This window comes from Nonomuraea sp. SBT364 (assembly GCF_001083785.1).
GTDB lineage: Bacteria > Actinomycetota > Actinomycetes > Streptosporangiales > Streptosporangiaceae > Nonomuraea.
In genome coordinates this window covers 1-57,671 of the sequence record NZ_LAVL01000039.1, presented here as the reverse complement: position 1 = coordinate 57,671, position 57,671 = coordinate 1, and the positions used below count along the sequence as shown (strand labels likewise).

The window sequence follows — 57,671 nt, the reverse complement described above, 5'->3', positions numbered from 1 at the left end:
AGCAGTCGCTGGTCCGCCTCGGCATCCGCACCGTCGGCGACCTGGCCAGGGTGCCGGCGGCCACGCTCCAGCGCGAGCTCGGCCAGGCGTCCGGCGGGCACCTGGCGGCGCTGGCGTGGGGCCGCGACGAGCGGCCGGTGACCGCGCACGTCCCCGACAAGAGCATCGGCAACGAGGAGACCTTCGCCGCCGACGTCGACGACCCCGAGGTGATCAGGCGTGAGCTGCTACGACTGTCCGAACGCGTCGCCGCCAGGATGCGTAAGGCGGGACACGTGGGCAGGACTGTAAGTGTGAAGCTGCGCCGAGCCGACTTCTCCACGATCAGCCGGTCCCGGACTCTCAAGGAGCCGACCGACGTCGCCCAGGAGATTTACGCCACAGCGTGCGAGCTGTTCCGGGCGGCAGGTCTGGAGCGGGTGCGGCTGCGCCTCGTCGGGGTCCGGATGGAGGGCCTGCGTCCGGCGGATTCGGCAACGCGCCAGCTCAGCCTGGGGGAGCGGGAGACCGGCTGGCGCGAGGCCGAACAGGCCATGGACCGGGCCACGCGGAGATTCGGCCCCGATGCGGTGCTCCCCGCTTCGCTTGTTCGGGGCAGACTTGATGAAATGGAGGCGTGAGGAGATGTCACGACTTCGGGGGAGGAGTGCGATATGGCGCAGAATGAAGCCATGACGTCACCTCCGGTTTGGTCTGCGTTGGACGTTTGCTTTCGCCTACGTCTACAGCCTCGTATTCTGGGGATAACCGACCGCGAGGTTCGGACACCCCGTGTCGTCCGTTGCCGTCTTCCCCGTCCAGGGGCCGTCCTTGGGAGGCGCCGTGCCGCTCTCTGAGCACGAGCAGCGCTTGCTCGACCAGATCGAGCAGGCCCTCTACGCCGAGGACCCGAAGTGGGCCAACACCGTAAGGATCAGTGACCCGCGCAGCCATTACAGGCGTCGCCTGATCAAAGCCTCCGTCGGCTTTGCTCTCGGTGTCGTCCTGCTGATGGTCGGCGTGGTGATCAACTTGATCCCGCTCGGCGTCGGCGGTTTCGTGGTCATGCTCGCCGCGTGTCTGTGGGGTCTGTCCAGTTGGAAACGCATGAACGGGTTCGGCGGCGATTCCGCCCCCGCGCCCGGCGCCCCCGCTCCGGGCAAACAGGCCCGCCGGGGAAACCGGGGGACCTTCATGGAACGCATGGAGGAGCGCTGGCGCCGCCGTCACGACGAGCGCTGAGCCTCACCTGCCCGTGAACCGGACGTGCGGCCGCCCCCTTCCGGGGAGCGGCCGCACGTCCGGCCGTTTCGTCACGTGCCCTTCTGCGATGCCGTCCTGCGCAGCCTGATGTTCTCCAGCCGGTCGAACCCGTCGAGCAGTCCCTCGCCCACGGCCCGTAGCCGGCGCATCGTCGACGGGGGCAGCAGCACCGCCCGCACCCGCCTGGCCCGCGACACGGTCGCCGCCAGCGCCTGACGCACCCGCCGCAGGTCCTTGCCCATCGGCGCGATCTCGCCCGGATCCCTGGCGTACAGCACCCGCTCCACCGTCGAGGCGATCGCCGCGATCGACGCCGCCGCCTCGGAGTCGAACTCGTACTGCTCCGTCAGCCGCCGTGCCAGCGCGCGCGGCGTCTCGCTGGGCAGGCGCGCCATCCCGTAGTCGCACAGCGCGTCGTCCAGCTCCGCCCAGACGGCCGCGACCGCGGGATGGCGGCCCGCCGCGACCCTGGCCGTCACCTCGTCCGCAGGCCGCGTCACCTTCCAGCCCAGCGCGCGCACCCGCCTGCTGCGGGTGAACAGCCGCACCGCGGCCGGGATGAGCAGCACCAGCAGGAGCAGGCCCGCGCCGAGGCCGATCTGCGCGATCAGCGGGGTCGACTCCTCGGCGGGCAGCCCGCCGTTGGCCAGCAGCTCCGCCTCACGGTCGAGCTGGCGCGGGTTCTGGCGGTTCTGCGGGCCCAGCGCCTCGCTGTCGGCGCTGCCGGTCGAGCCCGGCGTCGGCTCCTCGGCGCTGCTGCTCGACGGCGTCTGCGGGATCGTGTACGCGGGCACCCGGGCGCTGCCCTGCCCGGCCGAGCCCGACGGCGTCGGCTCGAACGGCAGCCAGCCCACGCCCTCGAAGTACAGCTCGGGCCAGGCGTGGGAGTCGTTCGTCGCCACCGTCCACTGGCCGCCGATCTGCGTGCCGCCCGTGTAGCCGATCGCCACCCGCGACGGGATGCCGACGATCCTGGCCAGCAGCGCCATCGAGGCCGCGAACTGCTCGCAGTAGCCCGCCCGGCTGGCCAGCAGGAAGTCCTGCAGCGCCGAGTTGCTGTGCCCCTGCGTCCTGAGGCTGTAGACGAACCCGCCGGTCCTGGTGAAGAACTCCTGGAGCTTCGCCGCCGCCTGATAGCTCGTCTCGGCGTCCCGCGTCTCCCGGAAGGCCAGCTCCCTGATCTCCAGCGGCAGGTTCTCCGGCAGCCGCAGGTAGCGGGGGTCGGCCCCCTCGCGGCTGGACGGGAGCGAGTCGAGCAGCTCCGAGGTGACCTGCGGCTCGCTCGACACGACCTGGTACTCGAGCCCGGCCGCCTCCTCGCGGGTGGAGAAGACCATCAGCGTGCTGACGTCCGCCCGCCAGTCGCCGTCCACCTCGATCGCCTTCGGCGGGTACGGCAACGGCAGGAAGGCCAGCTTGGAGATCTCCTCGCTCATCGCGATCCTGGTGCTGACGTCCGTCACCTTCACGTTCTGCCCGAGGCCGGGGGGCGGGGGCAGCGGGCCGTTGTCCGTCCGGTTGTCGGGCGAGCCCTGCGGCTGGGTCATCCCGAACTGCTCGCCGTCGAACGTGTCGAGCGCGTAGATGCGCAGGTAGCGCGGTTTGCTGTCGTTGTTGGTGTAGGTCAGGACGGTGCGCCGCTCCGGCAGCTCCAACCGGCCCTTCAGGTCCGCGATCGGGTCCGGGATGCTGATCGAGTTGCCCCGCCCGGAGCCGCTGCCGCCCACGCCGAAGGTGAAGAAGGAGACCGGTTCCATCGCCGGCAGCGCCGCGGGCAGCACCACCGCCAGCGCGATCGCCGCGAAGCCGATGCGCTTGCCCGACAGGCGCAGCCCGCTCGTGTCGGCCTGGCCGGCCCGCGGCGCCTGCTGGGCCGCGCGGGTCCGGCGCACCAGCACCGCCCGGCCCCAGTGGCCCACCCGCTCGCGGCCGTCGGCGATCAGCAGGGCGGTGAAGCCGAGCGCCGCGACGATGAAGGCGGGCCAGCTGATCGGGTCGGCCAGGATCGTGGCCGGCACCGTGGCCAGGGCCAGCAGCGGCAGCCCCGACAGCGCCGCGCGCCGCAGCCGGGTGGCGAACAGGTCGACGATGACCGCGATCAGGCCCACGCCACCGGCGGTCAGCAGGGAGATGGCCTCGTTGGCCGGCACCGGCGCGGCGAACCGCTGGATGTCGGCCCACCCGGTGGTCAGCAGATCGGCCAGCTCCAGCAGCGACGCCTTGGTGGGCACGACCAGCGCCCACGCCTCCTCGGCGGAGAAGGACACCGTGAGGTAGACGCCGAGCCCGGCCAGGCTCACCAGCGGCGCCGCCCACGCGGGCAGCGACAGCCGCCCGCTCAGCAGGCTGGCCGCCATCACGGCCAGCACCGCGCCCAGCGACGCCCAGAACCAGTAGCCGCCCTCGAAGAGCGGATAGAGCAGAATCGCCGCGGCGAACGTCGCCACGGCGGACGCCACAGAAAGCCTCATGCCGAACCTCCGCTGAGCACGTACCTGCCGCGGCTGGCGGCGTCCTGCCAGACCGAGGCGATCGAGACGCCCGCGGGCAGCCGGACGATCCGCCAGCCGTAGCCGGCCAGCACGGTCTGCACGGCGTCGTAGTTCTCCGTCGAGCCGGGGTCGCCGCCGTCCCACGTGCCCACGTCGAGCAGCACCGCCACTCCGGTGATGCCGCTGTGCCGCAGTCTGGCCAGCTCGCGGGCCTCGTCGGCGTCGAGCGCGCCGAGCACGGCCACGATCAGCCCGTCACCGCCGCCCTGACGCAGCGCCGAGACGCCCATCTCCAGCGACCTGGCGGAGCTGCCGCGCACCATCGCCAGCGTGTCCAGCAGCGACCAGCTCAGCCCGGTGTCCGTCAGGTGCTCGGCACCCTGGTCGGTGACCAGCCGCAGGCCGAGCCCCTCACGGGCCAGGTGCACGCCGATCGAGGCCGCCGCCGCCGCGGCCACCTCGAAGGAGGAGCGCGGGCCCTCGCCGCGGTGGGCGAAGCGCCGGGTGTCGAGCAGGAGCGCGCCTCGGCTCTGCCACTGCTGCTCCTCACGCCGCACCATCAGCTCGCCGTGGCGGGCGGTCGAGCGCCAGTGCACCCGCCGCAGGTCGTCGCCCTGCCGGTACTCGCGCGGGGCGACGTCGTCGTCGCCCGCCGCCGCCACGCTGCGGGTGCGGCTGTCGCCGCCACCGGTCCACTCGCCAGACAGGCGCACGTGCGGCAGCGCCACCACCTGCGGCGTGACCACCAGCGTGTCGGTGATCGTGAACGCCCTGGTCAGCTCCACCAGCCCGAACGGGTCGGCGATGCGCACCGACAGCGGCCCGATCGGGTAGCGGCCGCGCAGATCCGAGCGGACCTTGTAGTCGATCTCCCGGATGCCGCGCGCCTCCACCCGGTCCAGCACGAACCTGGGCCGCACGCCCAGCGCGTACGGGACGGTGTCCTCGATCAGCAGCAGCCCGGTCGGCAGCCTGGTCACGTTCTCCAGGCGCAGGGTCACGGTGGCCTCGCCGCCGGCCTCCGCGCGGGACGGGTCCAGCCGCCGGGCGCAGCTCAGCCGGTAGCGGGTGCGCGCCACCACCAGGGCCGCCAGCAGCGGCAGCGCCGTCACCAGCACGCCGATCCTGAACAGGTCGTTCTCGCCCAGCAGGAACGCCATCACCAGCGCGGCGATCCCCGAGGCCAGGAACGAGCGCCCCCTGGAGGTGAGCGCTCGCAGTCCGGCTCTCACGACGCCCGGGTCTCCGGCACCGGCACGCGCCTGACCAGCTCCATCACCACCTGCTCGGGCAGCCGGCGCTGTCCCTGGGCCTCCACGCTCGGCAGCAGCCGGTGCGCGAGCACGGGCACGGCGAGCTCCTGCAGGTCGTCCGGGATGACGTAGTCGCGGCCCGACAGCGCCGCGTTCGCCCTGGCCGCGCGGATGAGCTGCAGCGTCGACCGGGGGGAGGCGCCCAGCCGCAGGTCCGGGGAGTGCCGGGTGGCCACGACCAGGTCGATGGCGTACTTCTTGACCGGCTGCGAGACGTACACGCCGCGCACGGCCGCGATCAGCGCGCGCACCTCGGCCTCGGTCGCCACCGGCTCCAGCTTGTCCAGCGGGGAGGTGCCGCCGTGCACGTCGAGCATCTCCAGCTCGGCCGTCGGCTCCGGATAGCCCATCGCCACCCTGGCGGTGAACCGGTCCCGCTGCGCCTCCGGCAGGGGATAGGTGCCCTCCATCTCGATCGGGTTCTGCGTCGCGATCACCATGAACGGCGCGTCCAGCTCGTACGTCCTGCCGTCGACGGTGACCTGACGCTCCTCCATGCACTCCAGCAACGCCGACTGGGTCTTCGGGGAGGCGCGGTTGATCTCGTCGCCCACCACGATGTTGGCGAACACCGGCCCAGGCTTGAACTCGAACTCGCGCGTCTGCTGGTTGTACGCGCTCACCCCGGTGATGTCACTGGGCAACAGGTCAGGGGTGAACTGCACCCGGCGCACGGGACAGTCGATGGACCGCGCCAGCGCCTTGGCCAGCATGGTCTTGCCGACGCCCGGGACGTCCTCGATCAACAGGTGGCCCTCGGCGAGCAGGACGGTCAGCGTCAGGCGGACGGCGTCGCTCTTCCCCTCGATCACCGACTCGATGGCCTGCCGGATCCTGTGCGCGGTGGAGACGAGCTCGCCGAGCTGGGGAGGGACGTCATGGGTTACTGCCACCAGGCCTCCATGAGAGGTGTGACGGCCTGCCCCGCCCAAGGGTGCCTTTGCGGGAGACATGCCATTGTTTTCCATTATCTGTACGACCCTACGACTCTGTGGGTTCCGGAGCGACTTTTGCGGATATTCCAGAGAAGCCAGAGCTTGTTCATGTTCATGTCGCATTGCGGTGCGAATGCCGTGACACGCTCCGCCGCGCGGCGCACCACTTTCCCCCACCGCCGCCCCCTCTAGCGGCTCCGCCCGTTATTCGCCGGGCTTTTCCCGGTTCGACACGCCCACGGGCCGCCGTGGGGCCGCCACCGCCCCCCACCGGAGCCCATCGCCCTGACCTGCGATAACGCGTGGAAAACGGCGTATGAACCGGGTTCGAATCAGTTGACGGTGGGGAGAAGTGGAGTATGGTGGTGCGCAGTGGAGGGCCCGGTGCACCAGCGCCGAGCGCTTCACGAGGCACGGGAGGTGGGGCCGATGTTCCTCGGCACCCATCAACCGCGTCTGGACGACAAGGGACGGCTGTTCCTGCCGGCTAAGTACCGTGAGGAGCTGGCGGAGGGTCTTGTGATCACCAAAGGCCAGGAGCGATGCCTCTACGTCTTTCCCGTGGAGGAGTTCCAGCGCATAACCGAGGCTCTCAGCACCGCCCCGGTCACCGCCAAGGCGGTGCGCGACTACAGCCGCGTCTTCTTCGCCAGCGCGTCCGACGAGAAACCAGACAAGCAAGGGCGCATCACGATCCCGCAGGGTCTGCGGCACTACGCCGGTCTGCAGCGTGAGTGCGTCGTCATCGGGGCCAACACCCGGCTGGAGATCTGGGACGCGCAGGCCTGGGACACCTATCTCAACGCGCAGGAGCAGGCGTTCGCCGACCTGTCGGAGGAGGTGCTGCCAGGGATCCTGTAGAAGTCACGGTCGAGCCGTCGGAGATGTCGTTCGGCGAGGTCTCCACCCGCAACCACTGCCCGCCAGCTGATGCACCTTCCCCGGTGTCAGATGGCAGGCGTCCACGAAGAGGGTGCGGATGGGGACCTGGCCGGACGGCACCGGGGTGGGGACCCTTGAGAGACGGACACATCGACCGGCCGCGTCATCCGCGAGCCAGGACGCGAGAGGGGGGTTGGAGATGCACGACAACGCAGGCACGACCGGTCACGTTCCGGTCATGCTCGAGCGCGTACTGGAGCTGCTCGCTCCGGCGCTCACCGGCCCGGCGCCCGTCGTCGTCGACGCCAACCTCGGCCTCGGCGGCCACTCGGAGGCGCTGCTGGCCGCGCACCCGGCGCTGCACCTGATCGGCATCGACCGTGACCCGTTCGCGATCGGCTACGCCACGCGCAGGCTCGCGCCCTACGCGGACCGGACCACGCTGGTCCACGCCTCGTCCGACGAACTGGGCGACGTGCTGGCCCGCGCGGGCCGCCGCACGATCGACGGGGTGCTGTTCGACCTGGGCGTCTCCTCGCCCCAGCTCGACGAGGCGGGGCGCGGGTTCGCCTATTCCTACGACGCCCCGCTCGACATGCGCATGGACACCGACCAGGAGCTCACGGCCGAGGTCGTGGTCAACACCTACCCCGCCGCCGAGCTGACCCGCATCCTGCGCGTCTACGGCGAGGAGAGGTTCGCCCCGCGTGTCGCGGGCCTGATCATCAAGGAACGGGCCAAAGACCCCATAACGTCGACTAAGCGGCTCGCCGACATCGTCCGCGAGGCGATTCCGGCCGCTACCCGGCGCACCGGGGGCAACCCCGCCAAACGAACGTTCCAGGCGCTGCGCATCGAGGTGAACGCGGAGCTGGCCGCCCTGGAGGCGGCCCTGCCCGCGTCGCTCGACGCGCTGGCGCTCGGCGGGAGAGTCGTCGTGCTCTCCTACCACTCCTTGGAGGACCGGCTCACCAAGCAGGTCCTCACGGCGCGAACCAGGGACACCAGCCCGCCCGGGCTGCCCGTCCCGCTGCCGGCTCACCAGCCGCGGTTCCGCCTCCTGACGAGGGGAGCCGAGCTCCCGAGCGAAGAAGAGCTGACCCGCAACCCGCGGGCGGCTTCGGCCCGGCTCAGGGCCGCAGAGAGGATCCGTGTTGACGACCAGGACTGAGCAGGAGACCCGGCGGGGCGCGCCCGCCCGCGGCACTGTGCCCACGACTGGGCCCGCGACCGGGGGCACGCCCGGGCCCGCGGCCGGGCCGAAGACCGGCCGCCGCCGGTCCGACGTCCCGCACCCGGCCAAGCCCGTCCCCGAGACCGAGCCGCGCCCCGCCCGCGCCCGCCCCACCCCGGACCCCAAGGCCCGCCCGGCTGCGGAGCGTCCGTCCCGCACAGGTGCGGAGCGTCCGTCACGTACGGGTGCGGAGCGCGCGGACGGGGGCGTGCGCGGTGCGGCGGAGGGCGCGACGCGCCGTCCGGCCGGCGCGACGCGTACCCGGAGCGGCGCGCCCGCGGATTCCTCGTCCGAGGCCCGCCTCTCCCCGAAGGGACGTACGCGTCCCGCCGAGGAGGCGCGCACCGGCACCCGTCCCGGCGTCGGCACGCCCACGCGCCGTCCCCGGACCGACCGCGGGCGCGGTGTGGCCGGCGGGGGCGCGACCGTCCGGCGGCGCCCGGCGCGGCGGCAGCGCGCCCCGTTCGTGCTGCTCGTCGTCGGGCTGCTCTGCGGCGGCCTGGTGAGCCTGCTGCTGCTCAACACCGTGCTGGCCCAGGACTCCATCACCGCCTCGACGCTGGTGGACGAGATCGCTGCCGAGCGTCAGCAGAACGAGGACCTCAAGCGCAAGAACGAGGCCGGCAAGCTGCCCACGGAGATCGCCAGGCGGGCCGAGGAGCTCGGCATGCGCCCGGCGTGGGACAAGGTCAACCCCTACACCGCCGAGTCCGGCCAGGCGGTCCAGGGGCGGTGAGCGGCACCAGCGGCAGGGGTCAAGGTCCCGGTCGCGGCGCGGGCGGCGCCGGCTCTCAAGGAGGGCCCGGCGCCGCCCGTCGTACGCCGGGCGGCCCCGGACGGGCGGGACGCAACACCTCGGGCCGTCCGGACGGCACGGGCCGCCCCGCGCCCCCGGACGACTCCCGCAAACACCCCGACCCCTTCGACCTGCCCTTCACCCACGACGACGCCCCGGACGAGCGCCCCGGCGACGACGATCTCCCGCACAGGCGCCCGGCCCCCGGAGCCCGCCCGCGCCGCGACGGCGACGGCTCGTCCGGGCGTGCGGGGCAGGGCGGTCGCTCGCGTCGAGATGGTGACGGCGCGTCCGGGCGTGCGGGAGATAGCGGTCGTTCGCGTCGTGACGGTGACGGCGCGTCCGGGCGATCCGGTGCGAGCGGTCGTTCGCGTCGCGGTGGCGATGAGCCGTACGGGCGGTCGCCGGGTGACGAGGACGCTCCGGGGGGCCGGTCGCGTCGTGGCGCGGGGGACAGGCCCGCTGATGGCGGGCGGTCGCGCCGCGATGACGACGAGGGCCCGCGCGGGCGGTCCCGCCGGGACGGGGACCCGCCGGGGGGACGCTCCCGGGACGGTGGCGAAGACGGGCCGGGCGGCAGGTTCCGGCAGGACGAGGGGCCGGGGGCGCGTGGGCGCTCCCGGCAGGATGGTGGCGATGTGGCCCGCGGGCGGGCAGGCGACGGGGGCGAGCGGCCGAGGAGCCGCAGCCCTCAGGGTGACGACCGGCCGCGCGGCCGTGGCGACAGGCAGGACGCGCCGGGCAGGCGCCCCAGCGCCGGCGGCCGCCGCTCCGGCCCGGACGACCGCCGCACCGACGGAACCGGCCGGCGCTCCGGTGCGGACGACCGCCGCACCGACGGAACCGGGCGGCGCTCCGGTGCCGACGACCGCCATTCCGACGGAACCGGGCGGCGGTCAGGTGCGGATGAGCGTCGGGCCGAGCGGGGGCGGGATGCGTATGGCGGGGCCGCCGGGCGGTCGTCGCGGGACGTGTCGCAGGGGGCGCGGGGACGTACCAGGGACGGCTCCGACGGGCACCGGGGCCGCGACGGCGGCGAGGGCTTCCGCAGCGGGCGCGAGGACGGCGGCCGGCGGCCTCCGCCCAGGGGGACGCGGCCGGGGGGCGGGAGGCCGCCGATGCCGCCGAGGCCGCCGCTGGTGCTGCGGCTGGGCAACCCGCGCCGGCGGATCAACATCGGCCTCATCGTCATGACCTTCGTGCTGTCGATCTTCGCCGGCCGCCTGATCCAGATGCAGGGCCTCGACTCGAAGGTGTACGAGGCGGCCGCGGTCGACCAGCGGCAGCAGACGGAGGAGATCCAGGCCAAGCGCGGCTCCATCACCGACGCGAACGGCCACGCCCTGGCCGTGACCGTCGAGGCCCGGGAGATCGCCATCGACCCGACCAAGGTCCCCGAGGCGGTGCGGGCGAAGGTGGCCGCCCTGCTGGCCCGCCACCTGGGCAAGGACGAGCGCGAGATGGCCGCCAAGCTGGCCCGCGTCGACACCCGCTACCAGTTGCTGGCCAGGGACGTGGAGCCGGTGGTGGCCACCAGCCTGCTCAAGGAGCCGATCCCGTCGCTGACCGCGACGGAGACGTACCGCCGCGTCTACCCGGGCGGTGACCTGGCCGGCAGCCTGATCGGGTTCGTCGGCGACGAGAAGAGCGGCCTGGCGGGCATGGAGCAGGCCCGCGACTCGGTGCTGGCCGGCCGCGACGGCGAGGTGCGGATGGAGACGGGCCGCGACGGCCTGCGCATCCCGATGACCAGCAGCCAGCGCACGCCCCCGGTCGACGGCCGCGACGTGCGGCTGACCGTCGACCGCGACATCCAGTGGGCGGCCCAGAAGGCCATCGCCGAGCAGACCAGGAAGTCGGGCGCGAGCAGCGGCACCGTGATCGTCATGGACGTCCGGACGGCGCAGATCATCGCCATGGCCAACGCCCCCGAGCTCGACCTGAACAACTGGCGCAAGGCCCCCGAGTCCCAGTACGTCAACCGCGCGGCAGCCGAGGTCTTCGAGCCGGGCAGCACCAACAAGGTCATCACCGCCGCGGCCGCGCTGGAGGCGGGCGTGGTCGACCCGGGCACGGTGTTCCACGTGAAGGACCACATCCAGTGCGCCGACCGGGTGCTGCGCGACGCGCACCCGCACCCGCCCGAGGACATGACCTTCCAGCAGGCGGTGGCCGAGTCCAGCAACGTCGCCACCGTCATGGCCGCGCGCAAGGTCGGCAGCCAGGGCCTGTACGAGATGCTCAAGGCGTTCGGGTTCGGCTCGCGGCCGGGCGGCGGCGTGCCGGGCGCGGAGGCCGGGCTGCTGCCCGACTACAAGACCTGGTCCGGCAGCCAGAGCTGCACGGTCGCCTACGGGCAGGGCGTGTCGGTCACGGCGCTGCAGATGGCCAGCGTCTACCAGACGATCGCCAACGGCGGCGTCAAGATCGAGCCGCAGATCGTCGCGGGCGCGACCGACGAGGCCGGCAGGTTCGTCCCCGCTCCTCCCGGTAAGCAGACCAGGGTGACCAGCGAGGAAACCGCCAAGGAGATCACCACGATGCTCGAGTCCGCGGTGAGCGCGGAGGGCACCGGCGAGCTCGCCGCCATCCCGGGCTACCGGGTGGCGGGCAAGACCGGCACGGCCAACCGCTACGATGCCGAACTCGGCCGCTACGACGGCTACACCGCCTCGTTCGTCGGCTTCACGCCCGCTGACGCGCCCCGGCTGGTGGTGCTGTCGGTGCTGCAGAACCCCAAGAACGGCCACTTCGGCGGGCAACTGGCCGCGCCGGTGTTCAAGGATGTGATGACGTTCGCCATCAAGAGCAGGAAGATTCCTCCCACAGGCTCCGCCGCCTCCCCGGTGCGGACACGCGCGGGACAGTGACCGGGAAAGGTACGCTGCCGCCGTGCGTCCCCCGTCGTCTATGCGTCCAACGAGCAGTCCGCCCCGCCCGCTCACCGGGCTGGCCACCATGCTCGACGCCGATTCAGGCACCACGCGCTCGCCGCGTGCCGCGCTGACCGGCGTCACCATCGACTCCCGCCAGGTCCGGCGCGGAGATCTCTACGTCGCCCTGCCGGGCGCCAGCGCCCACGGCGCGGACTTCGCCGCCGAGGCGCTGGCCCGCGGCGCCGTGGCGGTGCTGACCGATCCGGGCGGCCGCGACGCGGCCGTCGCCACCGGCCTGCCGGTGCTCATCGTGCCCGATCCGCGCGCGCTGCTCGGCCAGATCTCCGCCTGGGTCTACGGCAGGCCCGCCGGCGGCATCACCGTCCTCGGCGTGACCGGCACCAGCGGCAAGTCGACCACCACGTTCCTGCTGGAGGCCGGGCTGCGCGCGGCCGGGCACACCGCCGGGCTGGTCGGCGGCGTCGAGATCCACGCCGGCGAGCTGCGCTTCGAGGCCAGGCTGACCACGCCGGAGGCGTCGGAGCTGCACGGCCTGTTCGCGCTCATGCGGGAGCAGGGCGTCACCGCGGCCGCCATGGAGGTCTCCAGCCACGCGCTGGCGCTCGGCCGGGTCGACGGCGTCTTCTACGACGTGGCGCTGTTCACCAACCTGTCGCAGGACCACCTCGACTTCCACAAGGACTTCGACGACTACTTCGCGACCAAGGCCAGACTGTTCCAGCCGGAGCTGAGCCGCTGCGGCGTCACCAACCTCGACGACGCCTACGGCCGCGAGCTGCTGCGCGTGGCGAAGGTGCCGATGACGACGTTCTCGGCGCTGGGCGACCCGGCCGCCGAGTGGCGGGCGCTGGACGTCCGGCTGGGCGCCGACGGCAGCGCGTTCCGGGTGACCGGTCCCGGCGGCGTGGAGGCCGGGGCGCGGATCTCGCTGCCCGGCCCGTTCAACGTGGCCAACGCGCTCGGCGCGATCGTCACGCTCGTCGAGGCCGGGGTGCCGCTGCAGGACGCCGTGCGCGGCGTCGGCACGCTGACCGGGGTGCCGGGCCGCATGGAGCGGGTCACCGCCTCCGGCGACGAGTTCCAGGCCGTCGTCGACTACTCGCACAAGCCCGCCGCCGTCGAGTCGGTGCTGCGCTCGCTGCGCGAGGTCACCGACGGCACGCTCACCGTCGTGCTCGGCTGCGGCGGTGACCGCGACGCGGGCAAGCGGCCGCTCATGGGCGAGGCCGCGGCCCGGCTGGCCGATGTGGCGGTCTTCACGAGCGACAATCCGCGCTCCGAGGACCCTCTGGACATCCTGGCCGCCATGATGGAGGGGGCGCTGCGCGTTCCCCGGCACGAGCGCGCCCATGTGATCATTGAGCCCGACCGTGCCGCGGCCATCGACCTGGCGGTCGGCCGGGCCGGGCGCGGTGACGTGATAGTCGTGGCCGGCAAGGGCCACGAGCAGGGCCAGTACGTTTCAGGCGAGGTGATCCCCTTCGACGACAGGGAGGTGGTCGCCGCCGCGATCGACGCACGCAAGGAAAGCAGGAAGCACGCATGATCCCGTTGCCTCTGGCCAGGATCGCCGAGATCACCTCGGGCGCCCTGTCGGGCATGGCCGACCCCCGCGCGGTGGTGCGGGGCCCCGTGGTCATCGACTCGAGGGAAGCCGCGCCGGGATCGCTGTTCGTCGCCTACACGGGCGCCCGGGTCGACGGCCACGACTTCGCCGCGCAGGCGCTGCGGGCCGGTGCCGTCGCGGTGCTCGCCAGCCGGCCGGTCGAGGGCCCCGCGATCATCGTGCCCGACGCCACGGCCGCGCTCGCCGAGCTGGCGACCGCGCAGGCCGCCGCGCTGACGGCGGCGACCGTGATCGGCGTGACGGGCTCGGCCGGCAAGACCACCACCAAGGACCTGCTGGCCAGGCTCACCGCCAGGATCGGCCCCACGATCGCGCCGGCCGGCAACCACAACAACGAGATCGGCCACCCGCTCACCGTCCTCAAGGCCGACGCCGCCACCCGCTACCTGGTGCTGGAGCTGAGTGCCCGCACCATCGGCAACATCGCCGACCTGGCGCGCATCGCGCCCCCGCGGATCGGCGTGGTGCTCAACGTCGGCACCGCGCACATCGGCGTGTTCGGCGGCAAGGAGGCCATCGCCAAGGCCAAGGGCGAGCTCGTCGAGGCGCTGCCGGGCGACGGCGTCGCGGTGCTCAACGCCGACGACCCGCTGGTGCGCGCGATGGCCTCGCGCACCTCGGCCCGCGTCACCCTGTTCGGCCGGGGCGAGGACGCCGCCATCCGGGCCGAGGAGATCACCGTGGACGAGCGCGGGCGCGCCGCGTTCACGCTGCGCACCCCCTCGGGCGCGGCCCCCGTCCGGCTCAGGCTGTACGGGGCGCACGCGGTCGACAACGCGCTGGCCGCGGCCGCGGCCGGCTACGAGCTGGGCCTGCCGGTCGCCACCATCGCCGAGGAGCTGTCGCAGGCCGAGCCGCGCAGCCGGTGGCGGATGGAGGTCACCGACCGGCCCGACGGTGTCACGATCGTCAACGACGCCTACAACGCCAACCCCGACTCGATGCGGGCCGCGTTCGAGGCGCTCGGCACGCTCGGCCGGGGACGCCGCCGCTTCGCCGTCATCGCCGCCCTGCGCGAGCTGGGCGAGGACAGCCAGGCGCTCAACACCGAGGTCGGCCGGCTGGCGGCCACCAGCGGCCTGGCGGGCCTCGTCGTGGCCGGTTCCGACGCGGCCCCCGTACTCGAAGGGGCGCACGAGGAGGCCAGGCGGCTGGCCGCGGCCGGCGGGCCGCCGGGAGCGGGCGGGCCGCCGCTGATCACGCACGTGCCCGACGCGCAGGCGGCGGCCGCCGAGCTGGGCCGGTGGCTGCGGCCCGGTGACGTCGTGCTGGTCAAGGGCCCCCGGGCGATGGGTCTCGAACGCACGGCCGAGCTGCTGCTCGGGGGTGCCGCCCAGTGACCGACATCATCATCGCCGGCGCGGTGGGGCTGATCCTCTCCATGCTCGGCACCCCCCTGGCCATCCGGCTGTTCTCCAGACGCGGCTACGGCCAGGAGATCCGCGAGGAGGGCCCGTCCGGCCACCACGGCAAGCGTGGCACCCCCACCATGGGCGGCACCGTCATCGTGCTGGCCTCGCTGCTGGCCTACGGCGCTTCACACCTGGCCATGCTGTCGAAGCCGACGATCTCGGGGCTGCTCGTGCTGTTCCTGATGACCGGGCTCGGCGCGGTCGGCTTCCTCGACGACTTCATCAAGATCTACAAGCAGCGAAGCCTGGGCCTGCGCAGCGGCGCCAAGGCGCTCGGCCAGCTCATCATCGGCGCGATCTTCGCGGTGATGGTGACGCAGAACCCCAACATCTACGACATCACGCCCGCCGAGCCCCGGCTGTCGTTCCTGCGTGACTTCGGCCCGTCGATCGGCATCGTGGCGTTCACCGTCTGGGTCCTGATCATGATCGTCGGGTTCTCCAACGCGGTGAACCTCACCGACGGCCTCGACGGCCTGGCCAGCGGCGCCACCGGCGTGGTCCTCGGCGCGTACGTGCTGATCGGCAACTGGCAGCTGCGCAACAACTGCATCGACCAGCTCGGCCCCAACTGCTACTGGGTGCGCGACCCGCTCGACCTGGCCGTGGTGGCCGCCGCCGTGCTCGGCGCGCTGGTCGGGTTCCTGTGGTGGAACGCGCCGCCCGCCAAGATCTTCATGGGCGACACCGGGTCGCTCGCGCTCGGCGGCGTGCTGGCCGGCCTGGCGATCGCCACCCGTACCCAGCTCCTGCTGATCATCCTGGCCGGGCTGTGCGTGATCATCACGATGTCGGTGATCATCCAGGTGGGCTTCTTCAAGATGACCGGCAAACGGGTGTTCCGGATGGCGCCGCTGCAGCACCACTTCGAGCTCAAGGGCTGGGCCGAGACCACGATCGTGGTCCGCTTCTGGCTGGTCGCCGGGTTGTGCGCGGCGCTCGGGCTCGGGCTGTTCTACTTCGAATGGATGCCCCGCTGATGAGCCTCACCTGCGTCGCCGGGCTCGGCGTGTCCGGCACCGCCGCCGCCCGCGTGCTGGCCGCGCACGGCGAGCGGGTCGTCGTGGTGGAGTCGGCCGAGGGGGAGCGGCAGCTCGCCGCCGCGGCCGAGCTGTCCGGGCGCGGCGTCGAGGTCCGCTTCGGGCCGCTGGAGCTGCCCGAGGGCGCCACCCGCCTGGTCACCACCGGCTGGGCGCCGCACCACCCGCTCATCGCCGCCGCCCTCGACGCAGGCGTCGAGGTGGTCGGCGAGGTGGAGCTGGCCTGGCGGCTGCGGCCCGCGCACGCCGCCCCCTGGCTGGCGCTGACCGGCACCAACGGCAAGACGACCGCCGTGCGGATGCTCACCTCGATCCTGCTCGCCGCCGGTCGCAAGGCGGCCGCCGTCGGCAACGTGGGCGTGCCCGTCGTGGAGGCCGTGCGCGAGCCGTACGACGCGCTCGCGGTCGAGCTGTCGAGCTTCCAGCTCCACTGGTCCGCCACGCTGGCCCCGCACGCCGCCGCGATCCTCAACCTCGCACCCGACCACCTCGACTGGCACGGGTCGATGGAGGCGTACGCGGCCGACAAGGGCCGCCTCTACGAGCGGGCCGGCACCGTGATCTACAACGCCGACGACCCCGAGGTCGCCCGGCTGGCCGCCCCCTACCCCGGCGCGGTCGGCTTCACGCTGCGCGTGCCCAGGCCCGGCCAGCTCGGCGTGGTCGAGGACCTGCTGGTCGACCGGGCCTTCGTGGCCGACCCCGCCGAGTCGGCCGAGGAGCTCGCCACGCTGGCCGACGTGCGCCCGCTCGCGCCGCACAACGTCGCCAACGCGCTGGCCGCCGCCGCGCTGGCCCGCACGCTCGGCGTCTCCTCCGAGGCCGTGCGGCAGGGCCTGCGCGACTTCACGCCCGACCCGCACCGCCTGTCCCACGTGGCCCGCGTCGGCGAGGTCGACTACGTCGACGACTCCAAGGCCACCAACCCGCACGCCGCCTCGGCCGCGCTCTCCTCCTACCCGTCGATCGTGTGGGTGGCCGGCGGCCAGCTCAAGGGCGCCGACGTGGACGACCTGGTACGGGACGCGGCGCCGAGACTGCGTGGCGCGGTGCTGCTCGGCGCCGACCGCGCCCGGATCGCCGAAGCTCTCGCGCGACACGCGCCGAATGTCCCCGTGGTGGACATCTCCGGCCAAGACACTGGTGTGATGGACCGAGTCGTCACCGAAGCCTCCCGGCTGGCCTCCCCCGGAGACACCGTGCTGCTGTCCCCGGCGGGCGCGTCGCTGGACATGTTCGCCAACTACCCTGCGCGAGGGGAGGCCTTCGCGCGTGCCGTACGCGGGCTAGAGGCGGCCACGTGAGCACCACCACCTCCGAGCAGCCGCCCGCGCCCGAGGAGCCGCGCCCGCGCGCCACCCAGGAGCCGTCGGGCTGGGCCCGCGAACGGCTCGGCGCGCTGCGGGAGCTGCTGGACAAGCCGCTCACCACCTACTACCTGATCATCGGGTGCGTCACGCTGCTGCTCGCGCTCGGGCTGATGATGGTGCTGTCGGCCTCCAGCATCGAGGCGATGCACAAGACCGGCAGCCCGTTCTCCTGGTTCATCAGGCAGTCGCTGTCGGCCGCGCTGGGCGTGGTGGTCATGTGGGTGTGCACGCGGCTGCCGTACAAGTTCTTCCGGTGGGCGGGCTACCCGCTGATGGCGCTGTCGATCGTCGCGCTGATCCTGGTGCTCGCCTTCGGCCGGTCGGAGCTGGGCGCGCAGCGCTGGCTCGACCTCGGCCCGATCTTCCTGCAGCCGTCGGAGCCGGCCAAGCTCGGCCTGGCGCTGTGGGGCGCCGACCTGCTGGCGCGCCGGGCCCGCGCCGGGCGCATCGAGTGGCGGCACATGCTCATCCCGCTCATGCCCGGCACCGTGATCCTGGCCACCATGGTCATGCTGGGCAGCGACCTGGGCACCACGATCGTGCTCTTCATGATCTTCCTGGCGCTGCTGTGGGTGGTGGGGGCGCCGGTCAAGCTGTTCGGCGGCATCCTGTCGCTGGCCGTGCTGGCCGCGATCATCATGATCCGGGTCGAGCCGTACCGGATGGCCCGCGTCAGCTCCTTCCTCGACCCGTGGGCCGACGCGCAGGGCGCCGGCTACCAGGCGGTCCAGGGGCAGATCGCGATGGGCTCCGGCGGCTGGTTCGGCCTCGGGCTGGGCAGCAGCCGGCAGAAGTGGTCGTGGCTGCCGCACGGCGAGAGCGACTTCATCTTCGCCGTACTCGGCGAGGAGCTCGGGCTGATGGGCACGCTGCTGGTCGTGGCGCTGTTCGGCCTGCTCGGCTACGCCGGGCTGCGGGTCGCCTCCCGCGTCAACGACGCCTTCGTCCGCCTCGTCTCGGTCGCCGTGGTCGCCTGGATCGTCGGGCAGGGCCTCGTCAACATGGGAGCCGTGCTCAGCGTCCTGCCCATCACCGGCATCCCGCTGCCGCTGGTCTCCTACGGCGGCTCCGCGCTGCTGCCGACGCTCGCCGCACTGGGCATGCTGCTGTCGTTCGCCAAGCGGGAGCCCGGAGCGCGTGAGGCTCTGGCCGCACGTGGCCCCGGACCGGCCGCCCGGGGCCTAAGCTGGCTTGGCCTGGGGCGTACGACCAGACGCCGAGACAGACGTTAGGGAGTGACCGACATGAGGGTGGTCCTCGCCGGTGGCGGGACGGCCGGGCACATCGAGCCGGCTCTCGCCCTGGCCGACGCGCTACGCCGCCTCGATCCGGGCGTCGGAGTCACCTGCGTGGGCACCGAGCGCGGCCTGGAGACGAGGCTGGTCCCGGCCCGCGGCTACGAGCTGGAGCTGGTCCCCGCCGTGCCGCTGCCCCGGGCGATCACCCCGCAGTTGCTCACCGTCCCCGGCAGGCTCGCCGGCGCGGTCAACGCCATGGCCGCCGTCCTCGACCGGGTCCGGGCCGACGTCCTGGTCGGCTTCGGTGGCTACGTGGCCACCCCGGCCTACCTGGCCGCCAAGCGGCGCGGCGTGCCGATCGTCGTGCACGAGGCCAACCCGCGCCCCGGCCTGGCCAACCGGCTCGGCGCCCGGCTCACCGAGCACGTCTTCACCGGCTTCCCCGACGGGGCGCTGGGCAAGGCCGAGTTCATCGGCACCCCGTTGCGCCGCGAGATCGTCGAGCTCGACCGGCTGTCCACCGGCGACAAGGCGCGCTCCTGGTTCGGGCTGCAGACCGACCGGCCGACGCTGCTGGTGTTCGGCGGCTCCCAGGGGGCCAGGTCGATCAACGAGGCCGCGCTGGCCGCCGCCCCCGCGCTGCGCCGCGCCGGCGTCCAGGTGCTGCACGTCATCGGCCCCAAGAACACCGTCGAGCACGAGCCGCCGCCCGGCGACCCGCAATACGTCCTGCTCCCGTACGTCGACCGCATGGACCTCGCCTACGCCGCCGCCGACCTGGCGCTGTGCCGCAGCGGCGCGCTCACCTGCGCCGAGCTGACCGCCGTCGGGCTGCCCGCCGCGTACGTGCCGCTGCCGCACGGCAACGGGGAGCAGCGGCTCAACGCCGGGCGCGTCGCAGCGGGCGGCGGCGGCCTGCTGGTCGACGACGCCGAACTGACCGCCGAATGGATCGTTCACCACGTGCTGCCCATCCTCCACGACCCCGAGCGGGTCGCCGCCATGTCGGAGGCCGCCTCCAGACTGGGGAGGAAGGACGCCGACCTCATACTCGCCAGGAAAGTGTTGGAGATAGCCCGATGAGTCTCGTCAAGCTGGTCGATCCCGTAGCCGCAGAAGAACTGGGACGGGTGCACTTCATCGGCATCGGTGGCGCGGGCATGTCGGGCATCGCGCGCATCCTGCTCAAGCGCGGCGTGCGGGTGTCCGGCAGCGACGCCCGCAGCGGCGAGCAGGTCACCGAGCTGCGCGAGCTGGGCGCCACCGTGCACATCGGCCATGCCGCCTCGCACATCCGCGACGTCGACACCGTCGTCGTCTCCACCGCCATCCGCGACTCCAACCCGGAGCTGGGCGAGGCGCTCAAGCAGCGGCTGCGGGTCATCCCGCGGGCCGCCGCCCTGGCCGCCGTGATGGCCGGGCGCACCGCCGTGGCCATCGCCGGCACCCACGGCAAGACCACCACCACCTCGATGCTCACCGTCGCCCTGCAGAAGTGCGGGGCCGACCCGTCCTACTGCGTCGGCGGTCAGCTCGTCACCACCGGGCTCGGCGCCGACGAGGGCTCCGGGCAGGTGTTCGTGGCCGAGGCCGACGAGAGCGACGGCTCGTTCCTCATGCTGGCGCCCGACATCGCCGTGGTGACCAACGTCGAGGCCGACCATCTGGACAACTACGGCGACCCGCGCGCCGTGCACGACAGCTTCACCCGGTTCGCCGAGCGGATCGGATCGCTGCTGGTCGCCTGCGCCGACGACCCGGGCGCGGCCGACCTGGCGGACCAGGCGCGGGCGCTCGGGCTGCGCGTGGTGACCTACGGCGAGCGGGGCGACTACCGGGTCAGCGAGGTGCGGCCCGACGGGTTCGGCACCCTGTTCAGCGTCGAGGGGCCCGGCGGGGGCGGCGGCGAGGTGCGGCTGGCCGTCCCCGGCGCCCACAACGCGCTCAACGCCACCGCGGTCATCGCCGTGGCCGACGAGCTGGGCCTGCCCTTCGAGGAGATCAGAGACGGGCTGGCGGCCTTCACCGGGGCCAAGCGGCGCTTCGAGGCCAAGGGCGAGGCGGGCGGCGTGGCGGTGTTCGACAGCTACGCCCACCACCCGACCGAGCTGGCGGCCGACCTGCGGGCCGCGCGCGACGTGGTGGCCTCCTACTCCGGCGACGGGCGGGTCATCGCGATCTTCCAGCCGCACCTCTACTCGCGCACCCGCTTCTTCGCCGACGAGTTCGGCGCCGCGCTCGGCCTGGCCGACGAGGCGATCGTGCTCGACGTCTACGGGGCGCGTGAAGACCCCGAGCCGGGCGTGTCGGGCGCGCTCGTGGCCGGCCGGGTGCCGCTGCCCGCCGACCGGGTCGCCTACGCGCCCGACCGGGCGTCGGTGCCCGGGCTGGTGGCCGCGCGGGCGCGGGCCGGCGACGTCGTCCTCACGATGGGCGCGGGCGACGTGACCGAGCTCGGCCCGCAGATCGTCGCCCGGCTGTCGGGCTGACGCGCGGGCGTGGCGGCACGGTGCCACCAGGGCCGGCGGCGTAGGTTCGGGGGGCACACGGCGACGCTGGGAGGGCGATGAAGGCGCGGAGGGTGTTCCTGGTGCTGCTCACCGCCGGAGTGGTGGGGACGGCCGCGTGGTTGATCTTCTTCTCGCCGGTGCTGGGCGTGCGATCTGTGGAGATCGTGGGAAATGTCACAGTGCCCGCCGACCGGATCAGACAGGCGGCGCAGGTCCCCGACCTGCACCCCCTGGCCACCGTCAACCTCGCCGGCGTGCAGGCGCGGGTGCAGGCCATCAGACAGGTGGCCGGCGCCAAGGTCGACCGCGTCTGGCCCGGGACCCTCAGGATCGAGGTCGTGGAGCGGGAGCCGGTCGCCCAGGTGCCCGCCGGAAACCGGGCGGCGCTGATCGACAAGCTCGGCGTGGTGATCGAGGTGCGCGACGTCGCGCCGCCGCTGCTGCCCGTGCTGCGGGTGGCCGCGCCGGCGGCGGGCGACCCGGCCACCATGGCGGCGCTCAAGGTCGTCGTGGGGCTGCCCGGCGAACTGGGCGGGCGGGTGCGCCAGGTGGCCGCCACGACGGCCGAGGACGTCACGCTGACGCTCTCCGACGGCCGGACCGTCATCTGGGGCGGCGTGGACCGGCCCGAGGCCAAGGCGCGCATCCTGACGAGCATGCTGCGGCAGGACGCCGAGGTCTACGACGTGAGCTCGCCCGACGTGGTGACGCTCAAATGAGGCCGCGCGCCGATCCGCGGGCGCACGCCCGGCAAACTCGGCGCCGGAGCACCGCCGAGCCTGTCCGTTGCGGGCCTCCCGCCATGAGAGCCTGTACACCGGGTAGCGGCGGTGGAGGCCCCCGACCAGGCGTGACCACGGAGCGAAACGGACAGCCCGCGACACGCCGGACGTGCTTGCGGCGCGGTTAGTTGACCCGCGCGGAGCGTAACTCCTACTGTCCGTATCAATCTCAGGTTGACATAAATCTAAATCTCAACTTGAGGTTGAGAGTTACCCGAACTGACAAGACGCGGAGAAATCCGCACCGAAATGGCAAGTCAACGAGCGGAAAGGCCCCTCGTCGTGGCAGCACCGCAGAACTACCTCGCGGTCATCAAGGTCGTCGGCATCGGCGGCGGCGGAGTGAACGCCGTCAACCGGATGATCGAAGAGGGACTCAAGGGCGTCGAGTTCATCGCGATAAACACCGACGCCCAGGCGCTGCTGATGAGTGACGCCGACGTCAAACTGGACGTGGGCCGCGAGCTCACGCGCGGCCTCGGCGCGGGGGCCAACCCCGATGTCGGCCGCAAGGCCGCAGAGGACCACCGGGAGGAGATCGAGGAGGTCCTCAAGGGGGCCGACATGGTCTTCGTCACGGCGGGCGAGGGTGGTGGCACCGGCACCGGTGGCGCGCCCGTGGTGGCGAACATCGCCAGATCGCTGGGCGCTTTGACGATAGGAGTCGTCACCCGCCCGTTCAGCTTCGAGGGCCGCAGGCGCGCCATGCAGGCCGAGGCGGGCATCGAGACGCTGCGCGACGAGGTCGACACCCTCATCGTCATCCCCAACGACCGGCTGCTGTCGATCTCCGACCGGCAGGTGAGCGTGCTCGACGCGTTCAAGGCGGCCGACCAGGTGCTGCTCTCCGGTGTGCAGGGCATCACCGACCTGATCACCACGCCCGGCCTGATCAACCTCGACTTCGCCGACGTCAAGTCGGTCATGTCGGGCGCCGGCTCGGCGCTGATGGGCATCGGCCACGCGCGTGGCGACGACCGCTCGGTCGCGGCGGCCGAGATGGCGGTATCCAGCCCGCTGCTGGAGGCCAGCATCGACGGCGCGCACGGCGTGCTGCTGTCGATCGCGGGCGGCTCCGACCTCGGCCTGTTCGAGATCAACGAGGCCGCCCAGCTCGTCTCCATGGCGGCCGCGCCCGACGCCAACATCATCTTCGGCACGGTCATCGACGACGCGCTCGGCGACGAGGTGCGGGTCACCGTGATCGCCGCCGGGTTCGACGACCTGCCGCCGGCCGAGAAGCCGATGCCGCGCCCGCAGGCCCGTCCCGCCACCCAGGCGCCCGCCGCGCCGCCGGTGCCGCCTGCGCGCGCGAGCGCGCCCACGGCCGCCGTCAAGCCCGAGCCGAGGCCCGAGCTCCGCCCGGAGCCGCGCGCCGAGTTCAGGCCCGAGCCGCGTCCGGAGGCCCGTACGGACTTCCGCCCGGAGTCGAGGCCCGAGCAGCGCTCCGACTTCCGCCCGGAGTCGCGGCCGGAGTTCCGCGCCGAGTCGCGGCCCGAGCAGCGCTCTGACTTCCGTCCGGAGTCGCGGCCCGAGCCGTCCCGTACGGAGTTCAGGCCGGAGCCTCGGCCCGAGCCCCGTCCGGAGCCGGTCCGGCCCGCCGAGAGCGCCCAGGAGCCGGCCGCCGACCAGGACGACCAGCCCGGCCCCGTCTCCATCCCGCGGCCCACTCCGGAGCCCGCCAACCCGCCCACGCCCATCACCTCCCGCATGTCGGAGCCCGCCAAACGTCGCCCGGTGGTCTTCGAGGAGCAGGAGGAGGAACTGGACGTCCCCGACTTCCTGAAATAGCCCGACAGGCCCCCGCCGCTCCCTCGTCCGTCCCAGGGGAGCGGCGCCGCTGTGCCGGGGCCCTCTTCCCGTACGCGACGGCGCCCGTCTCCTCCGGGGGCGGGGCCGTACCGGAGGACGGGGTGCGGGAAGATGGGGGCGCACAGGAAGGAGAGGCGTGCGAAGGGAAGAGATCGCCTCGGGCCTCGCCGAGGTCGAAGGGCGCATCGGCGAAGCGTGCCGGGCGGCGCGGCGCGACCGGGGCGAAGTGACGTTGATCGCCGTCACCAAGACCTACCCGGCCGCCGACGTGCGCGTCCTGTCCGAGCTCGGCCTGCGCGACGTGGCGGAGAACCGTGACCAGGAGGCGGCGGGCAAGGCGCGCGAGTGCGCCGGGCTCCCGCTGACCTGGCACTTCGTCGGGCAGCTGCAGACCAACAAGGTCCGTTCCGTCGTCGGCTACGCCGACGTGATCCACTCAGTCGACCGGCTCCGGCTGGTCGAGGCGATCAGCCGCGAGGCCGTCCGGCAGGGCCGGGAGGTCGGCTGCCTGGTCCAGGTGGCTCTGGACGACGATCCGGCCAGGGGCGGCGCCCGTCCCGCCGAGGTGCCGGAGCTCGCCACGGAGATCGCCGCCGCGCCGGGCCTGTGGCTCGGCGGGGTGATGGCGGTGGCGCCGCTGGGGGGCGATCCCGGCGCGGCGTTCTCGCGGCTGCGCGATGTGGCGCTGGCCGTGCAGGACCGGCATCCACGTGCCACGATGATTTCGGCGGGGATGAGCGACGATCTGGCCGAGGCTGTCGCGCACGGCGCCACACATGTGCGGGTCGGTACGGCGTTGCTCGGCCGCCGGAAGCTCTTCGTCAGGTAATGTCCCGTCAAGTGGGTCTTCAGGCCCGCGATCCCGTAGAGGTCGAGCAGCGGTGAGCTTCAAGGGGGTACGGCTACCGCCTCGGGCCCGGCGACTGGCCCGAGCGAGTGAGACCATGAGCAGGAGGACGACGTAGCGATGGCCGGCGCGATGCGCAAGATGGCGGTCTACCTCGGTCTCGTGGAGGACGACCGCTACGAGAGGTACGAGCCCTACACGGATGAGTACACCTACGAGGACGACGGGCCGCGAACCGGCGAGGAACGTCCCGTAACGGTCCAGGACCGCGAAGAGGAGGCCGAGCCCGGGGTCCCCGCGCCGCGGCCCGCCACGACGGTCCTGGAGCGCCGTACGACCGATCTGGCCCGCATCACGACCCTCCACCCCCGCACGTACAACGAGGCCCGGACCATCGGCGAGCACTTCCGCGACGGCACCCCGGTCATCATGAACCTGACTGAGATGGTTGACAGCGACGCAAAACGGCTGGTCGATTTCGCGGCAGGTCTGGTCTTCGGCCTACATGGCAGCATTGAACGTGTTACCAACAAGGTGTTCCTGTTGTCCCCTGCCAATGTCGAGGTGACCGCCGAGGACAAGGCTCGAATCGCGGAACGCGGGTTCTTCAACCAGAGTTAGAGTCTCTGTATGCCTATCGGATCCAACCAGGTCTCCCCGAGACCGGGCGGACACATCAGAAGTGGAGGCGCGGCCAGACCGTGGGGATCGTAAGCCAGATCTTGGTCGTCGTCCTGTCTCTCTATCTGGTGCTGCTCATCGGCCGGATGATCTTCGAGACAGTGCAGGCGTTCGCCCGGCAGTGGCGGCCTTCCGGGGTCGTTCTCGTGCTCGCCGAAGCCACATACACCGCAACCGACCCGCCCCTCAAGTTCCTCCGCCGTTTCATTCCCCCGCTCCGGTTGGGTACGGTGGCCTTTGACCTAAGCTTCACAGTCCTCTTCATCATCGTCCTGCTGCTGATCAACATCGTAGGATCGTTCGGCGGCCGGTGAAGGGGGCCGCGGGGCACAGGTCGTGATCCAACTCGTGTCCGCGCTGAAGTGATTCGGGTTACCGTCCCTCCGGACAGACTCCAAAGCGCGCCAAGGAGACCAAAAGATGCCGCTTACGCCCGCTGATGTGCGGAACAAGCAGTTCAGCACGACCCGGTTGCGGCCGGGCTACGACGAGGAAGAGGTCGACGCGTTCCTCGACGAGGTCGAGGCCGAGCTAGACCGACTCATCCAGGAGAACGAGGAGCTGCGCGCCAAGCTGGCCGAGTGCCTGCGTGGCAAGGTGCCCGGTGGCATGAACATGCCCATGGCCTCCGCGCCGGTGCAGGAGCAGCCCAAGCCGGAGATGATGCAGCCGCCGCAGCCGGAGCCCATGCGGGCCCCCGAGCCGCAGCCGCAGCCCCAGCCGGTTCCCGTGGCCATGAACATGCCTCCCGCCGAGGACAACATGGACACCGCGGCTCGCGTCCTGGCCCTCGCCCAGCAGACCGCCGACCAGGCGATCGCCGACGCCCGCCGCGAGGCGGACGAGACCGTCACCCGCGCCCGCCGCGAGGCCGACGAGATCCTCACCAAGGCCCGCCGCCAGGCCGAGCAGGTCATCGGCGACGCCCGCGCCCGCGCCGAGACGCTCGAGCGCGACGCCCAGGAGCGCCACCGTCAGGCCATGGGCTCCCTCGTCCAGACCCGCGACGAGCTCGAGCGCAAGGTCGAGGAGCTGCGCAGCTTCGAACGCGAATACCGCAGCCGCCTCAAGCTCTACCTGGAGAACCAGCTCGCCGAGCTGAACGTCTCCGCCGAGGGCAGCGGCGGGTTCCCGGTCATGTCGGGTGGTCCCGGCGCTCCCGCCATGTCGCACTCCGTGCCGCAGGGTGGTCAGCAGCCTCTGCCCGGTGGCCCGAACCCGTTCGGCGGCGAGGCTCCGCAGGGCGCCTTCCCCGGCGGTGACGGTCCCCACAACGACCGCCGGTAAAGTAACGGGTCAACTGGACCCGTCACTCGAAAGAGCCCCTAGTGATCCTTATCAGTGCTGGTTTGGTGCTCGCGGCGGTCGTGCTGCTGATCGCGGGCTTCGTACTGGCCAAGCCGTTCCTGATCATGTGGTCCATCGTGGTCAGCGTGCTGTCGGCGCTGTTCCTGGTGATCGGAGCGATGCTGCGGCGTCACGAGCTGTTCCCCGGCGGTGGGCAGGCCGCTACCCCGGCCACCCCCCCTCCGGCAGGGCTCGCGCCCCCAGGGGCGCCGCACACCCGGCCCGGCCCCATGGGAGCGCAGCAGCCGTCAGGTCCGCATCCCTACCAGCGGACGCCTGCGATGCCGGCACCCGTGCCCACACCCGGGCCCGCGACCAGGCCCGCACCGGCGCCGGCGGCTCCCCGCCCGGCGACGGCGAGAGGGATCTCCCCGGACGCGATCGTGCTGGTCATTCCCGGACGCAGGCGTTACCACGTGCCGGGATGCCGCCAGCTGGCCGGCCGGGATCATGAGGAGCTCACGTACGAAGAGGCGCGCGAGGAGGGCTTCACGCCCTGCACCGCCTGCCTCCCCGACGCCGCGCTCGGCGGACGGCAGCTGCCGCCTGCCGCCGACCCCGAGCCCGCGGCCCCCGCAGCACACCTGACGGAGCCCGCCGAGTCCACGCGCGACCTGCGTTCGCCGGTCGCCCCGCCGAAGTCCGGTCCCCAGGCTTCCACCCCCGGCTCGGACACCACCTCCCCGGCCCCGGCCGCCGGGAGCAAGGCCGCCTCGCCTGCCGAGGGGCCGTCCGCCGGAGATCCCGCCGCCTCGCCCGCCGAGAGCGCGTCCGGCTGGTTCGCCCCCGCCACCTCGACCGGCGGCGGGCCGACCGCCTCCCGTCCCGGCGACGCCAAGGCGGCTCCCAAGACCGGCGGCTCCACCCCGTCCGGACCTGACGACGCCTCGGGCGCCAAGCCGAGTGACAGCACCTCAGCCCCCAGGCCCGGCCAGGCCCGCCCGGCTTCCCCGCCCGGCGGCAGCTCCACCTCCAGCCCTGCGGCCGGCCCTGCGGCCGGCCCTGCGGCCGGTGGTAAGCCCTCCGGCTCCGCGGAGGGTGGTAAGCCTAAGCCGTCCACCTCCGGCCCTGCGGCCGGTGGTAGGCCTCCGGCCTCTGCGGAGGGTGGTAAGCCTTCCACCTCCAGCGATGCGGCTGGGCGTAAGCCCTCCGGCTCCGCGGGGGGCGGCAAGTCGTCCACCTCCGCCTCTGTCGAGGGTGACGAGGACGAGACGGAGACCAAGACTTCCCTGCCGCTGCCCGGCGCCGGGCAGCGGCCTTCCGGTGCCAAGCCGGAGGGGCCCGAGCGGCGCCCGTCCGGGAAGAGCGCCGCTGCTCCGGACGCCGACGCCGCGGACCGCGATCCCGACACCCAGCCGCAGCCGCGTGTCACCGCCGACGGGACACCGGTGCCCCAGCCAAGCTCTGCCGGCCAGGGCCGTCCCGAGCGGTCCGGGGGGTCACCTTCCGGTCCGCCCCGCCCCCGGAGGGACGAGGCGGCCTCCGAGATGACGCCCCCCTCAGGCGTACGCCGTCCCGCACCCGGCGCCTCCCGAGCAGGCTCGCCGGCCGCCGGGGACCCGGAGCGCCCGGCGTCGTCGACCGAATCGGCCCGATCCAGCGGCCCGCTGCCGACCGGCGCCGGGGCCGAGGACACCTCCGCCAAGAACGCCACGTCCAGAACCGCCACCTCCACGGACGCCGCCTCAACGGGCGCGGCCGCGGACAGGGCCGCGACGGGCGGTCCTTCGGCCGGTACGGCCCCCACAGGCCCCGCGTCGGCAGGAGCTGCCGCAGCGCCCACCGCGAGCGGCGCCGCCCCGGCGGGGGCCGCGTCGGGCAGCGGCGGCAAGGGCAGGCCGCAGGCCGGACCGGCGAAGCGCGAGAGCCCGGCCAGGCCGGAGGGCACGGCCAGGCCGGAAAGTGCGGCCAGGCGGGAGAGCGCGGCCGGGCCGGAGGGTGAGGCCGCCGCTCCGGAGCGTCCGGCTCCCTCGTCCGCGTCCGTCAAGGGAACGGCCGGTGCGTCGCCCAAGGAGCGCAAGACTTCCGAAACGGCCACGCCCCAGGGCAAGAACGGCGGTGGCGCCAAGGGCGGCGGTTCGGTGAAGGTCATCGTGGGCACCCGCCGCTACCACAGCACCGCCTGCCCCCTCATCCAGGGCGCGGGAGACACCGGTGTGGAGACCATGACGCAGGCCGAAGCCGAGGCGGCGGGCCTGACGAGCTGCTCGGTCTGCCAGCACGACCGCGAGACCGTCAGCTGACCCCTCGCTATCCCCTACGAAGGCAAGCCCCTGCGGCGTCGCTCCGGCTCCCGCGAGCGTACGGCAGTGACCGGCGGTCAAGCCGGTCGAGCCGGTTGAGCCGTACGCGAAGCGCGGCGTGCGCGGGGACGCGGGGCGGGAGGATGGGCTCATGAGGCTCATCAAGTACGGGCATGCCTGCGTGCGGCTGGAGAAGGACTCGCGGGCACTGGTCATCGACCCCGGGATGATCATGCCCGATGCCGCCGCGCTGGCCGGCGCCGAGGCGGTGCTGGTCACGCACGAGCACTGGGATCACCTCGACGCCGGCCGGTTGCGGGCGGCGGCCGAGAGCGATCCGGAGCTCGTCGTCTACACCTGCGAGGGAGTGGCGCGCGGGCTGGCGGAGTTCGGCGACCGGGTGCGGGTGGTGCGTGACGGGGACGTGGTGAAGGCCGCCGGGTTCGAGGTGGCGGTCGTCGGCGAGCGGCACCACGTGAGCCATCCCGATGTGGCGCCGGTGGGCAACGTCGGGTTCCTGGTCGACGGGGAGGTGTTCCATCCGGGTGACGCGCTCACCGTGGTGGACGCGCCCACGCTGCTGGTGCCCGGGCAGGCGCCGTGGATGACGGTGCCCGACCTGATCGGCTATCTGCGCGCGGTGCGGCCGCGCAGGGCCTTCGCCGTGCATGACGGGTTGCTCAACGAGTGGGGGCTCAAGGTGCTCGACGGCGTGCTGGAGAGCGAGCGCGAGCGGCTCGGCGCCGACATCCGGCGGCTGCCCGTGGGAGCCGCCGCCGAACTCTGAGCACGAGCGCTCATGGGCGGGCGAGGGCGATGAGGGCGTCGGCGAGGAGGCCGGCCTGGCGGGAGCAGCCGGCCGGGTCGCTCGTCTCGGCGTACTCGAAGACCAGCCCGTCCATCCGGTGGATGAGGAAGCGGGTGAGGTCGGCGACCGCGACGGCGGGCCGGACGCCGTCCGCGTCGGCGGCGGACTCCAGGGCGGACCGGATGAGGTCGCCGCCGAGCGGGCCGTTGACCGCCGCCCACACGTCCCGCGAGGCCGGCAGCACGCTGTCCTTGTTGCGGATCACCCACATGGTCAGCTCCATGAGCGCCAGGTGCAGGCCGAGGTGGTCGCGGATCCACTGCCAGTAGGTGGCGACGACGGCGCGGAGGGTCGCCTCCAGGCCGGCGGCCGGGTCGAGCCCCTCGAAGGCGGTGCGCATCGTGGCCCCGGCCCGCCCGAGGACGACCATGATCAGCTCGTCCTTGTCGCGGAAGCAGTAGTGGATGGTGCCGCGCGGCGTACCGGCGCGCTCGGCGATGCGCCGGGTGGTGGCCTGCGCGAGCCCCTCCGTCGCGATCACCTCGATGGCGGCGTCGACGATGAGCCGGCGCCGCTCGCCGGCCGGCAGGTAGGTCATCCGATGAAGGAGCGCAGCAGGGAGAAGAAGCGCTCGCCCTCGGTGTCGGGCACGAAGTGGCCCGAGCGCTCGAACACCTCCAGGCGCGCCCCTGGCACGCCCGCGGCGATCTCCTCGGCCGTGGCCAGGGGCGTGATCGGGTCACGGGAGCCGGCCACGACGAGCGTCGGGCAGTGGATCGCGGCGAGCCGCTCGCGCAGGTCGAACCGGGCGCCGGACATGAAGCTCATGGTCAGCTCCGGGTTGGGCACCATGCGGGCCATGGCCTGGATGTCGGACTCCGACGGGAAGGCCGGGTCGGGACTGTAGGCGGGGGCGCAGAGCCGCCCGAAGGCGGCGAAGGTCTCCGGCGTGCCCTCGGTGAGGAACGCCTTGGCGGCCAGCGCCGCCTCCTCGCCCGCCTCGGCGCGGAAGCCTTCGACGATCCGGTCCACGTCCCAGCGGGCGACGGTGCTCTGCAGGATCAGCTTGCCCGGATGGCCGGGGTGGCGGGAGGCGTAGCTCATGGCCACGGCTCCGCCCCAGGACCAGCCCAGGACGATCGGCTTGACGATGCCGAGGGTGTCGCAGAGGGCGCGTACGTCGTCGCCCCACTGGCCGAGGTTCCAGGTCGCCGGGTCGGAGTCCTGGCTGCGGCCGTTGCCGCGCTGGTCGACGTAGACGATCTGGGCCACGTCCGCGAGCCGCCCGTAGGCGGGCTTGAAGATCGTGTGGTCGTGGCCGGGGCCGCCGTGCAGCAGCACCAGGGTCGGCTTCTCCCGCATCGTGTAGCCGTCGGGCTCCAGCCCGGTTCCTTCGACGTCGACGTACAGGGTGGTGCCGTTCACCGGGACCCGCATGGGATGAGCTCCTTCGAAACAAATGGGCGCTTGGCCAAGTTTCGCGACAGCCCGGTGGCCGGACAAGGAAGGCGCACCCCCGGACGGTGGTAGGGCGGGCCCTACCGCCGTCCGGAGGAGTGTCTCAGGCGCGGCGGAGCTGGAAGGAGAGCCCCAGGTCGGCGTCGGTGTGCGCGGGCAGGCCCGGCTCGGCGCCCTCGGTGACCGAGGTGGCCAGCACCTCGTCGGCCACCAGGCCGCCGCCCGCGCGCAGCGCCTGCGCCAGGTCCGGGCCGGAGGCCGACCACCACAGGTCGATGCGGTCGGTGATGGACAGGCCGCTCGACTTGCGCGCCTCCTGCACCAGGCGGATGACCTCGCGCAGCAGCCCGGCCCGGCGCAGCTCGTCGGTCAGCTCCAGGTCGAGCGCCACCGTCTCGCCGGTGCCGGTGTCGACGGCGCCGGTCTCCACCGCCCAGCCGGAGCGCGGCTGCTCGGTGACGATCACGTCGTCCGGCCCGAGCTCGACCCGGCCGAGCTCGCCCGCCTCCACGCTCACCGTGGCGCCGGAGCGCAGGCCGCGAGCCAGCGCGGTGGCGTCGGCGGCGCCCACGGCGGCGGCCACGAGCTTCGTCTGCGAGCCGAACCGCTTGCCGAGCGCCCGGAAGTTCGGCTTGACCGTGTACGAGACCAGGTCGGCGCTGAAACCGGACATGTCCTCGAGCGCCTGGACGTTCAGCTCGTCGGCGACGAGGTCACGCAGCTCGCCAGGCAGCGACGGCCACCCCTGCGCGCCGACGAGGGCGCGGCCGAGCGGCTGGCGGGTCTTGACGCCCGAGGAGGCACGGGCCGAGCGGCCCAGCTCGACCAGCCGCCGCACCAGCGCCATCCGCTCCGACAGCGCCGGGTCGAGCAGGTCCTCCCGTACGGCGGGCCAGGAGGTCAGGTGCACCGACGAGGGCGCCTCCTCGCTCCGCAGCACGTCCCACAGGTAGTCGGTGACGAACGGCGTCATCGGCGCCATGAGCCGCGTGACCGTCTCCAGGCACTCGTACAGGGTGGCGAACGCCTCGCGCGACCCCTGCCAGAACCGGCGGCGCGAGCGGCGCACGTACCAGTTGGACAGGTCGTCGAGGAAGTCGGCCAGCCTGCGCCCGGCCCGCTGGGTGTCGTACTCGTCCAGCGCCGCGGTGACCTCGGCAACCGTGCGGTGCAGCTCGGCCAGCGCCCACCGGTCGAGCAGCGGCCGCTCGGCGGCCGGCGGGGCCTCGGCGAGCATCGCGGGCGACCACGACTCGGCGTTGGCGTAGAGGGTGAAGAACGACGTGGTGTTCCAGTAGGTCAGCAGGACCTTGCGGACGATCTCCTCCAGCGCGTTGTGACCGACCCGGCGGGCCGCCCACGGCGAGCCGGAGCAGGCCATGAACCAGCGCAGCGCGTCGGCGCCGTGCTGGTCCATCAGCGGCATCGGCTCCAGGATGTTGCCCAGGTGCTTGCTCATCTTGCGCCCGTCCTCGGCCAGGATGAGCCCGAGGCACAGCACGTTCTCGTAGGAGGACTGCCCGAACACCAGCGTGCCCACGGCCATCAGCGAGTAGAACCAGCCGCGGGTCTGGTCGGTCGCCTCGCAGATGAACTGCGCCGGGTAGACGCCCTCCGGCTTGCCGGGGCGCCCCCACTGGGCGAACGGCATCGACCCGGAGTCGTACCAGGCGTCGATGACGTCGGGCACCCGGCGCGCCTCGGCCGAGCACGCCGGGCAGGGGAAGGCCACGTCGTCGACGAAGGGGCGGTGCGGGTCGAGGGCCGACAGGTTCTGGCCGGCCAGCTCGCCCAGCTCGGCCAGGGAGCCGACGCAGGTCACGTGGCTCTCGTCCGCGGAGCACACCCACAGCGGCAGCGGCGTGCCCCAGTAGCGCGAGCGCGACAGCGCCCAGTCGACGTTGTTGCGCAGCCACTCGCCGAAGCGGCCCCACTTGACCGTGTCGGGGTACCAGTTGGTGCCGGCGTTCTCGGCCAGCATCTGGTCCTTGACCGCGGTGGTGCGGATGTACCACGACGGGAGCGCGTAGTAGAGCAGCGGCGTGTGGCAGCGCCAGCAGTGCGGGTAGCTGTGGTCGAAGTGGCCGCCGCGGAACAGCAGCCCGCGCCCGCGCAGGTCGTCGGTGAGCCGCTCGTCGGCGTCCTTGAAGAACACCCCGCCCACCATCGGCACGTCGTCCAGGAAGCGCCCGTCGGGGCCGATCGGGTTGACCACCGGCATGTCGTAGCGCTTGATGACGGCCATGTCGTCGGCGCCGAACGCGGGCGCCTGGTGGACCAGGCCGGTGCCGTCCTCGACGGTGACGTAGTCGCCGAGCACCACGTAGTGCGCGTCGGGGATGTCGACCAGCTCGAACGGCCGCTCGTAGGTGGTGCGCTCCAGCTCGCGGCCGGTGAAGCGGGCCACCTCGGTGGCGTCGTCGCCCAGCACGGCGGCCTTCAGCGGCTCGGCCACCACCAGCACCTCGCCGCCGGCCGTGCGCGCGGCCACGTACGTGACGTCGGGGTGCACGGCGACGGCGGTGTTGGACACCAGGGTCCACGGCGTGGTCGTCCAGATCAGCAGCGAGGCGCCCAGCTCGGCCAGCGGGCCGGAGGTCGCGGGCATGCGGACGTAGACCGACGGGCTGGTGACGGTCTCGTAGCCGCCCGGCTGGCCCAGCTCGTGGTCGGACAGGCCGGTGCCGCAGCGCGGGCAGTAGGGCGTGATGCGGAAGTCGCGGAACAGCAGCCCCTTGTCGAAGACGACCTTGAGCGACCACCACACGGCCTCGACGTAGGCCGGGTCCATGGTCCGGTAGGCCGTCGACAGGTCGATCCAGTAGCCCATCCGCTCGGTGAGCTGCTCGAACGCGTCGACGTGACGCAGCACGGACTCGCGGCACTTGGCGTTGAACTCGGCGATGCCGTACGCCTCGATGTCACGCTTGCCGGACAGGCCGAGCTCTTTCTCGATGCCGACCTCGACGGGCAGGCCGTGGCAGTCCCAGCCGGCCTTGCGCGGGACGCTGAAGCCGCGCATCGACTTGTAGCGCGGGAACAGGTCCTTGAAGACGCGCGCCTCGACGTGGTGCACGCCGGGCAGGCCGTTGGCGGTGGGCGGGCCCTCGTAGAAGACCCAGGAGGGGTTGCCCTCGTTCTGCTGGACGGACCGCTCGAAGATCTTCCCGTCCCGCCAGCGGTCCAGGACCTCGCGCTCGAGCGCGGGCAGGTCGACCTGCGCGGGAAGAGAGCGGAATGATGGCGAAGACATTTCGGGCGGGACCTCCACGCGTCATGGGACAGACCGGCGTGAAGGGACGAAGCCGGGGGCTCCGCGGTACCACCCTTCTTGGCCCCATGGCTCGGGGCCCTCTTCGTTGGGCTGCTGCCGGGTCTAGTGAGCTCTGGTGAGCCGTTCTTCCGGCGGCTCCGGGGTGATATCCCTCACAAGCGGGCCCCATCAACGCCTTGCAGCTTCACACCATAACGCAGAGCGGGGGGCGGATGCTTCCGGGTTTCCCTGTGCCTGGAACCGACAAAGTTGTGGGAATGGAGTCCGCTGAGCAGGAGTGAGAGCAGCGGGGCGGGATAGTACGGCAGAGGTAAACCGTCCGGCGGGTCGTTTGCCGTTCCGTTATCGGAGACCTAAGCTGCCCGCACCATTCACGGCCTTGATCAGCATGGAGGCAGCCATGGTGGCAGTCACACAGACCACCGCAACACCGTCGACGTGGTCGAAACAGGAGCTGGCCGAGGTACGCGGCAGGCTGCAGACGGAGATCGACGAGCTCAACGCCGACATCCTCCGTCACGAGTCGGAGATCGCCTCGGGCGACGTCACCCAGGGGGCGGGCGACGACCAGGCGGACGCCGGCGCGAAGACCTACGAGCGCGAACGCGAGATCGCCCTTACCCTGAATGCACGCGACCTGGTCGCGCAGAACGAACGTGCGATCGCCAGGATCGACTCAGGGACCTATGGAGTGTGCGAATCGTGCCACAAGCCGATCGGCAAGGAACGCCTTCAGGCGTTCCCGAGGGCGACGCTGTGCGTGGCCTGCAAGCAGAAGGAGGAGCGCCGGTAGGCGGGCGGCGGGGCCGCCTCGTCGCGGTCCTGGCGTCATTGGCGGCCGTCCTCTACGTGTCCGACCTCGTCACCAAGACGGTGGTGCTGCGGACGCTGGAGGGCGAGCCGCCGCTGGTCGTCATCCCGGGCGTGCTGCAGTTCCGGGTGATCTTCAACTCCGGTGCCGCGTTCAGCATCGGGACCGGGATGACGTTCATCTTCACCTTCATCGCCGCCGGCGTGGTCATCGCGATCATCCGCACGGCGCGCAAGCTCCGCAGCATGCCCTGGGCGATCACGCTCGGGCTGCTGCTGGGCGGCGCGCTCGGCAACCTCACCGACCGGCTGTTGCGCTACCCTTCCGGTTTCGGCAGGTCCACCCAGTTCCAGGGGCACGTGGTCGACTTCGTCGAGGTGCTGCCCGGCAACTTCCCGGTGATCGACTACTTCCCGGTGTTCAACGTCGCCGACTCGGCGATCGTGTGCGGCGGCATCCTGGCGGTCATCCTGGCCTGGCGCGGCTACCAGATCGACGGAACGAGGGAGGGCAAGAGTGGCCGAGCAGCGTAGTCTGCCCGTGCCCGACGGGCTGGAGGGCGAGCGGCTCGACGCCGCGCTCTCGCGGCTGTTCGGATTCTCGCGCACCCGCGCGGCCGAGCTGATCGGCGCGGGCGAGGTCGTGGTCGACGGCCGCGAGCCGGCCAAGTCCGACCGCGTGCACGCCGGAGCCTGGCTCGAGGTGACGCTGCCGCCGCCGGTGGCCACCCCGATGCCGGTGGCCGAGCCGGTCCCCGGCATGACGATCGTGTACGAGGACGACGACATCGTCGTGGTCAACAAGCCGATCGGCGTGGCCGCGCACCCGACCGTCGGCTGGACCGGCGCGACCGTGATCGGCGGCCTGCTCGGCGCCGGTCACACGATCGCCACCAGCGGCGCGGCCGAGCGGCAGGGCATCGTGCACCGCCTCGACGCCAACACCACCGGCGCGATGGCCGTGGCCAAGAGCGAGCACGCCTACTCCTTCCTCAAGCGCGCCTTCAAGGAACGCACCGTCGACAAGCGCTACCACGCGCTGGTCCAGGGGCATCCCGACCCGTTCCGCGGCACGGTCGACGCGCCGATCGACCGGCACCCCTCGGGTGACGGCAGGTTCGCGGTGGTCGCCGGCGGCAAGCCGTCCATCACCCACTACGACACGATCGAGGCGTTCCGGGCGGCCTCGCTGCTCGACATCAAGCTGGAGACCGGCCGTACCCACCAGATCAGGGTGCACATGTCGGCGCTGCGCCACCCGTGCGTCGGCGACCTGATGTACGGCGCGGACCCGACGATCGCCGCCCGGCTGGGCGTCACCCGGCAGTGGCTGCACGCGGTCTCGCTCGGGTTCGAGCATCCGGCGACCGGTGAGTGGATGTCGTTCACCACCGACTACCCGGACGACCTGCGCGGGGCGCTCGACGCCGTGCGCGCCGAATCGTAGCCGGTCAGAGCTTCTTCTGGTTCTTCGGGTTCTTCGGCTTCTTCCCCGGCTTGTCCTGCGGGCCCTGAGCCTGGTCGCCGCCGTCCGGCTCCACCTGGCCGGGCTTGCCCGGGTCCGGATCCTCCGGCTCCGCCGGGGCTGAGGATTCGGTGGACTCGGAAGACTTGGGGGCCTTGGGGGACTTCGTGGGCTTGGGGTCGGGCTTGCGCTCGGTCGCGCGGTCCGACGGGGTGTCGGGCTCGCCGGTGTCCCGGTCGCGCGGCGGCGCGTACGTGGGATCGGAGCCGGAGGGCGGCAGGCCGGATCGTGGCGACGGGTCGGCCGTTGCCGACGAGGGCGGCGGGTCGGCCGGCCGCGACGACTCGGCGGGCGCGGCCGGGCCGGGAGTGTTCACCACCGCCGGCACGGTGGGCGGCCTGGCCGTCTCCGCCGGGCGGTGCGACCACCACGCCCACCCGCCCGTCACCAGGGCCACCAGCAGCGACCCGACGCCCAGCGCGAGCAGCCGCGGCCGGCGGCGGACGGGCGGCGGCTCGGCCACCGGGACAGGCACCGGCCCGGTCGGCTCCGGCGCGCTGCCCGCGATGATCGCCGTCAGCCGCCCCTCGGCCTCCTCCAGCGACATCCGCTCCGCCGGGTCCTTGCGCAGCAGCCCGAGCAGGACCGGCGCCAGCACGCCCGCGCGGGCCAGCGGGGCCGGCTCGGCGTGCATGACCGCGCCCAGCGTGGCCAGCGCGTTCGAGCGGTGGAAGGGGGAGTGGCCCTCCACCGCGATGTACATCGTCACGCCCAGCGACCACAGGTCGGACGCCGGCCGCGCCTGCCCGCCGGCCGCCCGCTCCGGTGCCATGAACGCCGGCGTGCCGATCAGCATCCCGGTGCGGGTGACCGGCGCCTCGTCCTCCGTGGTCGCGATGCCGAAGTCCGTCAGCACCGCCCGGCCGTCCTCGGCCAGCAGCACGTTGTCGGGCTTGACGTCGCGGTGCAGCACCCCGGCGCCGTGCGCCGCGCGCAGCGCCTCCAGCAGTTGCAGGCCCAGGTGCGCGGTTTCCGCGGGGGTCATGGGCCCGTCGTCGCGCACCAGCTCGCCCAGCGTGCGCGAGCGGACGAGCTGCATCACGATCCACGGGTGACCGTGCTCCTCCAGCACGTCGTAGACCGCCGCCACGCACGGATGGGCCACCCGCCCGGCCGCCCGCGCCTCGCGGAACGTCCGGGTGGTGAAGATCTCGCGTTCCGGTCCCGTGAGATCGGGGGGCGGGAGGACCTCCTTCAGGGCCACGTCCCTGCCGAGCACCTCGTCGTGAGCCTGCCACACGGTGCCCATGCCGCCACGGCCGATCGTCCGCACCAGCCGGTAGCGGCCCCCAACAATCCCCGCAGAATCGGACATGTGGGGCGCCTACCCGAGAAAGAGCCGGACAACCCCTGTCGTGGCGGCCGCCGCGATCAGCACGACGAGGAACGGGGCGCGCAGCACCAGCGCCACCACCGCCGCGGCCAGCCCCGCCGTCCGGGCCAGGTCGAAGGCGAGCGCCCCGTCAGCGGTGAACATCTGCACGGCGATCAGCGCCGACAGCAGCGCCACCGGCACCAGCTCGGCGAACCGCCGCACCATCGGATGGTCGAGCACCTGGCGCGGCGCGGCCAGCCCGGCCAGCTTGAGCGCGTAACAGCCCAGGCACACCGCCGCGATCGCCCACCACAGCGTCATCGCGCCATCACCACGAGCACCGCGAACGCCGACAGCAGCACCGGCACCCCCGGCGGCAGGAACGGCGTCGCCAGCAGCGCGACCGCCGCCCCGGCCGCCGCCAGCAGCCGCAGCTCACCGCTCCCGGCCAGGCGCGGCCACAGGATCGCCAGGAACGTCGCCGGACCCACCACGTCCAGCCCCAGCATCCCCGGATCCCCCAGGGAGGACGTGCCGAGCGCGCCGGCCAGCGTGGTGAGGTTCCACGTCACGTACAGGGTGGCGAAGGTGGTCAGGAAGCCGGTGCGGGCCGCCTCCGGTGACGGCTGGGCGAGCGCCACGGCCGTCGTCTCGTCGATGACGCCGTGCGCCGCCGCGAGTCTGCGCGCCCCCCGTACCTGGAGCAGATCCGCCAGGCGCAGGCCGTACAGCGTGTTGCGGCCGCCGAGCAGCAGCGCGCCCGACGCGGCGGAGACCAGGTCGCCGCCCGCGCCGACGGCGCCCGTGAGCGCGAACTGCGAGGCGCCGGTGAAGGCGAGCAGGCTCAGCACGCACGCCTGCGGCACGCTCAGCCCCGCGGTGACCGCCGCCGCCCCGAAGGCGACGCCGGACAGCCCCACGGCCAGGCCCACCCCCAGCCCGTCCCGGATCGCGGCGGAACGGTAAGTCGTTCTTTCCATGTCATATGAGGGTATGGGCAGGTCAGTCGTGGTTCTTGTACGTTCCTGCGGCCCGCTGGTAGGCGGCCGGTGGCACGCCGACGATCCGTTTGAAGTGCCGGGTGAGGTGCGCCTGGTCGGTGAAGCCCACGTCGGCGGCCACCCGCGCGGCCGGCACCCCCGAGCGCAGCAGCCGGCGCGCGTGCCGCACCCGCAGCGACGTCAGGTAGGCGTGCGGAGGCAGCCCCGTCACCGCCTTGAACGCGCGCAGCAGCGGGAACGGCCTGGCGCCGACGGCCTGCGCCAGATCGTCCAGCGACGGCGGGTCGACCAGCCGCTCGCGCAGCAGGCCCATCGCCTCCTCCACCGCCCGCCGACCCTCCGGCGCGAGCGCCACCGCCGGCCGCCCGGCCGCGTGCCGGCTCAGCAGCCGCGCGAACAGCGTCCGCGTCAGCGTCGAGGCGGCCAGCCGGTCGCCCACCTCGGCGGCCCGGTGCGCCGCCGCCAGCACCGCCGCCACCTCCCGGTCGCCCACCACCTGCTCGGGGAAGTACGGGGTGCCGCGCGTCAGGCCCAGCTCCGCCGCCACCTCCGCGACGGCCTCGACCGACGGATAGATCATCCGGTACGCCCAGCCGTCCGCCACGCCCGCCTGACCGGTGTGCATCGAGTCGGGGTTGACCAGCACCACCTCGCCGGCGGCCGCCCGGTGCAGCGTGCCCCGGTAGTCGAACTCCTCGACGCCGTCGGTGATGACGCCGATCGCGTAACCGTCGTGCACGTGCCGGGAGAAGCGGTGGGTGACGTACCGGGCCTTGAGCAGGTCGACCTCCGGGACCCCCGGATGCCGCCAGAACCGCGCCTGCTCCCTCACCGGGCCACCGGGCGGAACGTGCGCAGGAACGCGTCGGCGTAGTGCCGGTCCCGCGTCCAGCGGGCGTGGTCGGTCTCCCAGTAGAGGGCGAACGGGCGGCCGTCGGCGGTGCGGAAGCCCCGGTTCACCACGTGGATCAGCGTGCCCTCGCGCGGCCGGGTGAACTCCCAGTCGGCCGCCGGGACGCCCAGGTAGGTGAGCGGGCGGATGCCGACCCGCCGGTAGCCGGGGAACTCGCCCTTGTCCCGGATCTCCCGCTCCAGGGCTCGCCAGTGGGCTTCGGGGGTGGCATGCCGCGTCCGGGGAACGGTCCACTCCACGATCATCGTTCCGGCGGTGCCGGGACCCGACAGGGTCACGCTGTCCCTCGTCGCGTGCTTGACCGCCCGCCAGCCCTTCGGCATGGCGATGGAGAACCCGCCGGCGGCGTCACGATACGTCCGCCACCCGGCGGGCGGGCGCGCGCTCCCGGGCGACCGCGCGGGACCACTGGGGGTGGTCGCCGGGCCGGTGCTCGGGCCTCCGTCGGTCGCCGTGGGGTCGCCGGTCGGGCCACTGGCCGGGCCACTGGCCGGGCCACTGGTCGGGCCACTGGTCGGGCCACTGGTCGGCTCGCCGGTTCGTCCCGTCGGGGTGCCGCCGGGCCGGCCGGCGGCGGACGCGTCGGCCGACGGGCCGGGGGCGGCGACGTCCGTCCCCGGCGACGCCAGGTTCATGACCACCAGCACGCCGCCCGCGCCCACGGCCGCCGCCACGAGCACGGCGAGTCCGACCCCGGCCCACCGCCGCCTCCCCGGCACACCCACCGTGTCACCAGCCCGGACGGCCCCGCTCGCTCCCGCGGGGACGTCGGTACGAGCCCCGTCCATCGCCGCGCCGTAGCCCGGTGCCCCCGCTGGAGGGCCCCATTCGCCGGGGGAGGGCATGGCGCCGGGGCGTGTGGCGACTCCGGCGGGGGGCGTCTCCCGGCGGTAGGCGGGCGGCGCCTTCTCCTGCGAACCTCCGGGGAAGGGCGCGTCGCCGAAGTGCGACATCCCCGGGAGCGGCGCGGCGATGGCCGCCAGGAGGCGGGCCGCCTCGGCGGCGGGGATACGGGCGCCCGGGTCGCGGGACAGCAGGCCGGTGATGACCGGGGCGAGGGGGCCGGCGTGCGACGGCGGCGCCGGCGGATCGCGCAGGATCGCCGCCACCGTGGCCGCCCAGGAGTCGCGCCGGTACGGCGGCGCGCCCTCCACCGCCGCGTACAGGGTGGCCCCCAGCGACCACAGGTCCGACTCGGGCCGCGCGGCCTCGCCGTTGAGGCGCTCCGGCGGCATGTACGCGGGCGTGCCCACCAGTCCGCCGGTCGCCGTCAGACCGGCGTCGGTCTCCACGGTGGCGATGCCGAAGTCGGTCAGCACCACCCGGCCGTCGTCGGCCAGCAGCACGTTCTCGGGCTTGACGTCGCGGTGCAGCACCCCGGTGGCGTGCGCGGCGCGCAGCGCGTCGAGGACCCGGGCGCCGATCGCCGCCACCCGCGTCACCGGCAGCGGCCCCTCGGCGCGGATCGTCTCGGCGAGCGAGTGGGAGCGCACGAGCTGCATGACGATCCACGGCCGCCCGTCCTCCTCGACGACGTCGTGGACGACCACGACCGAGGGGTGGTCGAGCCGCCCCGCCGCCCGCGCCTCCCGGATGGTGCGCCGGTTGAGCGCGGCACGCTGGGCTTCGCCGACGCCGGTGTAGCGGACCTCCTTGATCGCCACCGTGCGGTCGAGCAACTGGTCGTGAGCGCGCCAGACCACGCCCATGCCGCCCTCGCCGAGGGGCTCGATGAGGCGGTAGCGGTTGCCGACCTGCCTGTCCATCGCCGCAGCCTACTGGTCGGGTTTGAAGGTCGCGCAGAACGTCTCGAAGAAGTGGTAGTCCTTCTTCCAGCGGCTGTTGAGGTTGTGCCAGTAGATCGCGTAGCCGCGGCCGTTCTCGGTGACGAACCCGCGGTTGCGCACCCGCGTCACGCCCGTGTTGGTGCGCCAGGTGAAGTCCCAGTCGGCGGCGGCCTTCTGGAAGTCGACCTTCTTGATGCCGAGGAGCTCGTAGCCGCCGAAGCCGTAGCGGGCGCTCTTCTCCTGCTTCTTCCAGTCCTTGTACGGGTCCGAGCCCGGGTTGGACGCCCGGTCGACCGACACGAAGGCGTTGGACGCGGCGCCGGGGCCGCGGAAGAAGACCTGGCTGCCCTCGCGCTTGTACTCCTTCCAGCCCTTGGGCAGCCCCATGGTGAAGTCGAGCTTCTTGTCCTTGTACAGCTTCCAGCCGTCGGGCAGGGCCGCGGACTCCGCCTTCTCCTCCGTCTCGGTGGGGGTGGGGGAGGGGCGGCCGGCCGGGGTGGCGGCCGGCGACTCGGGCGACGGCCCCGACGGCTCCGAGGGTGACTCGGAGGCGCCGGTGGAGGCGGTGGTGTCCGTGGCGGCGGTCCGCTGCTTCTGCGGAGCCTCGTCGTCGGCCGTGGAGCGCAGGCCGAGATAGCCGCCGACGGCCGCGATCAGCACGACGGCGACGACGGCGACGACCACGGGCACGGCCTGCCGCCTGTCGGAGCCGCCCTCCCGCGTCGGGTCGCCGGTCGCCGGGTCGGCGGTCGCCTGCCCGAACCGGTCGGCGGCCTCCCCGAAGAGCGAGTCGGCCTCCGAGCGGCGGGCGCGGGTCTCCGGATACCGCGACTCCCCCTCCGGACGAGCACGGCCCTCCGCGTACCGCGACTCACCCTCCTGGCGGGAGCGGCCCTCGGCGTAGCGTGAGTCGCCTTCCTGGCGGGAGCGGCTGTCCGGGTAGCGGGCGTCGCCCTCCTGGCGGGAGCGGCCCTCGGCGTAGCGGGCGTCGCTCTCCTGGCGGGAGCGGTCGCGGGGGTAGCGGGCGTCGCGCTCCTCGTCGCGGGCGCGGGTCTCCGGGGTGCGGGCGTCGCTCCGCGGACGGCGCGCGCCCGGCTCGGGGAAGCGCGCGCCGGTCTCGGCGAACGACGCGGGCCGCGACGGCCGCGACGGCCGCGCGGGGTGGGCGGGCTGGGCCGGCCGGACGGGCGCCAGGTTCGGGTCCGTCGGCATGTCGTCCTCGACCGCCGGCTGCACCCGCGTCGGCGGGTCGGCGCGGGGGACCGGCGCCGGCCGGCCGCCGGACTGGCTGATCCGGCGCAGCAGCCGCGTCGTCTCCTCGTACGTGAGCCGCTGGACCGGCTCCTTGGCCAGCAGGCCGTCGATCACCGGCGCGAGCGGCCCCGCGTGCGGAGCCGGGTCGGGCTCGTCGGTCAGCACCGCGTGCATGGTGGCCAGCGCCATCCCGCGCTCATGCGGCGAGCGGCCCTCCACGGCGGTGTAGAGCGTGGCGCCGAGCGACCACAGGTCCGACTCGCGCCGCGCGGGCAGCCCCTTGAGCCGCTCCGGCGCGATGAACGCCGGCGTGCCCGCCAGCCCCGTCACGGTGAGCTGCGTCTCGGTCTCCAGCGTGGCGATGCCGAAGTCGGTCAGCACCACCCGGCCGTCGTCGGCCAGCAGCACGTTCTCGGGCTTGACGTCGCGGTGCAGCACGCCGGACTCGTGCGCGCGGTGCAGCGCGTCGAGGACCGCCAGGCCGATCTCCGCCACCCTCTCGGGGGGCAGCGGCCCGTCCTGCTTGATCACCGCGCCGAGCGAGCGCGACGGGACGAGCTGCATGACGATCCAGGGGCGGTCGTCCTCCTCGATCACGTCGTGCACGACGATCACGTTCGGGTGCTCGAACCTGGCCGCCGCCCGCGCCTCACGCATCGTGCGCCGGTTGAGCAGCTGCACCTCGTCACCCAGGGCGGCGGCGTACCTGACTTCCTTGACAGCGACGGTGCGGTCAAGGAGTTCGTCATGAGCACGCCAGACAATGCCCATCCCGCCCTTGCCGATGGGTTCCTGCAGGTGGTAACGACCGGCGATGCGGCGTCCGTCCTGCTTGCGATCCGACATCAACGGCCTCAAACCCTCCCTCTCGGCCAAGAAATACTCCCATAGGCGCGGATCAACGGCGACTCGCCGGAAGGCCAGTCCACCATTCGGGAACGATGTCCCGGCAGGTGGAAGGACGGGTGTAAAGTTCCTACATGACTTGTCGCTACGCGTTTACCGAGCCGGCTCCGGGAGGGCCGGTCGTCAGCTAGCGACCACCTGGAGTCGGCACGAAGGCAGAGACGCCTGGTCTCTGCCTTTTTGGTTTTTCCGCCGGTTCCAGAAGAGCCGGCCGATTGGGGAGCCGAGATGTCATCGACCTTGGAACGGCACGTGGTCGCGCTGGGCGGGCTGCGCGTGGGCGAGGGCCCCGCCGTGGTGATCAGCGACCGGGTGAGCCTGCGTGAGCGCGGCGGGCGTGACGGGGACGCCTTCGAGCGGCTGCGGGACGGGGTCACCCTCGTCGAGCCCGCCGGCGCCGGCGACCTGCCCGCGATCGCGTCGCTGGCCCGTGGCGTGGTGGTCGGGTCGGCGTGGACGCGTGACATCCCGCTGGTGCGCGCGGTGGCCGCGCTGGGCCTGCCCGTGGTGGTGGAGCGCCGCCCGTCGGCGTCGCTGGAGGAGTGGCTGGGGGTGGCCGGCTACGTCGCCGCCGAGGGCAACGACCAGGTCATCCTCTGCGAGAGCGCCGACCTGGGGCTGATGCGGGCCGCCAGGGAGGCGTCCGGCCTGCCCGTCCTCGCCGATCTGTCCGGAGATGCCGGCGCCCTCGACGCGGGGTTGGGTGCGGCGGCCGTGGCCGCGGGGGCCGACGGGCTGATCGTGGACGACGCCCCGGATGACCGGAGGCAGGCCGAGGAGGCCGTGACGCTGGTCGGCGCGCTGCTGCGTCCCGAGGCGCCGGGCACGCTGGCCGACTGCCGGCAGGCGATCGACCGGGTCGACGCCGCCCTGGCCACCCTGCTGGAACGCCGTGCCGCGCTGGCCGGCATCGTGCAGCGCCTCAAGCCGGTGGGCGGCTTCGCGGGCCGCGACCTGGCCCGCGAGCGCGCCCTGGTGACCCGGATGGCCCAGCGCGCCCCCGAGCTCGGCGAGGCCCGCCTGGCCCCCGTCATGAACGCGATCATCGAGGCCGGCCTCCACCTCGCCGAGGAACGCGCCCGCCAGTAGGCGGCCTTCCGGCCGTGAGGCCACCCGCCTCGCTGGTGGGCGCGCGGCCGGGTGGTGCGCCGGCGATCCTGAGAAGCGGCCCCGCAGCCGCGGGCGGGCGGGTCAGGGCGGTGTGAGGCGGAAGTCGTTCATCGGGCGGCCGGGCCCGGCGACGATGCGCTCGTTGACCAGGCCGGCGAACCGCCGGTAGCCGTCGGCGGTGGGGTGGAAGCTGCGCGCGTTGACGGTCAGCTCGTCCAGGTCCACGACCAGCCCGTTCAGGTACGGGCGCGGCCGGCCCACCTCGTGCCCGTCGAAGGCGTCGTAGGCGTCCACGTACTCCACGCTCCCCGGCGCGCCGAACGCGGTGATCAGCTGCTCGAACTCCCGCGCCACCGCTCCCACCACGTCGTTGAGCCGCCGGGTCACGCCGTTGAGCCAGCGCTGGTCGGTGACCGAGAGGTTGGTGACGCCCTTCGACGGCTCGGCGGGGAACGGCCGGGGGTAGCCGAGCACGATCACCCGCGCCCGCGGCGCCCGCGCCCGGATCTGGGCGAGCACCTCGCGCAGCCGGGGCCGCAGCTCCTCGATCCGCCGCCGTACCTCGGCGTCCTGGTCGACGCATGCCGATGACCACGGCAGCTTGGCGATGCACTCGGTCAGCACCGGGGCGAAACCGGCGTCGTTGCCGCCGATGCTCAGCGTCACCAGGGTCGTCTCCGCCGTCACCCGGCTGACCTGCGGCGCGTGCCCGTACTGTCCGCGCAGGAGCTGGCCGGTGGTGGCGCCGCTGCAGGCCCAGAAGCCGGCGCCGCCGCCGAAGGCGTGCGCGCCCGCCACCTGCGGCGCGTAGGAGCCCTGGGAGCGGTGGCAGCGCGCCGCGCCCTCGCCGGCCGGCGCCTGCTCGCTCTCGTAGACGCCCTCGCCGGAGGAGTAGGAGTCGCCGAGCGCCACGTAACCGCCGCTCAGCGCCACCTCCACGGGCGTCAGCCGGGTCAGCTCCGGGAGCCGCCCGCGTGGCTCCCGCGGGGGACAGCCCAGGTCGAGCACGGCGCAGCCGGCCAGTGTGTGCAGCCCGAGCGGCACCACGGACAGCGCCAGCGCGCCGCCGATCGCGACCGCCACCCCGATCCGTACGATCCGCGCGATCCCGGCGCCCTGGGTGACCGGAGTGATCACGGCATCCCGGGCGATCCCGGTGAGCCGGTGCGCCGCGGCCTTCAGTCTCGCGCCGAGTCCCGCCCGTGGTCGCGTGCGCGCGTCCGCCTCGTCCAGCGCTGCCTCCCCCCGGTGACGGCCATTGCGCCATCGAGCCTAGAACACCGGATGATCAGGCGCGGGCGCTCATTCGGCCACGGCGGGATCGGCGATGGCCGCGGTGCGCCGCCTCCTGAGCGCCGCCCAGCCCAGCGCGATCGCCCCCGCGACGACCGGCAGCAGGTAGAACGCGACCCGCTGGTCCTCGTCCGCGAACGGCATCAGCAGCACGACCAGCGCGAGGAAGGCCAGCGTGATCCAGTTGGTGTACGGGCTGCCGGGCATCGGGAACGCCGAGCGGTGCCCGGTCGCGCGCAGCCGGAGCTGGCAGTAGACCAGCGTGCCCCACGTGGTGATCACGCCCAGCGAGGCGACGGCGGTGGCGATGTTGAACGCCCGCGTCGGCAGGAAGTAGAACAGCGCCACGCCCCCCAGGAACATCGAGGCGGTGAACACGATGCCGCCGATCGGCACCCGCCGGGAGCTGAGCGCCGCGGCGAACCCGGGAGCCTCCCGCTTGCGGGCCATCGACCGCAGGATGCGGCCCGTCGCGTACAGGCCGGAGTTGCACGACGACAGCGCCGCGGTGATCACCACGAGGTTCATCGCGTCGGCGGCCCACGGCACCCCGAGCCCGGCGAAGACGGTGACGAACGGCGAGGTGCCGGCCTCGTACGCGGTCCACGGCAGCACCATGGCCAGCAGCAGCACCGACCCCACGTAGAAGATCGCGATGCGCCACACGACGCCGTTGATGGCCTTCGGCATGACCTCGTGCGGCTTGGCCGTCTCGCCCGCGGCGATGCCGACCAGCTCGATGGAGGCGTACGCGAAGACCACCGACTGAAGGCTCATCAGCACCATGGGGAACCCGGTGGGCAGGAAGCCGCCGTGCGCGACCAGGTTCTGCGGCCCGGCCTGTCCCACGGTGAACACCACCAGGACCAGCCCGACGACCAGGAACGTGACGATGGCCAGCACCTTCAGCAGCGCGAACCAGAACTCCAGCTCGCCGAAGAGCTTGACCGACAGCAGGTTCACCACGAGCACGAAGGCCAGGGCCAGCAGCGCGGTCAGCCACTGGGGGAACGCCGGCGCCCAGTAGTGGACGTACGTGGCGATCGCGGTCAGCTCGGCGATGCCGGTGAACGCCCAGTTCAGCCAGTACATCCAGCCGCTGGCGAAGGCCGCCCACGGCCCCACGAACTCGCCCGCGTACTCCACGAACGCGCCCGACGTCGGCCGGTGGAGCACCAGCTCGCCCAGGGCCCGCATGACGAAGAACGCGGCCAGGCCGGCGGCGGCGTACGACAGCACGAGCGCGGGGCCGGCGGCCGCCATCCGGCCGCCGGCGCCGAGGAACAGCCCCACGCCGATCGCCCCGCCGATGGCGATCATCTGCACCTGCCGGTTGCCCAGAGCGGGCTTGTATCCCTCGTCCGTCTCCGTACGCACCCGGTGTCTCCTTCGTCACGTTCCGTGATGCCGACGATATCGGCGCGCGGGGCGGCGGCGGCGTCCGGCACGCCGCGCCCGGAGTGTCGGCGGGGACCACTAGAGTCGGAGCGCACAATCACATCAGACCGGGAGGCGCCGCTCCATGTCGTCCAGCGACTCGTTCGTCCATCTGCATGTGCACACCGAATACTCCATGCTCGACGGTGCCGCGCGCCTCAAGCAGATGTTCAAACAGGTCGGCGACCTGGGCATGCCGGCGATCGCGATCACCGACCACGGCAACATGCACGGCGCCTACGACTTCTACCGGCAGGCCACCGGCGCCGGCATCAAGCCGGTCATCGGCATCGAGGCCTACGTGGCGCCGGAGCTGCGCCACAACAAGAAGCCGGTGCTGTGGGGCGAGCCGCACCAGAAGAGGGACGACGTCTCGGCGGGTGGCTACTACACCCACATGACGATCTGGGCGCGTGACAAGACCGGCCTGCACAACCTGATGAAGCTGTCCTCGCGCGCCTACACCGAGGGCTTCGTGCGCAAGTGGGCGCGGATGGACGCCGAGATCCTGGCCGAGCACTCCAAGGGCCTGATGGCCACCACCGGCTGCCCCTCCGGCGAGGTGCAGACCCGGCTGCGGCTCGGCCAGTACGACGAGGCGCTCAAGGCGGCCGCCAAGTTCCAGGACATCTTCGGCAAGGACAACTTCTACCTGGAGATCATGGACCACGGCCTCGACATCGAGCGCCGCGTCCGCGACGGGCTGACCCGCATCAGCAAAGAGCTCGCCATCCCGCCGCTGGTCACCAACGACTCCCACTACACCTACGAGTCCGACGCCGCCTCGCACGACGCCCTGCTGTGCATCCAGACCGGCAAGCAGCTGTCCGACCCCGACCGGTTCCGCTTCGACGGCAGCGGCTACTACATCAAGACCGCCGACGAGATGCGCGCCGTCGACTCCTCCGACCTGTGGGCCGAGGGCTGCCGCAACACGCTGCTGGTGGCCGAGAAGGTCGACCCCACCGGGTTCTTCGAGTTCAAGAACCTGATGCCCACCTATCCCATCCCCGACGGCATGACGGAGACCGAGTTCTTCCGCAAGACCGTCTGGGAGGGCATGGACCGCCGCTGGCCCGACGGCTACGACGACGAGCACCGCAGGCAGGCCGAGTACGAGATCGGCATCATCGAGCAGATGGGCTTCCCGAGCTACTTCCTCGTGGTGGCCGACTTCATCATGTGGGCCAAGGAGAACGGCATCCCGGTCGGCCCCGGCCGAGGCTCGGCCGCCGGGTCGCTGGTGGCGTACGCGATGGGCATCACCGACCTCGACCCGCTGCCGCACGGCCTGATCTTCGAGCGGTTCCTCAACCCCGACCGCGTCTCCATGCCCGACGTCGACATCGACTTCGACGAGCGCAGGCGCGGCGACGTCATCCGTTACGTGACGGAGAAGTGGGGCGCCGACAAGGTCGCCATGATCGCCACGTTCGGCACCATCAAGGCGAAGGCCGCCATCAAGGACGCCGGTCGCGTCCTGGGCTACCCCTACGCGCTCGGCGACAAGGTGTCCAAGGCGTTCCCGCCCGCCGTCATGGGCAAGGACATCCCGCTGGCGGGCATCTTCGACAAGGACCACCCGCGCTACAACGAGGCGGGCGAGCTGCGCAGGCTCTACGAGGAGGACGTCGACGTCAAGGCGACGATGGACCTCGGCAAGGGCCTGGAGGGCCTGATCCGGCAGACCGGCGTGCACGCCGCGGGCGTGATCATGTCGGCCGAGGTGATCACCGACCACATCCCGATCATGCGCCGCGACTCCGACGGCGCGATCATCACGCAGTTCGACTACCCGACCTGCGAGACGCTCGGCCTGCTGAAGATGGACTTCCTGGGCCTGCGCAACCTCACGATCATCGACGACTGCCTGAAGATGATCCAGTCCAACACCGGCGAGTGGATCGAGCTGCTCAAGCTCCCGCTCGACGACCGCAAGACCTACGAGCTGCTGGGCCGGGGCGACACGCTGGGCGTCTTCCAGCTCGACGGCGGCGGCATGCGCTCGCTGCTGCGGCTGATGAAGCCCGACAACTTCGAGGACATCTCGGCCGTCGGCGCCCTCTACCGGCCCGGCCCGATGGGCGCCAACTCCCACACCAACTACGCCCTGCGCAAGAACGGCCAGCAGGAGATCACGCCCATCCACGAGGAGTTCCGCGACTCGCTCGCCGAGATCCTCGACACGACCTACGGCCTGATCGTCTATCAGGAGCAGGTCATGGCCATCGCGCAGAAGGTCGCCGGGTTCTCGCTCGGCAAGGCCGACCTGCTGCGCCGCGCCATGGGCAAGAAGAAGAAGGCCGAGCTGGACAAGCAGTTCGAGTCCTTCGAGGCCGGCATGAAGGCCAACGGCTACTCCGACTCGGCGGTCAAGACGCTGTGGGACATCCTGCTGCCGTTCTCCGACTACGCCTTCAACAAGGCCCACTCGGCCGCCTACGGCCTGGTGTCCTACTGGACGGCCTACCTCAAGGCCAACCACCCGGCCGCCTACATGGCCGCGCTGCTGTCGTCGGTCAAGGACGACAAGGACAAGTCGGCCCTCTACCTCAACGAGTGCCGCCGCATGGGCATCAAGGTGTTCCCGCCGGACGTCAACGACTCCGACTTCGACTTCACCCCGCGCGGCACCGACATCCGCTTCGGCCTGTCGGCCGTGCGCAACGTGGGCGGCAACGTCGTCGACGGCATCATCTCCGCCCGCAAGGAGAAGGGCCGTTTCGCCGACTTCAAGGAGTTCCTGCGCAAGGTCCCGGCGATCGTCTGCAACAAGCGCGTCATCGAGTCGCTGATCAAGGCGGGTGCCTTCGACTCGCTCGGCCACGTCCGCAAGGGCCTGGTCATGGTGCACGAGCAGGCCGTCGACGCCATCATCGACATCAAGAAGAACGAGGCCATCGGCCAGGACTCACTGTTCGGCGCCATCGACGGCGGCGAGGACCAGACCTTCGACGTGCAGATCCCGGCCGGCGAATGGGACAAGAACACGCTGCTGCAGTTCGAGCGGGAGATGCTCGGCCTGTACGTGTCGGACCACCCGCTGTTCGGCGTCGAGCACATCCTCGCCTCGGGCGCCGACTGCTCGATCGCCGCCGTCCAGGACGAGAGCCGCTCCGACGGCCAGGTCGTCACCGTGGGCGGCATCCTCAGCGGCGTCCAGCGCAAGGTCACCAAGAAGGGCGACACCTGGGTCCTGACCCAGCTGGAGGACCTCGAAGGCGCCATCGAGGTGATGATCTTCCCGTCGGCCTACCAGCTGTGCTCGACGATCCTGGCCGAGGACGCGATCGTCTTCGTCAAGGGGCGCATCGACAAGCGGGAGGACGTCGCCAAGATCATCGCCATGGAGGTGACGGCTCCCGACCTGACCCAGGAGGCGGGCGGGCCGCTGCTGGTGAGCCTGCCGCTGACCCGGTGCACCCCGCCGGTGGTGAGCCGGCTGAAGGAGATCCTGACGACGCACCCGGGGACCTCCGAGGTGCATCTGCAGGTGCACAACGGGCCGAAGACCACCGTCATGCGGGTGGACGACCGGCTCCGGGTGGCGCCTTCGCCGGCCTTGATGGGCGACCTGAAGGAGCTGCTGGGCCCGGCCTGCCTGGGCGCCTGACCCGCACCGCCCCGCCTGTGGCCCTGAGCTCTCAGGGGCGGGTGGCCGGCAGGTAGATCCGCCGCGTCGGGATCTCGTCGTCGTACGCCTCACGGGTGGTGATCTCGCCGATCACGAACCCGGCCGCCCGCGCCGCGGCCTCCAGCTCGGACGCCGCGAACTCCGCCCAGTAGACCCGGAGCCCGGTGCCCAGCGGGTCGTCGACGACGCCGTCGCCGGTGCCCTCCTTCGCCACGACGAGCAGCTCGCCGCCCGGCCGGAGGAGCCGGGCCCACGCCGCGAACGTGCCGGCCAGCTCGCTCTTCGGCTGGTCGTGCAGCGAGTAGTACGAGACCAGCCCGTCGAGCCGGTCCCCGCCGGCCCGCTGGTCCATCACCTCGAACCGGCAGCCGGGATGCTCACGCCGGGCCAGTTCCACGCAGCGCGGCGACAGGTCGACGCCCAGCACGTCGAGTCCGTGCCCGGCGAGCAGCGCCGTCACGTGCCCGCACGGCCCGCAGCCGGCGTCGCGCACCCGGCCGCCCGCGCCGACCCGCCCGGCGAACGCCGCCAGGACCTCCCGGTCGAAGGGCTTGCCGGCCAGCTCGTGGCGGAAGAGCTCAAGGTAGCGGTCGGCGCGGGCGTCCCATACCCGGGCGACGTCGGCGGCGTCACCGGGGCGGGACCGGAGCGGGACCTGGGGCGTGGACCGGAGCGGGACCTGGGGCGTGGGCTGGGACGGGGCGGACATTCCGGCATCCTAGGAGATGGCAACCCTTGCCGTCGTCGCGGCCGGCGCGGTGCGGGAGGATCGCAGGATGAGCGAGCTGTACTACCTGACCGCGACCGAGATGGCCCGCCTCGTCAGGACCCGCCAGGTGAGCGCCGTCGAACTGCTGCAGGCGCACCTGGACCGCATCGAGCAGGTGAACCCGGCGGTCAACGCCATCGTCACGCTGGCCGCCGAGCAGGCGCTGGACGCGGCCAAGGCCGCCGACGCGGGGGAGCCCCGGGGGCCGCTGCACGGGGTGCCGGTCGCGCACAAGGACCTGGCCGACACCGCCGGGATCCGCACGACCTACGGCTCGCCGCTGTTCGCCGGGCACGTCCCGGACGAGGACGACCTCATCGTCCGGCGGCTCAAGGACGCCGGCGCCATCTCGCTCGGCAAGACCAACACGCCCGAGTTCGGCACCGGCTCCCACACGGTCAACGAGGTCTTCGGGGTCACCCGCAACCCGTACGATCTCACCAAGTCCGCCGGGGGGAGCAGCGGGGGCGCGGCCGTGGCGCTCGCCTGCGGGATGACGCCGCTGGCCGACGGCTCCGACATGGGCGGGTCGCTGCGGAACCCGGCGTCGTTCTGCAACGTGGCGGGCCTGCGGCCGACGCCGGGGCGGGTGCCGAACCGGTCCGAGATCGCCGCCTGGTACACGCTGTCCGTGCAGGGGCCGATGGCCAGGACGGTCGACGACCTCACGCTGATGATGTCGGTCATCTCAGGATTCGATCCGCGGTCGCCGTACGCGATCAGGGAGCCCTTCGGGGCGGAGCCCGAGGAGGGGGTCGCCGGGCTGCGGGTGGCGTGGAGCCCGGACCTCGGCGGGCTGCCGGTGGACGCCGCGACGGCGGCGGTCACGGCGACCGCGCCCGCGGTGTTCGAGCGGCTCGGGGCCCGCGTGGAGCAGGTGGAGCTGGACCTGACGGACGCCGACGTCGCCTTCCGCACCTACCGGGCGTGGTTCTACGCGCTGGCCTACGGGGACCTCGACGGGCTGGGCGCCAACACCGCGTGGAACGTCGAGCAGGGCCGCCGGGTCACCGGCGCCGACCTGGCCACGGCCGAGCGCGCGCGCAGCCGCCTCTACCAGCGGATGGCCGCCTTCTTCGACGACTACGACGTGCTCATCGCGCCCGTCAGCCAGGTGCCGCCGTTCCCCGCCGAGCAGCCGTACGTGCGCGAGATCAACGGGGTCGAGCTGCCCGACTACCTGACCTGGATGCGGTCGGCGTACTGGGTGAGCGTGCTGCACGCGCCGGCCGCCTCCGTGCCGGCCGGGTTCACGCCGGACGGGCTGCCCGTCGGGGTGCAGATCGTGGGACGGCCGTTCGAGGACGCCCGGGTGCTGCGCGTGGCCAAGGCGTTCGAGCAGGCCACCGGCCACGGCCTGCGCCGCCCGCCGTTCTGAGGCGCTAGCGGTCGGCCGGGGGCGGGGGCAGCGGCGGGGCCAGCCCGTACGGCCGGCGCAGCGGCGACTCGCGGTAGCCGTGCATGCCCTCCAGCAGCCCGAACAGCCCCACCGACAGCAGCGGCCAGAACACCAGCACGCCCTTGGCCGTCAGCTGGAGCGGCCCCGGCGTCAGCTCCGCGCCGGGCGCCGCCGCGGCCTCCACCGTGACCACGCCGATCGTGACCGCCGACCCCACCCAGAGCGTCACGTACGCGCCCAGCGCGCCGCCCGCGCAGAGCCCGAGCAGCGCGCCGAGCTGCCGCCGGCGGCTCAGGAACCAGGCGAGCGCCCCGCACGCCAGCCCGAGCCCGCCGGTCACGGTGGCGAACCAGCCGTCGGCGGCGATCAGTGCCTGCGTGGACGGGTCGGCGAGCACCGTCGCCTCGGCGGTGACCAGATAGGGCGGCCGGGGCGACAGGGCGGACCACGCCAGCCCGGCGACCACCCCCAGTGCGGCGAGAGAGAGGACAGTGACCGCGAAAACGCGTACTTCCCTCGCCACGCCACTCCCCTTCGCGTTCTGCGTCTCTGCCAGACCGATGGTATCTCCCGGTTAGGCTCACTTCGTGATTGAAGAGAAGGTCTGGCTCATCGAACCCTCCGGCCCGCTCCGGGGCGACGTCGTCGTGCGCGGGTCCAAGAACGGCGTGTCCAAGCACATGGTGGCCGCCATGCTGGGCAGCGGCGAGAGCAGCATCCACAACGCCCCCGAGGTGGGCGAGGTCGGCATCACCGCCGACATGCTGCGCGCGCTGGGCATCAACGTGGAGATCGGCCGGACGGAGATCCGCATCGCGCGCGGCCCGGAGATCATGCCGCGCGTGCCCGACGCGTTCACCGGGCTGAACCGCATCCCGATCCTCATGCTCGGGCCGCTGCTGCACCTGGCGGGTGAGGCGTTCGTGCCGCTGGTGGGCGGCGACCCGATCGGGAGGCGGCCGGTCAACTTCCACGTGGAGGCGCTGCGCGCGATGGGCGCCGAGGTGGAGGTGGGCGACACCGGCATCTACGCCAAGGCCAAACGGCTCAACGGCACCCGGCTGGAGCTGCCCTACCCGAGCGTGGGCGCGACCGAGACGATCCTCATGTCGGCGGTGCTGGCCGAGGGCAAGACCGTGGTGAAGAACGCCGCGATGGAGCCCGAGGTGGTGGAGCTGGCGCTGTTCCTGCAGCGGATGGGCGCCAGGATCGAGCTGTCGCCGGACCGCAGGATCGTCATCGAGGGCGTGGAGCGGCTGCGCGGCGCCTCCACCTGGCTGGCCGGCGATCGGATCGAGGCGTTCTCGTACCTGGCGGCGGGGCTGATCACGGGCGGCGAGGTGCGGGTGCACGGCTGCCCGCAGGACCGGCTGGTCACCGCGATCACCACGCTGGCCAGGATGGGCGCCCAGTTCGACATCAACGACGAGTACGTCTGCGCGACCGCCCCGCCGGAGGGGCTGCGCGCCGCCGCGGTGCAGACCGACACCCATCCCGGGTTCATGACCGACTGGCAGACCCCGCTCATGGTGCTGTTCACGCAGAGCCAGGGCATGTCGGTGCTGCACGAGACGGTCTTCGAGAACAGGCTCGTGTACGTGCCCGCGCTGCAGAGCATGGGCTGCGAGATCGAGGTGTTCGACCAGTGCCTGGGCGGCCCCGCCTGCCGCTACCACGACACCAACGCCAGGCACTCGGCCGTGGTGCGCGGCGTGTCGCAGCTCAAGGGCGCCGACGTGGTGCTGCCCGACATCCGGGCCGGGTTCTCGGCCGTGCTGGCGGCGGCGGTGGCCGACGGGACGTCCACCCTGCGCGGCGTGCACCACATCGAGCGCGGCTATCATCACCCGTTCGAGCAGTTCGAGTCGCTTGGTCTGAACATCCGCAGAGGAGAGTAAAGAGTTAAGAGCGGGTCGTTTGCCGGTGATCGGGCGGTAGCAGATCATCTGCGTGACTGTGCTCAAATCCATCACCAGGCTCGGGGCGGCGGGGGCGCTCAGCGGGGTGCTGGTCGCGGCACTGGCCGCGCCCGTCGTGGGCGGAGCCGGGATAGGCGCCCAGAGCGTCGCCGACACCTTCAACAACCTGCCGCCCGCGCCCCGGGAAGAGCCGCTGTCGCAGGTCACCCGGCTGGTCGACCGCACCGGCAGGACGTTCGCCCAGTTCTACGAGGCCAACCGGACCGTCGTGCCGCTGGAGAAGGTGTCGGCGGTGATGCGCCGGGCCATCGTCGCCATCGAGGACGCCCGCTTCTACGAGCACGGCGGCCTCGACGTCATCGGCACGCTCCGGGCGCTGATCACCAACACCCAGGCGGGCGGCATCAAGCAGGGCGGCTCCTCGCTCACCCAGCAGCTGGTGAAGAACATCCTGGTCGAGAGCGCCCGTACCGACGAGGAACGGGACCGGGCCCGCGCCCCCAACCTGGCTCGCAAGATCACCGAGCTGCGGCTGGCGCTCGCGCTGGAGCGCAAGTACCGCAAGGACGAGATCCTGGAGAAGTACCTCAACATCGCCTACTTCGGTGCCGGCGCCCACGGCGTCGAGGCGGCGGCCAGGCGGTTCTTCTCCACCACGGCCGCCGAGCTGACGCTGACCCAGGCGGCCACGCTGGCCGGCGCCGTCCGCGCCCCGTACTCGACCGACCCGTCCATCGGCCAGGAGCACCGGGCGCGCCTGAAGATGCGGCGCGACCTCGTCCTCGACCGGATGGCCGGGCTGAAGCTGATCACCCAGGCGCAGGCGGCCGAGGCCAAGGCGAGCGAGCTCGACATCAGGCTGCGCCCCGAGCCGGGCGGCTGCGCGCAGAGCGACTACCCCTACTACTGCCTGTACGTGCACCGCGAGCTGATGACGAACGAGGTGTTCGGCGCGACGGCGGCGGTGCGCCGGGCCCGGCTGGCCAAAGGCGGCCTGGTCGTCAGGACGAGCCTGGACCCGCGGGCGCAGCGGGCGGCCGAGCAGGCCATCCGGCAGCGGGTCGCGCCCGACGACACCGAGGTGGCGGCCGAGGCCATGGTCGAGCCCGGCACCGGCTGGATCAGGGCGATGGCGGCCAGCAAGCGGTTCGGCCGCAACCCGGGCAACAAGAAGAACGGCCCCAGGACCACCTTCAACCTGGTCGCCGACGTGCGGCACGGCGGCGGCCAGGGGCTGCAGGCGGGCTCCACGTTCAAGGTGTTCACGCTGGCGACGGCGCTGCAGCAGGGCTGGCGGTTCGACGACGGCTTCGACACGCCGGGCTCGATGACGCCGGCGCAGGGGTATCGCGACTGCTCCGGACGGCCGGTCAACGACCCCGGCACCGAGATCCACAACGCCAGCGGCGAGGGCAAGGGCGGGCCGCACAGCCTGTCGACCGGCACCTGGAAGTCGGTCAACATCTTCTACATGATGCTGGAGCGCAAGGTCGGGCTCTGCAACGTGGTCAAGACCGCCAAGGCGCTCGGCGTGGTGCGCGCCGACGGGACCCCGCTGCGCGAGGTGCCGACGTTCACGCTCGGCGTCAACGAGATGGACCCGCTGACGGTGGCGGCGTCGTTCGCCGCGTTCGCCGCCCGGGGGCGCTACTGCGAGCCGCTGGCGATCACCGAGCTCGTCGGCAGGGACGGGCGGCGCACGCACGTCTCACCCGCCTGCGACCAGGTGATCGACCGGCAGGTCGCCGACGCGGTCAACTGGGTGCTGACCGGCGTGTTCGACAAGGGCACGATGAAGGGCCAGGACCTGGACCGGCCGGCGGCGGGCAAGACGGGCACCAACAACGGCTACACCTCCGCCTGGTTCGCCGGCTACACGCCGCACCTGGCGGCCGCCGTCAGCGTCGGCGACATCCGCGGCTCCTACAAGCATCCCCTCACCGACGTGCGGATCGGGGACCAGTACTACGGCTCCGTCCAGGGGGCCTCGCTGCCTGGGCCGATCTGGGTGGACTCCATGCGGGGCGCGTTGCGCGGCACGGAGCCCAGGGGCTTTCCCGGGCCCGACATGGGCCGCTTCGGCGGCGGCAACACGCCGGGCCTGGAAGAGGGCGAGGAGGAGGCCGGTGAGGAGCGCGGCCGGCGCGGCCGGCACCGCGCGTACGCCAGACGCCACCGCCAGATCGTCCGCTGGCTCTTCGGCCACGGCGCCCGCCCGCACGAGGGCCGCCCGCACGAGGGCCGGGGCCGTGACGCCGACTTCCGGCCGCACACCCGCCGCCACCGCGACCGCCACTGACCTGCCCGCGCCTCACCTCGGGGCCGCGGGCCGGAGGTGGCGCGCGGGCGGGCTGTGGGT

At 72.7% G+C, this 57,671-nt stretch carries 45 protein-coding genes (1 of these 45 running past the window's edge); 29 read left to right on the top strand and 16 right to left on the bottom strand.

What is annotated here, in order from left to right; translation table 11 throughout:
* Together dinB and ADY59_RS19565 are read left to right on the top strand one after the other, a co-directional pair.
* Positions 1 to 620: the end of a DNA polymerase IV gene (gene dinB / locus ADY59_RS19570; RefSeq protein WP_049564119.1), read on the top strand. It extends 622 nt beyond the left edge of the window; only the last 620 of its 1,242 coding nucleotides appear in the window; its start codon lies beyond the left edge, outside the window; its stop codon occupies positions 618 to 620.
* A 202-nt stretch (positions 621 to 822) separates the two neighbouring features.
* Positions 823 to 1,221 carry a DUF3040 domain-containing protein gene (locus ADY59_RS19565; protein WP_049564141.1) on the top strand — a complete coding sequence of 133 codons (399 nt, stop codon included), beginning with the start codon at positions 823 to 825 and terminating at the stop codon, positions 1,219 to 1,221.
* Between the two features lie 71 nt (positions 1,222 to 1,292).
* Here ADY59_RS19565 and ADY59_RS19560 read toward each other — a convergent pair whose 3' ends face one another.
* From ADY59_RS19560 to ADY59_RS19550, 3 genes are read right to left on the bottom strand one after another with little or no spacing between them, the layout of a single operon-like run.
* Positions 1,293 to 3,713: a transglutaminase family protein gene (locus ADY59_RS19560; RefSeq protein ID WP_049564117.1), complete on the bottom strand. Its 2,421-nt coding sequence runs from the start codon at positions 3,711 to 3,713 to the stop codon at positions 1,293 to 1,295.
* Positions 3,710 to 4,966 carry a DUF58 domain-containing protein gene (locus ADY59_RS19555; RefSeq protein ID WP_049564115.1) on the bottom strand — a complete coding sequence of 419 codons (1,257 nt, stop codon included), beginning with the start codon at positions 4,964 to 4,966 and terminating at the stop codon, positions 3,710 to 3,712. The genes ADY59_RS19560 and ADY59_RS19555 overlap by 4 nt, the downstream gene beginning before the upstream one ends.
* Entirely contained in the window at positions 4,963 to 6,000 is a 1,038-nt protein-coding gene (locus ADY59_RS19550) for an AAA family ATPase (protein WP_082310238.1), read from the bottom strand. Before ADY59_RS19550 ends, ADY59_RS19555 begins: the two co-directional genes overlap by 4 nt.
* 411 nt (positions 6,001 to 6,411) lie before the next feature.
* On the opposite strand from ADY59_RS19550, the gene mraZ reads away from it, so the two are divergent.
* The 19 genes from mraZ to ADY59_RS19455 all read left to right on the top strand — a co-directional run bounded on the left by mraZ (position 6,412) and on the right by ADY59_RS19455 (position 29,487).
* Positions 6,412 to 6,843 carry a division/cell wall cluster transcriptional repressor MraZ gene (mraZ, locus tag ADY59_RS19545; RefSeq protein WP_049564112.1) on the top strand — a complete coding sequence of 144 codons (432 nt, stop codon included), beginning with the start codon at positions 6,412 to 6,414 and terminating at the stop codon, positions 6,841 to 6,843.
* Between the two features lie 220 nt (positions 6,844 to 7,063).
* Positions 7,064 to 8,035: a 16S rRNA (cytosine(1402)-N(4))-methyltransferase RsmH gene (gene rsmH / locus ADY59_RS19540; RefSeq protein WP_049564140.1), complete on the top strand. Its 972-nt coding sequence runs from the start codon at positions 7,064 to 7,066 to the stop codon at positions 8,033 to 8,035.
* Positions 8,019 to 8,834 (top strand): hypothetical protein, encoded by an 816-nt coding sequence (locus ADY59_RS50140; protein ID WP_156325605.1) that lies wholly within the window; start codon positions 8,019 to 8,021, stop codon positions 8,832 to 8,834. Before rsmH ends, ADY59_RS50140 begins: the two co-directional genes overlap by 17 nt.
* Positions 8,835 to 10,012: 1,178 nt before the next feature.
* Positions 10,013 to 11,764 carry a peptidoglycan D,D-transpeptidase FtsI family protein gene (locus ADY59_RS19530; RefSeq protein WP_049564108.1) on the top strand — a complete coding sequence of 584 codons (1,752 nt, stop codon included), beginning with the start codon at positions 10,013 to 10,015 and terminating at the stop codon, positions 11,762 to 11,764.
* 40 nt (positions 11,765 to 11,804) lie between these two features.
* The gene (locus ADY59_RS19525; protein WP_049564106.1) at positions 11,805 to 13,337 is read left to right on the top strand and encodes a UDP-N-acetylmuramoyl-L-alanyl-D-glutamate--2,6-diaminopimelate ligase; all 1,533 of its coding nucleotides are present in this window, start codon (positions 11,805 to 11,807) and stop codon (positions 13,335 to 13,337) included.
* On the top strand, positions 13,334 to 14,758 hold the full coding sequence (locus ADY59_RS19520) for a UDP-N-acetylmuramoyl-tripeptide--D-alanyl-D-alanine ligase (RefSeq protein WP_049564104.1): 1,425 nt from the start codon (positions 13,334 to 13,336) through the stop codon (positions 14,756 to 14,758). Before ADY59_RS19525 ends, ADY59_RS19520 begins: the two co-directional genes overlap by 4 nt.
* Positions 14,755 to 15,810 (top strand): phospho-N-acetylmuramoyl-pentapeptide-transferase, encoded by a 1,056-nt coding sequence (gene mraY, locus ADY59_RS19515; protein WP_049564102.1) that lies wholly within the window; start codon positions 14,755 to 14,757, stop codon positions 15,808 to 15,810. Before ADY59_RS19520 ends, mraY begins: the two co-directional genes overlap by 4 nt.
* A complete protein-coding gene (gene murD / locus ADY59_RS19510; RefSeq protein ID WP_231618789.1) occupies positions 15,795 to 17,174 on the top strand; it encodes a UDP-N-acetylmuramoyl-L-alanine--D-glutamate ligase in 1,380 nt (459 codons plus the stop codon). The genes mraY and murD overlap by 16 nt, the downstream gene beginning before the upstream one ends.
* On the top strand, positions 17,171 to 18,472 hold the full coding sequence (gene ftsW / locus ADY59_RS19505) for a putative lipid II flippase FtsW (RefSeq protein ID WP_049564099.1): 1,302 nt from the start codon (positions 17,171 to 17,173) through the stop codon (positions 18,470 to 18,472). Before murD ends, ftsW begins: the two co-directional genes overlap by 4 nt.
* Positions 18,473 to 18,484: 12 nt before the next feature.
* Entirely contained in the window at positions 18,485 to 19,561 is a 1,077-nt protein-coding gene (murG, locus tag ADY59_RS19500) for an undecaprenyldiphospho-muramoylpentapeptide beta-N-acetylglucosaminyltransferase (RefSeq protein WP_049564097.1), read from the top strand.
* On the top strand, positions 19,558 to 20,967 hold the full coding sequence (gene murC / locus ADY59_RS19495) for a UDP-N-acetylmuramate--L-alanine ligase (protein WP_049564096.1): 1,410 nt from the start codon (positions 19,558 to 19,560) through the stop codon (positions 20,965 to 20,967). The genes murG and murC overlap by 4 nt, the downstream gene beginning before the upstream one ends.
* Before the next feature lie 77 nt (positions 20,968 to 21,044).
* Entirely contained in the window at positions 21,045 to 21,707 is a 663-nt protein-coding gene (locus ADY59_RS19490) for a cell division protein FtsQ/DivIB (protein ID WP_049564094.1), read from the top strand.
* 345 nt (positions 21,708 to 22,052) lie between these two features.
* A complete protein-coding gene (gene ftsZ, locus ADY59_RS19485) occupies positions 22,053 to 23,561 on the top strand; it encodes a cell division protein FtsZ (protein ID WP_049564092.1) in 1,509 nt (502 codons plus the stop codon).
* Positions 23,562 to 23,718: 157 nt separating this feature from the next.
* Positions 23,719 to 24,411 (top strand): YggS family pyridoxal phosphate-dependent enzyme, encoded by a 693-nt coding sequence (locus ADY59_RS19480; protein WP_049564090.1) that lies wholly within the window; start codon positions 23,719 to 23,721, stop codon positions 24,409 to 24,411.
* 138 nt (positions 24,412 to 24,549) lie between these two features.
* Complete coding sequence (locus ADY59_RS19475) at positions 24,550 to 25,050, top strand: cell division protein SepF (RefSeq protein ID WP_049564089.1); 501 nt, start codon at positions 24,550 to 24,552, stop codon at positions 25,048 to 25,050.
* 80 nt (positions 25,051 to 25,130) lie between these two features.
* Complete coding sequence (locus ADY59_RS19470) at positions 25,131 to 25,424, top strand: YggT family protein (protein WP_049564087.1); 294 nt, start codon at positions 25,131 to 25,133, stop codon at positions 25,422 to 25,424.
* 106 nt (positions 25,425 to 25,530) lie between these two features.
* Positions 25,531 to 26,397: a DivIVA domain-containing protein gene (locus ADY59_RS19465; RefSeq protein WP_049564085.1), complete on the top strand. Its 867-nt coding sequence runs from the start codon at positions 25,531 to 25,533 to the stop codon at positions 26,395 to 26,397.
* A 41-nt stretch (positions 26,398 to 26,438) separates the two neighbouring features.
* Positions 26,439 to 28,700, top strand: coding sequence for a hypothetical protein (locus ADY59_RS50135; RefSeq protein ID WP_156325604.1), 2,262 nt, complete (start codon positions 26,439 to 26,441; stop codon positions 28,698 to 28,700).
* 151 nt (positions 28,701 to 28,851) lie between these two features.
* Positions 28,852 to 29,487: an MBL fold metallo-hydrolase gene (locus ADY59_RS19455; protein ID WP_049564082.1), complete on the top strand. Its 636-nt coding sequence runs from the start codon at positions 28,852 to 28,854 to the stop codon at positions 29,485 to 29,487.
* 10 nt (positions 29,488 to 29,497) lie between these two features.
* Here ADY59_RS19455 and ADY59_RS19450 read toward each other — a convergent pair whose 3' ends face one another.
* The 3 genes from ADY59_RS19450 to ileS form a co-directional block, all read right to left on the bottom strand.
* Positions 29,498 to 30,106 carry a TetR/AcrR family transcriptional regulator gene (locus ADY59_RS19450; RefSeq protein WP_049564080.1) on the bottom strand — a complete coding sequence of 203 codons (609 nt, stop codon included), beginning with the start codon at positions 30,104 to 30,106 and terminating at the stop codon, positions 29,498 to 29,500.
* Positions 30,103 to 30,945, bottom strand: a complete 843-nt coding sequence (locus tag ADY59_RS19445) for an alpha/beta fold hydrolase (RefSeq protein WP_049564078.1) — start codon at positions 30,943 to 30,945, stop codon at positions 30,103 to 30,105. Before ADY59_RS19445 ends, ADY59_RS19450 begins: the two co-directional genes overlap by 4 nt.
* A 124-nt stretch (positions 30,946 to 31,069) precedes the next feature.
* Entirely contained in the window at positions 31,070 to 34,219 is a 3,150-nt protein-coding gene (ileS, locus tag ADY59_RS19440; RefSeq protein ID WP_049564076.1) for an isoleucine--tRNA ligase, read from the bottom strand.
* A gap of 421 nt (positions 34,220 to 34,640) precedes the next feature.
* Between ileS and ADY59_RS19435 the strand changes: the two genes are divergently transcribed.
* From ADY59_RS19435 to ADY59_RS19425, 3 genes are read left to right on the top strand one after another with little or no spacing between them, the layout of a single operon-like run.
* Positions 34,641 to 35,033 (top strand): TraR/DksA family transcriptional regulator, encoded by a 393-nt coding sequence (locus tag ADY59_RS19435; RefSeq protein WP_082310240.1) that lies wholly within the window; start codon positions 34,641 to 34,643, stop codon positions 35,031 to 35,033.
* A gap of 38 nt (positions 35,034 to 35,071) precedes the next feature.
* The gene (gene lspA / locus ADY59_RS19430) at positions 35,072 to 35,584 is read left to right on the top strand and encodes a signal peptidase II (protein WP_231618788.1); all 513 of its coding nucleotides are present in this window, start codon (positions 35,072 to 35,074) and stop codon (positions 35,582 to 35,584) included.
* Positions 35,568 to 36,497 (top strand): RluA family pseudouridine synthase, encoded by a 930-nt coding sequence (locus ADY59_RS19425; RefSeq protein WP_049564071.1) that lies wholly within the window; start codon positions 35,568 to 35,570, stop codon positions 36,495 to 36,497. Before lspA ends, ADY59_RS19425 begins: the two co-directional genes overlap by 17 nt.
* A gap of 4 nt (positions 36,498 to 36,501) precedes the next feature.
* Here the strand turns inward: ADY59_RS19425 and ADY59_RS47580 are convergent, their stop codons facing one another.
* The 6 genes from ADY59_RS47580 to ADY59_RS19395 are packed head-to-tail and all read right to left on the bottom strand — an operon-like array spanning position 36,502 to position 43,691.
* The gene (locus tag ADY59_RS47580) at positions 36,502 to 37,890 is read right to left on the bottom strand and encodes a serine/threonine-protein kinase (protein WP_082310236.1); all 1,389 of its coding nucleotides are present in this window, start codon (positions 37,888 to 37,890) and stop codon (positions 36,502 to 36,504) included.
* A gap of 9 nt (positions 37,891 to 37,899) precedes the next feature.
* Positions 37,900 to 38,211 (bottom strand): AzlD domain-containing protein, encoded by a 312-nt coding sequence (locus ADY59_RS19415; protein ID WP_049564070.1) that lies wholly within the window; start codon positions 38,209 to 38,211, stop codon positions 37,900 to 37,902.
* Positions 38,208 to 38,870 (bottom strand): AzlC family ABC transporter permease, encoded by a 663-nt coding sequence (locus tag ADY59_RS19410; protein ID WP_049564068.1) that lies wholly within the window; start codon positions 38,868 to 38,870, stop codon positions 38,208 to 38,210. Before ADY59_RS19410 ends, ADY59_RS19415 begins: the two co-directional genes overlap by 4 nt.
* 22 nt (positions 38,871 to 38,892) lie before the next feature.
* The gene (locus tag ADY59_RS19405) at positions 38,893 to 39,723 is read right to left on the bottom strand and encodes an AraC family transcriptional regulator (RefSeq protein ID WP_049564067.1); all 831 of its coding nucleotides are present in this window, start codon (positions 39,721 to 39,723) and stop codon (positions 38,893 to 38,895) included.
* Positions 39,720 to 41,570 carry a serine/threonine-protein kinase gene (locus ADY59_RS53420; protein WP_049564065.1) on the bottom strand — a complete coding sequence of 617 codons (1,851 nt, stop codon included), beginning with the start codon at positions 41,568 to 41,570 and terminating at the stop codon, positions 39,720 to 39,722. Before ADY59_RS53420 ends, ADY59_RS19405 begins: the two co-directional genes overlap by 4 nt.
* Positions 41,571 to 41,579: 9 nt before the next feature.
* The gene (locus ADY59_RS19395) at positions 41,580 to 43,691 is read right to left on the bottom strand and encodes a serine/threonine protein kinase (RefSeq protein ID WP_049564063.1); all 2,112 of its coding nucleotides are present in this window, start codon (positions 43,689 to 43,691) and stop codon (positions 41,580 to 41,582) included.
* A 288-nt stretch (positions 43,692 to 43,979) separates the two neighbouring features.
* On the opposite strand from ADY59_RS19395, the gene ADY59_RS53725 reads away from it, so the two are divergent.
* Positions 43,980 to 44,840 (top strand): chorismate mutase, encoded by an 861-nt coding sequence (locus ADY59_RS53725; protein ID WP_082310235.1) that lies wholly within the window; start codon positions 43,980 to 43,982, stop codon positions 44,838 to 44,840.
* Positions 44,841 to 44,942: 102 nt separating this feature from the next.
* Here the strand turns inward: ADY59_RS53725 and ADY59_RS19385 are convergent, their stop codons facing one another.
* Positions 44,943 to 45,998 carry an SGNH/GDSL hydrolase family protein gene (locus ADY59_RS19385; protein ID WP_049564061.1) on the bottom strand — a complete coding sequence of 352 codons (1,056 nt, stop codon included), beginning with the start codon at positions 45,996 to 45,998 and terminating at the stop codon, positions 44,943 to 44,945.
* A 165-nt stretch (positions 45,999 to 46,163) separates the two neighbouring features.
* Entirely contained in the window at positions 46,164 to 47,531 is a 1,368-nt protein-coding gene (locus ADY59_RS19380; protein ID WP_049564059.1) for an amino acid permease, read from the bottom strand.
* Positions 47,532 to 47,676: 145 nt separating this feature from the next.
* Between ADY59_RS19380 and dnaE the strand changes: the two genes are divergently transcribed.
* Positions 47,677 to 51,204: a DNA polymerase III subunit alpha gene (gene dnaE / locus ADY59_RS19375; RefSeq protein ID WP_049564057.1), complete on the top strand. Its 3,528-nt coding sequence runs from the start codon at positions 47,677 to 47,679 to the stop codon at positions 51,202 to 51,204.
* A 31-nt stretch (positions 51,205 to 51,235) separates the two neighbouring features.
* Here the strand turns inward: dnaE and ADY59_RS19370 are convergent, their stop codons facing one another.
* Positions 51,236 to 51,934 carry a class I SAM-dependent methyltransferase gene (locus tag ADY59_RS19370; RefSeq protein ID WP_082310234.1) on the bottom strand — a complete coding sequence of 233 codons (699 nt, stop codon included), beginning with the start codon at positions 51,932 to 51,934 and terminating at the stop codon, positions 51,236 to 51,238.
* A 16-nt stretch (positions 51,935 to 51,950) separates the two neighbouring features.
* Between ADY59_RS19370 and ADY59_RS19365 the strand changes: the two genes are divergently transcribed.
* Positions 51,951 to 53,372 (top strand): amidase, encoded by a 1,422-nt coding sequence (locus ADY59_RS19365; RefSeq protein ID WP_231618787.1) that lies wholly within the window; start codon positions 51,951 to 51,953, stop codon positions 53,370 to 53,372.
* 4 nt (positions 53,373 to 53,376) lie between these two features.
* Here the strand turns inward: ADY59_RS19365 and ADY59_RS19360 are convergent, their stop codons facing one another.
* Positions 53,377 to 53,916 (bottom strand): hypothetical protein, encoded by a 540-nt coding sequence (locus ADY59_RS19360; RefSeq protein WP_049564053.1) that lies wholly within the window; start codon positions 53,914 to 53,916, stop codon positions 53,377 to 53,379.
* A 64-nt stretch (positions 53,917 to 53,980) separates the two neighbouring features.
* Here ADY59_RS19360 and murA point away from each other — a divergent pair, with 64 nt between their 5' ends.
* Positions 53,981 to 55,291, top strand: coding sequence for a UDP-N-acetylglucosamine 1-carboxyvinyltransferase (murA, locus tag ADY59_RS19355; RefSeq protein ID WP_231618786.1), 1,311 nt, complete (start codon positions 53,981 to 53,983; stop codon positions 55,289 to 55,291).
* A 52-nt stretch (positions 55,292 to 55,343) separates the two neighbouring features.
* Positions 55,344 to 57,611 (top strand): transglycosylase domain-containing protein, encoded by a 2,268-nt coding sequence (locus ADY59_RS19350; RefSeq protein WP_231618785.1) that lies wholly within the window; start codon positions 55,344 to 55,346, stop codon positions 57,609 to 57,611.
* Positions 57,612 to 57,671: the final 60 nt, after the last annotated feature.

Coding starts and splice junctions, on each gene's coding strand:
- ADY59_RS19560 (WP_049564117.1), bottom strand. CDS start 3,713: ATGAGGCTTTCTGTGGCGTCCGCCGTGGCGACGTTCGCCGCGGCGATT.
- ADY59_RS19550 (WP_082310238.1), bottom strand. CDS start 6,000: ATGTCTCCCGCAAAGGCACCCTTGGGCGGGGCAGGCCGTCACACCTCT.
- mraZ (WP_049564112.1), top strand. CDS start 6,412: ATGTTCCTCGGCACCCATCAACCGCGTCTGGACGACAAGGGACGGCTG.
- rsmH (WP_049564140.1), top strand. CDS start 7,064: ATGCACGACAACGCAGGCACGACCGGTCACGTTCCGGTCATGCTCGAG.
- ADY59_RS19530 (WP_049564108.1), top strand. CDS start 10,013: ATGCCGCCGAGGCCGCCGCTGGTGCTGCGGCTGGGCAACCCGCGCCGG.
- ADY59_RS19525 (WP_049564106.1), top strand. CDS start 11,805: ATGCGTCCAACGAGCAGTCCGCCCCGCCCGCTCACCGGGCTGGCCACC.
- ADY59_RS19520 (WP_049564104.1), top strand. CDS start 13,334: ATGATCCCGTTGCCTCTGGCCAGGATCGCCGAGATCACCTCGGGCGCC.
- murD (WP_231618789.1), top strand. CDS start 15,795: ATGGATGCCCCGCTGATGAGCCTCACCTGCGTCGCCGGGCTCGGCGTG.
- murG (WP_049564097.1), top strand. CDS start 18,485: ATGAGGGTGGTCCTCGCCGGTGGCGGGACGGCCGGGCACATCGAGCCG.
- murC (WP_049564096.1), top strand. CDS start 19,558: ATGAGTCTCGTCAAGCTGGTCGATCCCGTAGCCGCAGAAGAACTGGGA.
- ADY59_RS19490 (WP_049564094.1), top strand. CDS start 21,045: ATGAAGGCGCGGAGGGTGTTCCTGGTGCTGCTCACCGCCGGAGTGGTG.
- ADY59_RS19475 (WP_049564089.1), top strand. CDS start 24,550: ATGGCCGGCGCGATGCGCAAGATGGCGGTCTACCTCGGTCTCGTGGAG.
- ADY59_RS19465 (WP_049564085.1), top strand. CDS start 25,531: ATGCCGCTTACGCCCGCTGATGTGCGGAACAAGCAGTTCAGCACGACC.
- ADY59_RS19455 (WP_049564082.1), top strand. CDS start 28,852: ATGAGGCTCATCAAGTACGGGCATGCCTGCGTGCGGCTGGAGAAGGAC.
- ADY59_RS19450 (WP_049564080.1), bottom strand. CDS start 30,106: ATGACCTACCTGCCGGCCGGCGAGCGGCGCCGGCTCATCGTCGACGCC.
- ADY59_RS19445 (WP_049564078.1), bottom strand. CDS start 30,945: ATGCGGGTCCCGGTGAACGGCACCACCCTGTACGTCGACGTCGAAGGA.
- ileS (WP_049564076.1), bottom strand. CDS start 34,219: ATGTCTTCGCCATCATTCCGCTCTCTTCCCGCGCAGGTCGACCTGCCC.
- ADY59_RS19435 (WP_082310240.1), top strand. CDS start 34,641: ATGGTGGCAGTCACACAGACCACCGCAACACCGTCGACGTGGTCGAAA.
- ADY59_RS47580 (WP_082310236.1), bottom strand. CDS start 37,890: ATGTCCGATTCTGCGGGGATTGTTGGGGGCCGCTACCGGCTGGTGCGG.
- ADY59_RS19415 (WP_049564070.1), bottom strand. CDS start 38,211: ATGACGCTGTGGTGGGCGATCGCGGCGGTGTGCCTGGGCTGTTACGCG.
- ADY59_RS19410 (WP_049564068.1), bottom strand. CDS start 38,870: ATGGAAAGAACGACTTACCGTTCCGCCGCGATCCGGGACGGGCTGGGG.
- ADY59_RS53420 (WP_049564065.1), bottom strand. CDS start 41,570: ATGGACAGGCAGGTCGGCAACCGCTACCGCCTCATCGAGCCCCTCGGC.
- ADY59_RS19395 (WP_049564063.1), bottom strand. CDS start 43,691: ATGTCGGATCGCAAGCAGGACGGACGCCGCATCGCCGGTCGTTACCAC.
- ADY59_RS53725 (WP_082310235.1), top strand. CDS start 43,980: ATGTCATCGACCTTGGAACGGCACGTGGTCGCGCTGGGCGGGCTGCGC.
- dnaE (WP_049564057.1), top strand. CDS start 47,677: ATGTCGTCCAGCGACTCGTTCGTCCATCTGCATGTGCACACCGAATAC.
- ADY59_RS19370 (WP_082310234.1), bottom strand. CDS start 51,934: ATGTCCGCCCCGTCCCAGCCCACGCCCCAGGTCCCGCTCCGGTCCACG.
- ADY59_RS19365 (WP_231618787.1), top strand. CDS start 51,951: ATGGCAACCCTTGCCGTCGTCGCGGCCGGCGCGGTGCGGGAGGATCGC.